This window comes from Streptomyces sp. F63, from assembly GCF_018070345.1.
Classification (GTDB): domain Bacteria; phylum Actinomycetota; class Actinomycetes; order Streptomycetales; family Streptomycetaceae; genus Streptomyces.
In genome coordinates, this window is the sequence record NZ_JAGPXX010000039.1 from 1 (window position 1) to 55280 (window position 55280).

Annotated in this window: 50 protein-coding genes, 1 rRNA gene, 2 pseudogenes and 1 riboswitch; of the genes and pseudogenes, 29 read left to right on the top strand and 24 right to left on the bottom strand. The window is 73.4% G+C overall.

The window, feature by feature from the left end; translation table 11 throughout:
* From rrf to KBZ10_RS26210, 11 genes are all read left to right on the top strand, one after another.
* Positions 1-95, top strand: a 5S ribosomal RNA gene (gene rrf / locus KBZ10_RS26160); the annotation flags it as partial.
* A 154-nt stretch (positions 96-249) separates the two neighbouring features.
* Entirely contained in the window at positions 250-858 is a 609-nt protein-coding gene (locus KBZ10_RS26165; RefSeq protein ID WP_210990205.1) for a CDP-alcohol phosphatidyltransferase family protein, read from the top strand.
* Between the two features lie 129 nt (positions 859-987).
* Positions 988-3483, top strand: coding sequence for a mannose-1-phosphate guanyltransferase (locus tag KBZ10_RS26170; RefSeq protein WP_210990206.1), 2496 nt, complete (start codon positions 988-990; stop codon positions 3481-3483).
* 108 nt (positions 3484-3591) lie between these two features.
* Positions 3592-4527, top strand: a complete 936-nt coding sequence (locus tag KBZ10_RS26175; protein ID WP_210990207.1) for a DUF881 domain-containing protein — start codon at positions 3592-3594, stop codon at positions 4525-4527.
* On the top strand, positions 4524-4856 hold the full coding sequence (locus tag KBZ10_RS26180; RefSeq protein WP_210990208.1) for a small basic family protein: 333 nt from the start codon (positions 4524-4526) through the stop codon (positions 4854-4856). Before KBZ10_RS26175 ends, KBZ10_RS26180 begins: the two co-directional genes overlap by 4 nt.
* A 5-nt stretch (positions 4857-4861) precedes the next feature.
* Positions 4862-5860 (top strand): DUF881 domain-containing protein, encoded by a 999-nt coding sequence (locus KBZ10_RS26185; protein WP_210990248.1) that lies wholly within the window; start codon positions 4862-4864, stop codon positions 5858-5860.
* Between the two features lie 103 nt (positions 5861-5963).
* Positions 5964-6887, top strand: a complete 924-nt coding sequence (locus tag KBZ10_RS26190) for an FHA domain-containing protein (protein ID WP_210990249.1) — start codon at positions 5964-5966, stop codon at positions 6885-6887.
* Between the two features lie 18 nt (positions 6888-6905).
* Positions 6906-7646, top strand: coding sequence for a MerR family transcriptional regulator (locus KBZ10_RS26195; protein WP_210990209.1), 741 nt, complete (start codon positions 6906-6908; stop codon positions 7644-7646).
* A gap of 63 nt (positions 7647-7709) precedes the next feature.
* A complete protein-coding gene (locus tag KBZ10_RS26200; RefSeq protein ID WP_039820899.1) occupies positions 7710-8183 on the top strand; it encodes a bifunctional nuclease family protein in 474 nt (157 codons plus the stop codon).
* A 165-nt stretch (positions 8184-8348) separates the two neighbouring features.
* Positions 8349-8963: a MerR family transcriptional regulator gene (locus KBZ10_RS26205; RefSeq protein WP_210990210.1), complete on the top strand. Its 615-nt coding sequence runs from the start codon at positions 8349-8351 to the stop codon at positions 8961-8963.
* Between the two features lie 78 nt (positions 8964-9041).
* Positions 9042-10604, top strand: a complete 1563-nt coding sequence (locus KBZ10_RS26210; RefSeq protein ID WP_210990211.1) for a DNA polymerase IV — start codon at positions 9042-9044, stop codon at positions 10602-10604.
* Here KBZ10_RS26210 and KBZ10_RS26215 read toward each other — a convergent pair.
* Positions 10517-10897, bottom strand: a complete 381-nt coding sequence (locus tag KBZ10_RS26215; RefSeq protein ID WP_210990212.1) for a PRC-barrel domain-containing protein — start codon at positions 10895-10897, stop codon at positions 10517-10519. The genes KBZ10_RS26210 and KBZ10_RS26215 overlap by 88 nt on opposite strands.
* 115 nt (positions 10898-11012) lie before the next feature.
* A riboswitch (glycine riboswitch) is annotated at positions 11013-11111 on the top strand.
* Positions 11112-11300: 189 nt separating this feature from the next.
* On the opposite strand from KBZ10_RS26215, the gene gcvP reads away from it, so the two are divergent.
* Entirely contained in the window at positions 11301-14195 is a 2895-nt protein-coding gene (gene gcvP, locus KBZ10_RS26220; protein WP_210990213.1) for an aminomethyl-transferring glycine dehydrogenase, read from the top strand.
* Between the two features lie 186 nt (positions 14196-14381).
* Here gcvP and KBZ10_RS26225 read toward each other — a convergent pair whose 3' ends face one another.
* Together KBZ10_RS26225 and KBZ10_RS26230 are read right to left on the bottom strand one after the other, a co-directional pair.
* The gene (locus tag KBZ10_RS26225) at positions 14382-14588 is read right to left on the bottom strand and encodes a DUF5999 family protein (RefSeq protein ID WP_210990214.1); all 207 of its coding nucleotides are present in this window, start codon (positions 14586-14588) and stop codon (positions 14382-14384) included.
* Between the two features lie 321 nt (positions 14589-14909).
* Entirely contained in the window at positions 14910-15497 is a 588-nt protein-coding gene (locus KBZ10_RS26230) for a hypothetical protein (RefSeq protein WP_210990215.1), read from the bottom strand.
* A 472-nt stretch (positions 15498-15969) separates the two neighbouring features.
* Here KBZ10_RS26230 and KBZ10_RS26235 point away from each other — a divergent pair, with 472 nt between their 5' ends.
* Positions 15970-17472 carry a glutamate-cysteine ligase family protein gene (locus KBZ10_RS26235; RefSeq protein WP_210990216.1) on the top strand — a complete coding sequence of 501 codons (1503 nt, stop codon included), beginning with the start codon at positions 15970-15972 and terminating at the stop codon, positions 17470-17472.
* Between the two features lie 74 nt (positions 17473-17546).
* Entirely contained in the window at positions 17547-18359 is an 813-nt protein-coding gene (locus KBZ10_RS26240; protein ID WP_210990217.1) for a CPBP family intramembrane glutamic endopeptidase, read from the top strand.
* A gap of 93 nt (positions 18360-18452) precedes the next feature.
* On the opposite strand, the gene KBZ10_RS26245 is transcribed toward KBZ10_RS26240, so the two are convergent.
* On the bottom strand, positions 18453-19277 hold the full coding sequence (locus tag KBZ10_RS26245; protein WP_210990218.1) for a PhzF family phenazine biosynthesis protein: 825 nt from the start codon (positions 19275-19277) through the stop codon (positions 18453-18455).
* Positions 19278-19617: 340 nt separating this feature from the next.
* On the opposite strand from KBZ10_RS26245, the gene KBZ10_RS26250 reads away from it, so the two are divergent.
* Positions 19618-20157: a Clp protease N-terminal domain-containing protein gene (locus KBZ10_RS26250; RefSeq protein WP_210990219.1), complete on the top strand. Its 540-nt coding sequence runs from the start codon at positions 19618-19620 to the stop codon at positions 20155-20157.
* A gap of 92 nt (positions 20158-20249) precedes the next feature.
* Here KBZ10_RS26250 and KBZ10_RS26255 read toward each other — a convergent pair whose 3' ends face one another.
* Positions 20250-20606: a hypothetical protein gene (locus KBZ10_RS26255; protein ID WP_210990220.1), complete on the bottom strand. Its 357-nt coding sequence runs from the start codon at positions 20604-20606 to the stop codon at positions 20250-20252.
* A gap of 514 nt (positions 20607-21120) precedes the next feature.
* Between KBZ10_RS26255 and KBZ10_RS26260 the strand changes: the two genes are divergently transcribed.
* Positions 21121-22143, top strand: coding sequence for an EamA family transporter (locus KBZ10_RS26260; RefSeq protein WP_307847609.1), 1023 nt, complete (start codon positions 21121-21123; stop codon positions 22141-22143).
* An 82-nt stretch (positions 22144-22225) separates the two neighbouring features.
* On the opposite strand, the gene KBZ10_RS26265 is transcribed toward KBZ10_RS26260, so the two are convergent.
* A complete protein-coding gene (locus KBZ10_RS26265; protein WP_210990221.1) occupies positions 22226-22888 on the bottom strand; it encodes a pyridoxamine 5'-phosphate oxidase family protein in 663 nt (220 codons plus the stop codon).
* A 37-nt stretch (positions 22889-22925) separates the two neighbouring features.
* Between KBZ10_RS26265 and KBZ10_RS26270 the strand changes: the two genes are divergently transcribed.
* Positions 22926-24257, top strand: coding sequence for an aminotransferase class I/II-fold pyridoxal phosphate-dependent enzyme (locus KBZ10_RS26270; RefSeq protein WP_210990222.1), 1332 nt, complete (start codon positions 22926-22928; stop codon positions 24255-24257).
* On the opposite strand, the gene KBZ10_RS26275 is transcribed toward KBZ10_RS26270, so the two are convergent.
* From KBZ10_RS26275 to KBZ10_RS26285, 3 genes are all read right to left on the bottom strand, one after another.
* The gene (locus KBZ10_RS26275) at positions 24248-25207 is read right to left on the bottom strand and encodes a DMT family transporter (RefSeq protein WP_210990223.1); all 960 of its coding nucleotides are present in this window, start codon (positions 25205-25207) and stop codon (positions 24248-24250) included. The genes KBZ10_RS26270 and KBZ10_RS26275 overlap by 10 nt on opposite strands.
* Before the next feature lie 131 nt (positions 25208-25338).
* Positions 25339-25806: a pyridoxamine 5'-phosphate oxidase family protein gene (locus KBZ10_RS26280; protein WP_210990224.1), complete on the bottom strand. Its 468-nt coding sequence runs from the start codon at positions 25804-25806 to the stop codon at positions 25339-25341.
* Between the two features lie 493 nt (positions 25807-26299).
* A complete protein-coding gene (locus KBZ10_RS26285) occupies positions 26300-26815 on the bottom strand; it encodes a Rieske (2Fe-2S) protein (RefSeq protein WP_210990225.1) in 516 nt (171 codons plus the stop codon).
* 164 nt (positions 26816-26979) lie between these two features.
* On the opposite strand from KBZ10_RS26285, the gene KBZ10_RS26290 reads away from it, so the two are divergent.
* The 6 genes from KBZ10_RS26290 to KBZ10_RS26315 all read left to right on the top strand — a co-directional run bounded on the left by KBZ10_RS26290 (position 26980) and on the right by KBZ10_RS26315 (position 31873).
* Positions 26980-27762, top strand: a complete 783-nt coding sequence (locus KBZ10_RS26290) for a HipA family kinase (RefSeq protein ID WP_210990226.1) — start codon at positions 26980-26982, stop codon at positions 27760-27762.
* On the top strand, positions 27759-28148 hold the full coding sequence (locus KBZ10_RS26295; protein WP_210990227.1) for a DUF3037 domain-containing protein: 390 nt from the start codon (positions 27759-27761) through the stop codon (positions 28146-28148). Before KBZ10_RS26290 ends, KBZ10_RS26295 begins: the two co-directional genes overlap by 4 nt.
* A 347-nt stretch (positions 28149-28495) precedes the next feature.
* The gene (fabG, locus tag KBZ10_RS26300) at positions 28496-29257 is read left to right on the top strand and encodes a 3-oxoacyl-ACP reductase FabG (protein ID WP_210990228.1); all 762 of its coding nucleotides are present in this window, start codon (positions 28496-28498) and stop codon (positions 29255-29257) included.
* 21 nt (positions 29258-29278) lie between these two features.
* Positions 29279-30040: an SDR family oxidoreductase gene (locus tag KBZ10_RS26305; protein WP_210990229.1), complete on the top strand. Its 762-nt coding sequence runs from the start codon at positions 29279-29281 to the stop codon at positions 30038-30040.
* A gap of 397 nt (positions 30041-30437) precedes the next feature.
* A complete protein-coding gene (ung, locus tag KBZ10_RS26310; RefSeq protein ID WP_210990251.1) occupies positions 30438-31106 on the top strand; it encodes a uracil-DNA glycosylase in 669 nt (222 codons plus the stop codon).
* Between the two features lie 299 nt (positions 31107-31405).
* Positions 31406-31873: a hypothetical protein gene (locus KBZ10_RS26315; protein ID WP_210990230.1), complete on the top strand. Its 468-nt coding sequence runs from the start codon at positions 31406-31408 to the stop codon at positions 31871-31873.
* 550 nt (positions 31874-32423) lie between these two features.
* Here KBZ10_RS26315 and KBZ10_RS26320 read toward each other — a convergent pair.
* Entirely contained in the window at positions 32424-33044 is a 621-nt protein-coding gene (locus tag KBZ10_RS26320; RefSeq protein ID WP_210990231.1) for a TetR/AcrR family transcriptional regulator, read from the bottom strand.
* A gap of 81 nt (positions 33045-33125) precedes the next feature.
* Between KBZ10_RS26320 and KBZ10_RS26325 the strand changes: the two genes are divergently transcribed.
* Positions 33126-34544 carry an FAD-dependent monooxygenase gene (locus KBZ10_RS26325; RefSeq protein ID WP_210990232.1) on the top strand — a complete coding sequence of 473 codons (1419 nt, stop codon included), beginning with the start codon at positions 33126-33128 and terminating at the stop codon, positions 34542-34544.
* Positions 34545-34548: 4 nt separating this feature from the next.
* On the top strand, positions 34549-35490 hold the full coding sequence (locus KBZ10_RS26330; RefSeq protein ID WP_247703019.1) for a Gfo/Idh/MocA family protein: 942 nt from the start codon (positions 34549-34551) through the stop codon (positions 35488-35490).
* Here the strand turns inward: KBZ10_RS26330 and lnt are convergent.
* The 3 genes from lnt to KBZ10_RS26345 all read right to left on the bottom strand — a co-directional run bounded on the left by lnt (position 35396) and on the right by KBZ10_RS26345 (position 41051).
* Positions 35396-37003 (bottom strand): apolipoprotein N-acyltransferase, encoded by a 1608-nt coding sequence (lnt, locus tag KBZ10_RS26335; RefSeq protein ID WP_210990234.1) that lies wholly within the window; start codon positions 37001-37003, stop codon positions 35396-35398. The genes KBZ10_RS26330 and lnt overlap by 95 nt on opposite strands.
* Positions 37004-37221: 218 nt before the next feature.
* Positions 37222-38223, bottom strand: a complete 1002-nt coding sequence (locus KBZ10_RS26340; protein WP_210990235.1) for a DMT family transporter — start codon at positions 38221-38223, stop codon at positions 37222-37224.
* 233 nt (positions 38224-38456) lie between these two features.
* Positions 38457-41051, bottom strand: coding sequence for an ATP-dependent Clp protease ATP-binding subunit (locus tag KBZ10_RS26345; protein WP_210990236.1), 2595 nt, complete (start codon positions 41049-41051; stop codon positions 38457-38459).
* Between the two features lie 406 nt (positions 41052-41457).
* On the opposite strand from KBZ10_RS26345, the gene KBZ10_RS26350 reads away from it, so the two are divergent.
* Together KBZ10_RS26350 and KBZ10_RS26355 are read left to right on the top strand one after the other, a co-directional pair.
* Positions 41458-42987, top strand: coding sequence for a BNR repeat-containing protein (locus tag KBZ10_RS26350; protein WP_210990237.1), 1530 nt, complete (start codon positions 41458-41460; stop codon positions 42985-42987).
* A 177-nt stretch (positions 42988-43164) separates the two neighbouring features.
* Positions 43165-44622: a benzaldehyde dehydrogenase gene (locus KBZ10_RS26355; RefSeq protein WP_210990238.1), complete on the top strand. Its 1458-nt coding sequence runs from the start codon at positions 43165-43167 to the stop codon at positions 44620-44622.
* A 79-nt stretch (positions 44623-44701) separates the two neighbouring features.
* Here KBZ10_RS26355 and KBZ10_RS26360 read toward each other — a convergent pair whose 3' ends face one another.
* The 6 genes from KBZ10_RS26360 to KBZ10_RS26385 are packed head-to-tail and all read right to left on the bottom strand — an operon-like array spanning position 44702 to position 50002.
* Positions 44702-45835: a cytochrome P450 gene (locus KBZ10_RS26360; protein ID WP_307847611.1), complete on the bottom strand. Its 1134-nt coding sequence runs from the start codon at positions 45833-45835 to the stop codon at positions 44702-44704.
* Positions 45817-47268 (bottom strand): cytochrome P450, encoded by a 1452-nt coding sequence (locus tag KBZ10_RS26365; RefSeq protein ID WP_307847610.1) that lies wholly within the window; start codon positions 47266-47268, stop codon positions 45817-45819. Before KBZ10_RS26365 ends, KBZ10_RS26360 begins: the two co-directional genes overlap by 19 nt.
* Positions 47265-47864 (bottom strand): ATP/GTP-binding protein, encoded by a 600-nt coding sequence (locus KBZ10_RS26370; RefSeq protein ID WP_210990240.1) that lies wholly within the window; start codon positions 47862-47864, stop codon positions 47265-47267. Before KBZ10_RS26370 ends, KBZ10_RS26365 begins: the two co-directional genes overlap by 4 nt.
* Positions 47842-48156, bottom strand: a complete 315-nt coding sequence (locus KBZ10_RS26375; RefSeq protein WP_307847612.1) for a DUF742 domain-containing protein — start codon at positions 48154-48156, stop codon at positions 47842-47844. Before KBZ10_RS26375 ends, KBZ10_RS26370 begins: the two co-directional genes overlap by 23 nt.
* A 41-nt stretch (positions 48157-48197) precedes the next feature.
* On the bottom strand, positions 48198-48623 hold the full coding sequence (locus KBZ10_RS26380; protein WP_030544724.1) for a roadblock/LC7 domain-containing protein: 426 nt from the start codon (positions 48621-48623) through the stop codon (positions 48198-48200).
* A complete protein-coding gene (locus KBZ10_RS26385) occupies positions 48620-50002 on the bottom strand; it encodes an ATP-binding protein (protein WP_210990242.1) in 1383 nt (460 codons plus the stop codon). Before KBZ10_RS26385 ends, KBZ10_RS26380 begins: the two co-directional genes overlap by 4 nt.
* A gap of 479 nt (positions 50003-50481) precedes the next feature.
* Between KBZ10_RS26385 and KBZ10_RS26390 the strand changes: the two genes are divergently transcribed.
* Entirely contained in the window at positions 50482-51111 is a 630-nt protein-coding gene (locus KBZ10_RS26390) for a flavin reductase family protein (RefSeq protein ID WP_210990243.1), read from the top strand.
* 103 nt (positions 51112-51214) lie between these two features.
* Here the strand turns inward: KBZ10_RS26390 and KBZ10_RS26395 are convergent, their stop codons facing one another.
* From KBZ10_RS26395 to KBZ10_RS30390, 5 genes and pseudogenes are all read right to left on the bottom strand, one after another.
* Positions 51215-52348 carry an N-acetylmuramoyl-L-alanine amidase gene (locus tag KBZ10_RS26395; protein ID WP_210990244.1) on the bottom strand — a complete coding sequence of 378 codons (1134 nt, stop codon included), beginning with the start codon at positions 52346-52348 and terminating at the stop codon, positions 51215-51217.
* A gap of 154 nt (positions 52349-52502) precedes the next feature.
* Positions 52503-52901, bottom strand: a complete 399-nt coding sequence (locus KBZ10_RS26400) for a hypothetical protein (protein WP_210990245.1) — start codon at positions 52899-52901, stop codon at positions 52503-52505.
* Between the two features lie 59 nt (positions 52902-52960).
* The gene (locus KBZ10_RS26405; RefSeq protein ID WP_210990246.1) at positions 52961-53098 is read right to left on the bottom strand and encodes a UDP pyrophosphate phosphatase; all 138 of its coding nucleotides are present in this window, start codon (positions 53096-53098) and stop codon (positions 52961-52963) included.
* Positions 53095-53253 (bottom strand): hypothetical protein, encoded by a 159-nt coding sequence (locus KBZ10_RS26410; RefSeq protein ID WP_210990247.1) that lies wholly within the window; start codon positions 53251-53253, stop codon positions 53095-53097. The genes KBZ10_RS26405 and KBZ10_RS26410 overlap by 4 nt, the downstream gene beginning before the upstream one ends.
* A 247-nt stretch (positions 53254-53500) precedes the next feature.
* Positions 53501-53602 (bottom strand): annotated as a pseudogene (locus KBZ10_RS30390) (transposase); the annotation flags it as partial.
* Positions 53603-53605: 3 nt separating this feature from the next.
* Between KBZ10_RS30390 and KBZ10_RS26415 the strand changes: the two are divergent.
* Positions 53606-55174: pseudogene (locus KBZ10_RS26415) on the top strand (RHS repeat-associated core domain-containing protein); the annotation flags it as partial.
* Between the last annotated feature and the right edge of the window lie 106 nt (positions 55175-55280).

Here is a 55280-nt window from a genome sequence, read left to right on the forward strand (position 1 = left end):
AAACGCCCGGTTACATTCCGAACCCGGAAGCTAAGCCTTTCAGCGCCGATGGTACTGCAGGGGGGACCCTGTGGGAGAGTAGGACGCCGCCGAACAATTCTTGTGAAGCCGGGTTTCCCGGGCCGTAAGCGGCCGGGAAACCCGGCTTTCTCATGTCCGGATCGCAGCCTCCGACCCTCTGCGCTCGCCGGCCGCGCGCACCGGTAAGGTCGGGGAGCATCGTCGAAACGTCCTTCCGGGAGGCCACGGGTGGAGCTCCAGGAGACAAGGGTCCAGACAGACCGTGTCCTCACCATCCCGAACGTTCTCAGCATGGCCCGCCTGCTGGGCGTGCCGCTCTTCCTGTGGCTGATTCTGCTTCCGGAGTTCGGCGGACCCAAGTCCGACGGATGGGCGTTGCTCGTCCTGGCGCTGAGCGGGGTCAGCGACTACCTGGACGGCAAGCTCGCCCGCCGCTGGAACCAGATCAGCAGCCTGGGGCGGATCCTTGACCCGGCGGCCGACCGCCTGTACATCCTCACCACCATCGTCGGCCTCACATGGCGGGAGATCATCCCGCTCTGGCTGACCGCGGCACTCCTCGCCCGCGATCTGATCCTTCTGGTCATGGTGGGCATCCTCCGCCGGCACGGCTATCCGCCGCCCCAGGTCAACTTTCTCGGCAAGGCGGCCACCTTCAACCTCATGTACGCCTTCCCGTTGCTGCTGCTGAGTGACGGAAGCGGATGGCTTCCGCAGCTCGCTGCTATTTTCGGATGGGCGTTCGCGGGATGGGGTACAACTCTCTACTGGTGGGCAGGAACTCTCTATGTGGTTCAGGTCCGCCGACTCGTGAAGGCGGATACCTCGACCGGCTGAGCCTGCCCCGATGCTGTGGCCCTGGCTGAACTCAGGGTTTCCGCGTGCCAGTGCGGTGGGTGCCATCCCGGCGGACTGGCCGAGCTCGGTCGGTGTGACCGTCGTCTCTTCAAGGAGGACGCTTCCGACATGAAGGCCGTCGTGATGGCCGGCGGTGAAGGCACTCGCCTTCGCCCCATGACCTCAAGCATGCCCAAGCCACTGCTGCCGGTGGCGAACCGGCCAATCATGGAGCATGTTCTGAGGCTGCTCAAGCGGCACGGGCTGAGCGAGACCGTGGTCACGGTGCAGTTTCTCGCCTCCCTCGTCAAAAACTACTTCGGTGACGGGGAAGAGCTCGGAATGGAGCTCACCTATGCGAACGAGGAAAAGCCCCTCGGTACCGCCGGCAGCGTCAAGAACGCGGAGGAGGCCCTCAAGGACGACTCCTTTCTCGTCATCTCCGGTGACGCGCTGACCGATTTCGATCTCACCGAGCTCATCAATTTCCACAAGGAGAAGGGCGCACTGGTCACCGTCTGTCTGACCAGGGTCCCCAATCCGCTCGAATTCGGCATCACCATCGTCGACGAGGAAGGGAAGGTCGAGAGGTTCCTTGAGAAGCCGACCTGGGGGCAGGTCTTCTCGGATACGGTCAACACCGGTATCTACGTCATGGAGCCCGAGGTCTTCGACTATGTCGAGGCCGACGTCTCGGTCGACTGGTCCGGTGAGGTCTTCCCGCAGTTGATGAAGGAAGGCAAGCCCATCTACGGCTATATCGCCGAGGGCTACTGGGAGGACGTCGGCACCCACGAGAGCTACGTCAAGGCGCAGGCCGACGTACTCGAGGGCAAGGTCGATGTGGAGATCGACGGCTTCGAGATCTCCCCCGGAGTCTGGGTGGCCGAGGGCGCCGAAGTCAGTCCGGACGCGGTGCTCCGCGGGCCGCTCTACATCGGTGACTATGCCAAGGTCGAATCCGGGGTCGAGATCCGGGAACACACCGTCGTCGGGTCGAACGTCGTGGTGAAGAGCGGCGCCTTCCTGCACAAGGCGGTCGTGCACGACAATGTCTACATCGGCCAGCAGAGCAATCTGCGCGGCTGTGTCATCGGCAAGAACACGGACATCATGCGTGCCGCCCGCATCGAGGACGGGGCCGTGATCGGCGATGAGTGCCTCGTCGGTGAAGAATCGATTGTGCAGGGCAACGTCCGGGTCTACCCGTTCAAGACCATCGAAGCGGGCGCCTTCGTCAACACGTCGGTGATCTGGGAGTCCCGCAGCCAGGCGCAGCTCTTCGGGGCCCGCGGGGTGAGCGGCATCCTCAACGTCGAGATCACCCCCGAGCTGGCGGTGCGGCTGGCCGGGGCCTACGCCACCACGCTCAAGAAGGGGTCGACGGTCACCACGGCCCGCGATCACTCCCGGGGTGCGCGTGCGCTGAAGAGGGCAGTGATCTCTGCCCTCCAGGCCAGTGCCATCGATGTGCGGGACCTGGAGAACGTGCCGCTGCCGGTGGCCCGTCAGCAGACGGCGCGCGGCAGTGCCGGCGGCATCATGATCCGTACGACGCCCGGGGTCCCCGACTCCGTCGACATCATGTTCTTCGATGAACGGGGGGCGGATCTATCCCAGGCGGGGCAGCGAAAACTCGACCGGGTCTTCGCCCGCCAGGAATACCGCCGGGCCTTCCCCGGGGAGATCGGCGATCTCCGCTTCCCGTCCAGCGTGTTCGACGCGTACACCGGTTCGCTGCTGCGTGCCGTGGACACCACGGGTGTTGCCGAGGCGGGGCTGAAGATCGTGGTCGACGCGTCCAACGGCAGCGCCGGTCTGGTCCTCCCCAGCCTCCTCGGACGGCTCGGGGTCGACGCCCTCACGATCAACCCCGGCCTCGACGAGTCCCGTCCGACCGAGACGGCGGACGCCCGCCGCTCCGGGCTGGTGCGGCTCGGGGAGATCGTCGCCTCCGCGCGCGCGGCGTTCGGGGTGCGCTTCGACCCCGTCGGGGAACGGCTGTCCCTGGTCGACGAGCGCGGGCGGATCGTCGAGGACGACCGCGCCCTGCTGGTCATGCTGGACCTGGTGGCGGCCGAGCGGCGCAGCGGGCGGGTGGCGCTGCCCGTGACGACCACCAGGATCGCCGAGCAGGTCGCCGCCTACCACGGCACGCAGGTGGAGTGGACGACGACGTCACCGGACGACCTGACCCGGGTGAGCCGTGGGGACTCCACGGTGTTCGGCGGTGACGGACGGGGCGGTTTCATCGTCCCGGAGTTCAGCAGTGTCTTCGACGGCACGGCCGCCTTCGTCCGCCTGATCGCGCTCGTCGCCCGCACACAATTGACGTTGAGTCAGATCGACGCCCGGATCCCACGGGCGCATGTGCGGCGCCGGGACATCGCCACTCCGTGGGCGGTCAAGGGCCTCGTGATGCGCCGGGTCGTGGAAGCGGCGGGTGACCGGCACGTGGACACCACGGACGGCGTCCGCGTCGTGGAGGCCGACGGCCGCTGGGTCATGGTCCTGCCGGACCCGGCCGAGGCGGTCACCCATCTGTGGGCGGAAGGGCCCGACGACGCCTCCGCGCAGGACCTGCTCGACGAGTGGGCCGCGGTGGTGGACAGCGCCGGCCGCTGAGCCGCTCCCCTTCCGGGACGCCGGGGTGGCCCGCCGCGCGACGGCGCGCCACCCCGGATCGTCCTTACCGGTGGGCCCATTCGGCGGTGAAGGCCCTCACGTGCGACGATGTGCGGCATGCCGCAGCAGTCCCCCGATCGGAGCAGCGCTTCCGCGCGCCGGTCGCGTCCCGATGCGTCCATGTCATTGCTGACCAATGTGACGGAGCACAGCCTGGACGACGGCTACGCGGAGGCCGCCGCGCGTCGTGCGGCCGAGGGCTCGTCCGGTCTGCCCAGGACCCTGCGGTCGAAGCTGGGGCTCGCGGCCGGCCTGGTGCTCGCGGCGCTGGTCGTCACCGTCGGTGCCGCGCAGGCCAGAGTGGAGGCCCCGGTCCGTGCCAAGGAGCGCGAGGAACTGATCAGACGCATCCAGGACGGGACGGAGCGCTCCGACGCCCTGGAGGACGGCGTCGAGCGGCTGCGCCGGGAGGTCGGAGCGGCGCAGCGGGCGGCGCTGGAGAAGCACGGAGGGTCCCGGGAGGAGTTGATCGCGCTGCTGGCGGGCGCCACCCCCGTGCACGGCCCGGGCGTGCGGCTGGTGCTGGACGACGCGGAGAGTGCCGAGGCGGGTGGCGACGGAGCGCGGAACAGCAGCAGCTTCGCCGACAGCGGACGGGTCCGTGACCGGGACATGCAGCGTGTCGTCAACGGGCTGTGGAGCGCCGGGGCGGAGGCGGTCTCGATCAATGGCCAGCGGCTCACCGCCGTCTCGGCGATCCGCAGGGCCGGCGAGGCGATACTCGTCGACAACAGACCGCTGGCGCCGCCGTACACGGTGCTCGCGGTGGGGGACGGGCAGCGGTTGCGTGACGCCTTCCGGAACAGCGTGGACGGCCAGTACCTGAAGGTGCTGCAGGACAACTACGGCGTTCGTGCGAGCATCTCGGCGCAGGACCGGCTCGACCTCCCGGCCGCGCCGAGTCTGATCATTCGCACCGCGAAACCGATGGGCGGTGGCGGCGCCGAGAAGAGTGCCGCCGACACAGGGAAGGGCATATCGTGATCGCCGTACTGGGCCTCGTCGTGGGAGTCGTGGTCGGACTGCTGGTCCGGCCGGAGGTGCCGGCGATGGTGGAGCCGTATCTGCCCATCGCCGTGGTGGCCGCGCTGGACGCAGTCTTCGGCGGCCTGCGGGCGATGCTGGACGGGATCTTCGACGACAAGGTCTTCGTGGTGTCGTTCCTGTCGAACGTGGTGGTGGCCGCTTTGATCGTCTTCCTCGGTGACAAGCTGGGAGTCGGCGCGCAGTTGTCCACCGGCGTCGTGGTGGTGCTCGGCATCCGGATCTTCTCCAACGCCGCCGCCATCCGCCGCCACATCTTCCGGGCGTGAGGCCGATGAACGACGACAGGACACCGGAGCAGGAGAACGCCGGCACGGACGGCGGCCGGACCCCGGAGGACCGCCCGGAGTCCCGCACCGAGCAGGACCCCCCGCGGCGCCCGGGGCCGGAACGACGGCCGCTGCCCGAGGAGAAGGGGCCGCGCCCGGACGGCGACCGGCCGGCGGGTGAGCCCGGGGCGGCGGACGCCCCGTCGGGTACTCCCGTGTCCGCGGGCGGCTCCGTCGCCGGAATGCCCGCGGCGGTGACGGAGCCGCCTCGCGCCGGGGAGGCGGTGACAGGGCGGCAGCGGCTGCGGGCCGCCCTGTGGCCGCCGCGGGTCAGCCGGGCGCAGCTCATCGTGGCGCTCCTGCTGTGCGTGCTCGGTCTGGGGCTGGCGATCCAGGTGCGGTCCACGAGCGACGCCAGTGTGCTCCGCGGCGCGCGCCAGGAGGACCTGGTCCGGGTCCTCGACGAGATCGGCGACCAGACCCAGCGGCTGCAGGACGAGAAGCAGCGCCTGGAGCAGCAGCGCACCGAACTGGAGAACAGCTCGGACCAGGCGGAGGAAGCGCGCCGGCAGACGGAGCAGAAGGAACAGCAGCTCGGCGTGCTGGCCGGGACGGTGGCCGCCAAGGGCCCCGGCCTCACCCTCGTCGTCTCCGCCCCGCAGGGGGCCGTCGACGCGGACAAACTGCTGGACGCCATACAGGAACTGCGGGCCGCCGGTGCCGAGGCGATCCAGATCAACGACGTCCGGGTGGTGGCGGGCACGTTCTTCACGCAGGACGGTGACCGGGTCCGCATCGACGGGCAGCGGGTGGAGCAGCCGTTCCGGATCAAGGCGATCGGTGACCCGCAGGATCTGGAGCCGGCCCTCAACATTCCCGGGGGCGTGGTGCAGAGCATGGAAAAGGAGCAGGCCACCGTGTCCGTCAGCCGTGAGGAGAAGATCATCGTGGACGCCTTGCGGGCAGCGGATCGGCCTGACTACGCTCGGTCGTCACCGCAGTGAGGGGCGTTCGGTCGCCGGGGCGCCGGCGGTACGCGCGAAGGTCTCGCCGGACCCGTGCGGCGGCGGGGGGTCGGAGCACCGTGAGGACGGTGCGTGGTGGAAACTGTCTGGTGGGCGCGGACGTTGTCTTCATGTCCGGGTCGGCACACCTGGTGTGCAGCGAGGTTTCGTCCTGCCCCACGGGCGGGTCTGTTTCGGTCAAGGGGAATCGCCCGTGAAGTTGTTTGGGAAGTTGTTCGGTAAGAGCGCCCGGGAAGAGGCGGGCGGTGCCCGTCACCGAGCCGGGGGTCCGGAGGAGAGCGGCGAGCAGCAGGCGGAGCGGCCGCTGTTCCGTGACGAGGTGGCGGGGGCCGGCGGCAGCGGCGCGTCCTCTGTTGACCCTGCCGCGTCCGGACGCATAGGTTCATCAACCTCAAGTGCGGGTGGAGAGTTCGGGTCCGGTCCGTACGCGTCCCAGGCCCCCGGTGGGCCGTCGCAGCAGGAGGCACAGTCCATGTCGGCCTTGCCGGTTTGTACGAGGTGCGGGCACCGGAACGCCGAGGCCAGCCGGTTCTGCTCCAACTGCGGTGCGCCGCTGCGCGGTGCGCCGTCCGAGCGCCCTTCGGAGACCACGTCGACGATCTCGATCTCGGGCCTGGAGGCCTATGAGGCGGAGGCCACGGGGCAGACCGCGCCGCCCCTCTCGCCGGAGGCGCAGGCCGCCGTCGACGCCCTGCCACCCGGCTCGGCGCTGCTGGTCGTGCGGCGCGGCCCGAACTCCGGCAGCCGATTCCTGCTGGACGGCGAGCTGACCACGGCCGGCCGCCATCCGCAGAGCGACATCTTCCTGGACGATGTGACGGTCTCGCGGCGCCATGTGGAGTTCCGCCGCGGTCAGGACGGCGGCTTCACCGTGGCCGACGTCGGCAGCCTCAACGGCACCTATGTCAACCGGGAGCGCATCGATGCGGTGCCGCTGACCAATGGTGACGAGGTGCAGATCGGCAAGTACCGGCTGGTCTTCTACGCGAGCCAGCGGAGCATCTGACCGCCAGGGGAAAGGCCCATGCGCCAGACACCGCCGGGCGGCGCCGGTTCCGGCGCCGCCCCCGAAGGCCGGTTGCTCAGCATCGGCAGGGTGCTGGGCCTTCTCCGGGAGGAGTTCCCGGAGATCACCATCTCCAAGATCCGCTTCCTGGAGGCGGAGGGCCTGGTCGAACCGCGCCGGACGCCGTCGGGCTACCGCAAGTTCAGCGCCGACGACGTCGAACGGCTCGCGCGGGTGCTGCGAATGCAGCGCGACCACTATCTCCCGCTCAAGGTCATCCGCGAACATCTGGACGCGCTGGAGCGGGGGGAGCAGCCGGAGGTCCCCGCGCCCGGCCGGGCCCGGGATCTGCTGGAGGGCGTGCTGGACTCCAAGGACCCGGACCCCGTCCCGGCCCGGACGGACCGCGCCGGGCTCCTGGCCGCGGCCGGGGTCGGGGAGCGGGAGCTGGCCGAGTGGGAGTCCTACGGCCTGATCTCGCCCCTGGAGGACGGGGGCTACGGCCCTGATGCCGTGCGGATCGCCGGACTTCTCGGGGAGATCGGCCGCTTCGGTCTGGAACCCCGCCATCTGAGGGTCATGAAGGCGGCCGCGGACCGTGAGGCCGGCCTGGTGGAACAGGTCGTCTCGCCGCTGAGGCGGCATCGCAACCCCCAGACGCGCGCTCACGCCGAGACCACCGCGCGCGAGCTGGCGACCCTGTCGCTGCGGCTGCACGCGGCCCTCGTGCAGGCGTCGCTCGGGGTGCGTCTGCGCTGACTCCGCGCTTCCGCGGGGGTGCCCGACTACCCAAAACGGCCGGGCAGGTCCTAGGGTTGCTGTGTGAACGAGCTCGACGTTGTGGGTGTCCGGGTGGAAATGCCCTCCAACCAACCGATCGTGCTCCTGCGTGAGGTGGGAGGCGACCGGTACCTTCCCATCTGGATCGGACCGGGCGAGGCGACCGCGATCGCCTTCGCCCAGCAGGGCATGGCTCCGGCCAGACCGCTGACGCACGACCTGTTCAAGGACGTGCTGGAGGCGGTGGGCCAGGAGCTGACCCAGGTCCGCATCACGGATCTGCGGGAGGGTGTCTTCTATGCGGAGCTGGTCTTCGCGAGCGGTGTCGAGGTGAGCGCCCGCCCGTCCGACGCCATAGCGCTGGCCCTGCGCACCGGAACGCCGATCTACGGCAGTGACGGCGTGCTGGACGACGCCGGTATCGCGATTCCGGACGAGCAGGAGGACGAGGTCGAGAAGTTCCGCGAGTTCCTCGACCAGATCTCGCCGGAGGACTTCGGTACCAGCAGTCAGTGAGGCAGGTGGGAGCCCCGTCGCGCATCCGCTGAGCCGTTCCCCGTTCCCGGTCACGGGAAACCACCCTCGGGGTGATTATCACCCGGCGTGCCGAGCGCGGCGATCGTTGACGCACCCCCGGCTACTGCCTACCGTCGACAAGGCAGGTCAAGGACGGAGGTCGGCGTGAGCAGCACCGGCGACGGTACAGCGGCGGGCAGTCCCATTCCGCTCCACGCGGGTGGCTCCGCTCCCATCCAGAAGACCGCCGTGACGGGGCCCGGGACAACACCTCCCGCTCGGCCTTCCGAGAGGATCGGCTACCGGGGGCCCACGGCCTGCGCGGCCGCGGGCATCACCTACCGGCAGCTCGACTACTGGGCGCGCACGGGACTCGTCGAGCCGAGCGTGCGCTCCGCCCAGGGGTCCGGGAGCCAGCGGCTCTACAGCACCGAGGATGTCGTCGTCCTCAAGATCGTCAAGCGTTTCCTGGACACCGGTGTCTCCCTGCAGAACATCCGTGCGGCCGTGCGCCACCTGCGGACCCGTGAGCGGGACGACCTGGCCCGGATGACGCTCATGAGTGACGGGGCGACGGTTCACGAGTGCTCCTCCCCGGACGAGGTGGTCGGCCTGTTGCAGGGCGGCCAGGGGATGTTCGGTATCGCCGTCGGCGTGGTCTGGCGCGATGTGGAGAGCGCGCTGCAGCAGTTGCACGGAGAGCGGGTGGACACGGGGGAGACCCTGATCGGGCACCATCCCGGTGACGAGCTGGCCCGCCGCCGGAACCGGGCCGGCTGAGCCCGTCCCCGGCACGCCGGCCGGATGACGGCCGTACCGCCGGTGACGTTGTCAGTGCCGTAGGGCAGCATCGGTGCCGTGAGACCCGTTCCGACGATCCTGCATCTGGACATGGACGCGTTCTACGCTTCGGCGGAGCAGGCGTCCAAGCCCAGTCTGCGCGGCAAGCCGGTCGTCGTCGGCGGCCTCGGGCCGCGCGGTGTCGTGGCCACCGCCTCCTACGAGGCACGGGTCTTCGGCGTCCACTCGGCCATGTCGACGGCCCAGGCGCGCAGGCTCTGCCCGCACGCCGCCTATCTGACGCCGCGCTTCTCGCTGTACCGGCAGGTGAGCGAGGCGGTCATGGAACTGCTGCGGGAGCTGTCGCCGCTGGTGGAACCGCTCAGCCTGGACGAGGCCTTCGTCGACTTGGAGGCCGGCGCGGAGCCCCCGGCCACCGCCGCCTCCGCCCGGGAGACCGGGGGCCGGCTGCGGGCCGCGATCCGGGCGCGGACCTCGCTCACCGGTTCGGTCGGCCTGGCCGGGTCCAAGATGCTCGCCAAGATGGCCTCCGAGCAGGCGAAACCGGACGGCCTCGTGGTCATCGAGCCGGGGACGGAACGCGGACTGCTCGCGCCGATGCCGGTCCGGGTGCTGCCCGGTGTCGGTCCCGCCACCGCCGAGCAGCTGCGCCGGGCGGGGATCGGCACCGTCGAGGAGATGGCCGGCGCGGGGGAGGCCGAGCTGGTGCGGCTGCTCGGCAAGGCGCACGGCACCTCGCTGTACGCCCTGGCCACCGGCCGGGACGACCGACCGGTGGTGGCGGAGCGGGACAGCAAATCCGTCTCGGTGGAGGACACCTTCGACGTGGACCTGCACGACCGGACCCGGGTGTACGGGGAGGTGGTGCGGCTCGCCGGCCGGTGCGTCTCCCGGCTGCGGGACGCCGGCCGGTCGGGGCGCACGGTCGTCCTCAAGGTCCGGCGCTACGACTTCTCCACGCTGACCCGCTCGGAGACCCTGCGCGGGCCCACCGACGACCCGGCGGTCGTGCGCGAGGCGGCGGTGCGGCTGCTGGACGGGGTGGACACCACCGGAGGTGTGCGGCTGCTCGGCGTGGGCGTCAGCGGCCTGGCGGACTTCACCCAGGAGGATCTCTTCGCGCAGGCCGCGCTGGAGGGCGCGGACGCCCCGGCCGCCCGCGCCCGGCCGGGGTCGGACGGGGAGACGGAGGCGGGCATGCGGCCCGACCGGACGGAGGGGGCCGCGGAGGAGGACGCCCCCGCGGCGGGGGGACCGCCACCGGACGGGGACGCCGGAGGCGGCGCCCGCCGATGGCATCCCGGGCACGACGTGCACCACGCCGAGTACGGGGCGGGCTGGGTCCAGGGCAGCGGTCTGGGCCGGGTGACCGTCCGCTTCGAGCAGCCGTGGTCGGTACCGGGACGGGTGCGGACCTTCCCTGTGGACGACCCGGGGCTGGAGCCGGCCCCGCCACCGCCTCTGGTGCGGCCGGCCGGCGGCCGGGAGCCCGGCCGGAGCACGGGGCCGGGCGCCCGCTCGGTGCTGTCCGCTCAGGGCCCGGATCCGGCGATCCGGCCGAAGCCCTCACGGCCCGGGGCCTCCTCGTCCCCGTCCGGGAGCTCCGCCTCCAGCCCGTAGTGGTGGTAGAGCTGGATCTCCTGCTCCGGCGAGAGATGCCGGCCCACCCCGAAGTCGGGGGCGTTCCGGACCAGGGACCGGCGGTAGGGCACGCGCAGGGTGCCGTCGACGAACTCGCTCGGCTCCAGCGGGACGAAGGCGTCACGGCCGAACAGACCGGTGCGCACGGCGGCCCACTCGGGCAGCCCCGTGGCGTCGTCGAGATACACCTCGTCCACGGTGCCGATCTTCGTGCCGTCGCGGTCGACGGCCTTGCGGCCGATGAGGCTCCGCGGGTCGATCCCCGTCTGCACGGTCCCTCCAACTGGTCGGCGGACTTCCCCGTGGACACCACGTAAGGCCAGATCCGGCCGCACGGCCACTCGGGGGAGCGGTCCGGGGGCCCGCTGGTACGCTGGCCGTGGCCGCAGATCCCGTGCGGGAGAGTCCTCCGCCCCCCGGGGCCGGGGGCGCCGAAGGAGCAAATCCTCCCCGGAATCTCTCAGGCACCCGTACCGCACGGGCGAGGTCACTCTGGAAAGCAGGGCAGGTGCCGGGCCATCCGTGCCGGAGCCTTTCCTCACCGACGGTGAAAGCCGGACTCCCGCAGCGCGGTCCGGCGAAGCTCTCAGGTCGACGACAGAGGGGGAGGCCCCGTTCGGGGTACCCGTCAGGGTGCCCCTTCGCAGGTCCGCGTCGACCAGGAGGCCTCCGCAGATGACAGCACCCCGCATTCCACTCTCCCGGCTGGAGCGTGGCACCCCGTTCGCGCAGCGTCACATCGGCCCCGGCGGCGAAGCCCTGGCCAAGATGCTCGCGCAGGTCGGTTACGGCTCGCTCGACGAGCTCACCGCGGCCGCCGTCCCGGACGTCATCAAGAGCACCGCTGCGCTGGCCCTTCCCGAGGCCCGCGGCGAGGCCGAGGTCCTGGACGAGCTGCGGGAGCTGGCCGGCCGCAACCAGGTCCTCACCTCCATGATCGGCCTCGGCTACCACGGCACCTTCACCCCGCCGGTGATCCTGCGCAACGTCATGGAGAACCCGGCCTGGTACACCGCCTACACCCCGTACCAGCCGGAGATATCGCAGGGCCGGCTGGAGGCGCTGCTCAACTTCCAGACCGTCGTCGCCGACCTCACCGGCCTGCCCACCGCCGGTGCCTCGCTGCTGGACGAGGGCACGGCGGCGGCCGAGGCGATGGCGCTCTCCCGCCGCGTGGGCAAGGTGAAGGACGGGGTCTTCCTGGTCGACGCCGACTGCCTGCCGCAGACCGTCGCCGTCCTCCGGACCCGTGCCGAACCCACGGGGACCGAGATCGTCGTCGCCGATCTGTCCGGCGGCATCCCGGAGGAGATCGCCGGGCGCGGTGTCTTCGGCGTACTGCTGCAGTACCCGGGCGCCTCCGGCCGGATCACCGACCCGCGGGCCGTCATCGGGCGGGCCCACGAGCTGGGCGCCGTCGTCACCGTCGCGGCCGACCTGCTCGCCCTCACCCTGCTGACCTCGCCCGGGGAGCTCGGTGCCGACATCGCCGTCGGCACCACCCAGCGCTTCGGCGTTCCGATGGGCTTCGGCGGGCCGCACGCCGGATACATGTCGGTGCGCGACTCCTACGCCCGCAACCTGCCCGGCCGCCTGGTCGGCGTCTCCGTCGACGCGGACGGCGCTCCCGCCTACCGGCTGGCGCTGCAGACCCGCGAGCAGCACATCCGCCGGGAGAAGGCCACCAGCAACATCTGCACGGCGCAGGTGCTCCTCGCCGTGATGGCCGGGATGTACGCCGTCTACCACGGGCCGGACGGGCTCGCGGACATCGCGCGCCGCACCCACCGCTACGCGGCGCTGCTCGCCGCGGGCCTGCGGGCCGGCGGGGTCGAGACCGTCCACGGCGCGTTCTTCGACACGGTGACGGCGAGGGTGCCCGGCCGGGCGGCCGAGGTCGTCGCCGCCGCCCGCGAGGCCGGGATCAACCTGCGGCTCACGGACGCCGACCACGTCGGCATCGCCTGTGACGAGACCACCGGCCGGGAGGAGCTGGCCGCGGTCTGGGCCGCCTTCGGCGTCCCGGCCGGAGCCGTCTCCGTCGAGGAACTGGACGCCGCGGTGCCCGACGCGCTGCCCGAGGAACTGCTGCGCACCGACGAGTACCTCGGCCACCCGGTCTTCCACGCGTACCGCTCCGAAACGGCGATGCTGCGCTATCTGCGCCGGCTCGCGGACAAGGACTACGCGCTGGACCGGGGCATGATCCCGCTCGGCTCCTGCACCATGAAGCTGAACGCGACCACCGAGATGGAGCCCGTCACCTGGCCCGGTTTCGGCGCCCTGCACCCCTTCGTGCCGGCCGAGCAGGCGGAGGGCTACCTCACCCTCATCCGGGAGCTGGAGGAGCAGCTGGCGGCCGTCACGGGCTACGACAAGGTCTCGCTGCAGCCGAACGCCGGTTCCCAGGGGGAGCTGGCCGGCCTGCTCGCCGTCCGCGCCTATCACCGCGCGCGGGGCGAGGAGCGGCGCACCGTCTGCCTCATCCCGTCCTCGGCGCACGGCACCAACGCGGCCAGCGCGGTGATGGCGGGCATGCGGGTCGTCGTCGTGAAGACCGCGGAGAACGGCGAGGTCGACACGGAGGACCTGCGCGCGAAGATCGAGAAGCACGGTGACGAACTCGCCGTGCTGATGGTGACCTACCCGTCCACACACGGGGTGTTCGAGGAGCACATCGGGGAGATCTGCGCGGCCGTGCACGACGCGGGCGGCCAGGTCTACGTGGACGGCGCCAACCTCAACGCCCTGGTGGGCCTCGCCGAGCCCGGCCGGTTCGGCGGCGACGTCTCGCACCTCAACCTGCACAAGACCTTCTGCATCCCGCACGGCGGCGGTGGGCCCGGTGTCGGCCCGGTCGCCGTGCGCTCGCACCTCGCGCCGTATCTGCCCAACCACCCGCTCCAGCCCGCGGCCGGACCGGAGACGGGGGTCGGCCCGGTGTCGGCGGCCCCCTGGGGATCGGCGGGCATCCTGCCCATCTCCTGGGCATACGTCCGGCTGATGGGAGCCGAGGGGCTGCGGCAGGCCACGCAGGTGGCCGTGCTGAGCGCCAACTACGTCGCCAAGCGGCTGGAGCCGCACTACCCGGTGCTCTACACCGGCCCCGGAGGGCTGGTGGCGCACGAGTGCATCATCGATCTGCGGCCGCTGACGAAGGCCACCGGGGTGAGCGTCGACGACGTCGCGAAGCGCCTCATCGACTACGGCTTCCACGCGCCCACGATGTCGTTCCCGGTGGCCGGCACGCTGATGATCGAACCCACGGAGAGCGAGGACCTGGCCGAACTCGACCGGTTCTGCGACGCGATGATCCGGATTCGCGCGGAAATCGAGCAGGTCTCCTCGGGGGAATGGCCGGCCGAGGACAACCCGCTGCGCAACGCGCCGCACACGGCGGCCGTGCTGGCGGGGGAGTGGGAGCATCCCTACAGCCGCGAGACGGCGGTGTTCCCGCCCGGCGTCGGGGCGGGGGAGAAGTACTGGCCGCCGGTGCGGCGCATCAACAGCGCCTACGGGGACCGCAACCTGGTCTGCTCCTGCCCGCCGCTGGAGGAGTACGACTCCTGACGGCCGGCCGCCGCTGACCGCTGACCGCGGCTCTGCGGCTGCGCGGCGGTCGGGGGAGACATGGACGGGGCCGGTCCGGCGATCCGCCGGGCCGGCCCTGTGATCTCTTCTGCGGTGTGATCTCTTGCGGTGCGGTCTCTGTGCGGTGCGGTCTCTGTGCGGTGCCCGTCGTCACCGGCCGCCGGGTCAGGCAGCGGTCGTCACGTGTTCGATGCCCAGGGGCCGGTGCGGAGCGATGATCTGCCCGTCGGGCAGCAGTTCACCGGTGTCCTCGAAGAGCAGGACGCCGTTGCACAGCAGACTCCAGCCCTGTTCGGGGTGGTGTGCCACCAGCTGGGCGGCTTCCCGGTCGGCGGAGTCGGCTGTCGGGCAGGGTGAGGAGTGCTGGCACATGGCAGGGATCTTTCGCTGTGGTGTGAGTGTCCTGCGGCTTGGCGTAGTGTCCATAACCGCCCCCCGTAGTGGTTTTCCTCGGTCGGTTCCAGTGTTGCCCGCGGAAGGGTGTTTCGCAGGAATTTCGCCGCACCCGGCCTTCCAGGGGGATGACGCACCACTCTTGCGGACGGTTGCCGTCAAGAGGACGGCCCCTTCGGGTGGTTCGCCATGACCGGAGCGGACTAGTCCGGCCGGGCGGGCGCGGTGGCGCGACGGGAGCGCATGGCGGCGCCCCGCGGCCGGGGGAGCCGCGGGGCGCGTGTTCGGCGGGGCGCCGGATCAGGCCGCCGGTGAGGCCGTGGCGTCCAGCAGGGGCGTCACCGGGCCCAGCCGGAGGGTGAGCACCGGCAGCAGGTCCGCGACCCGGTGGGGGCGGTGTGCGGTGATGCCGGGGGGCGCCGGCGCGAGGGGGACCAGCAGGTCCGCGGGGGCGGGCCGGCCCTCGGCGGGGTCCGCGGCGGTGTCGCCGTGCAGCCAGAGCGTGAGCATGTAGAGCTCGGGCACCGACAGCAGGCGGGGCTGGTACAGGCCCGCCAGCGATTCGGCCTGGCGCAGGGCCTGCTCCGTCGAGGAGAGGTACGGGCCGCCGAAGAAGTGGGAGAAGGCCCAGCCGTCCGGCGTCGGCTTGGTCTCGGCGGCGGCCACCGCGCGGCCCCCGCTCCGCACCAGGAAGCGCCACGCGGTGAGGCGGGCCGGCGGTGGGCCGTCGTGCCGGGTGATCCCCTCCAGGATGTGGACCGGCAGGGGCGAGTCCGGGGTCAGCGGGCCCGGATGCAAGCGGAGTACCGGCGCGGCGGTCGGGGATCCGAGGGCCGCGAGGGTGCTGCGCTGGGCGGGCCTGGGTGCCTGGAGGGAAAGCAGCGGCATGATGGGTCGCCTCTCACTTCGGAGACACGGGTGATGCTGGGCAGGCGCGGACGGCAATGTCTGCGACGGCGGGGCGGAAGAGGAGGGCCGGAGCGGGGAATGCCGGCGACACGTACTCTCTGCCCGCGTACCCGGAGTTTATACGGTGCGTGTTCACGGCGCGTTTCGGCTAGCCGACGCGCGTATTACGGGCAAGACTGAAACCGGACCGTACCGATGGGTGAGTTCCGCCATTCTGTCCGTTCGCGGAACCCGTGGCCTTGTGTTATGTGCCGGAGGCCGGTCGGCCGAATCCTGTTGGTGTTTTTCACCACACCTTTGCGCCGTGCGGGCCGGCCCCCTTTATGCCAGGGGAATGTGCCTCCGGAGTGTAGTGGTCGGCCCAGCGGGCAGATGCTGTCCGCCGGGGCGTTGTGGTCCGGCCGGACGGGCATCATCCCGGGCACCGGTGCACTGGAGGAGGGACCCTTCGATGGGCGAGAAGGTCGAGGCGGACGGGTTCGACCTGGCGGATCCGCAGCGCTACCGTGCCAAACTGCACCAGTGCCTGGAGGGTCTGGGGCGGCTGCTGGAGGAGAAGAGGTTCGACCGCCCGAGGAATCTCATGGGGGTGGAGATCGAGCTGAATCTCGCCGGGGAGGACGGGATGCCCCGCATGATGAATGCGGAAGTTCTGGAGCGCATCCGCAGCGGGGATTTCCAGACGGAGCTGGGGCAGTTCAACCTCGAAGTGAATATTGTGCCGCACCGGTTGTCCGGGCGCGTTCTCGACCAGCTGGCCGAGGAGATCCGCACCGCTCTCGCATATGCCGACCGCAAAGCCCGGGAGGTGGACGCCGGGATCGTAATGATCGGAATTCTTCCGACCCTGGCCGGCCCGGACCTCGTCTCCGCCAATCTTTCCGAGGCCGACCGCTACACCCTGTTGAACGAGCAGATCCTGGCCGCCCGCGGGGAGAACCTGGTCCTCGACATCGAGGGGGTCGAACGGCTCCACTACACCAGTGCCTCGATCGCGCCCGAAGCGGCGTGCACCTCGGTGCAGTTGCACCTCCAGGTGACCCCGGGCCGCTTCGCCGCCGTGTGGAACGCCGCCCAGGCGGTGGCCGCCGCGCAGATCGCCGTGGGCGCCAACTCCCCCTTCCTCTTCGGCCGCGAGCTGTGGCGGGAGTCCCGGCCGCCGCTCTTCCAGCAGTCGACGGACACCCGTGCCCCGGAACTCAAGGCCCAGGGCGTGCGGCCGCGTACCTGGTTCGGCGAGCGCTGGATCGAGTCCGCGTACGACCTCTTCGAGGAGAACGTGCGCTATTTCCCCGCCCTGCTGCCCATCTGCGACGACGAGGACCCGCTCAAGGTGCTCGACGAGGACGGCGTCCCCGGACTCCATGAACTGGTGCTGCACAACGGCACCATCTACCGCTGGAACCGGCCCGTCTACGACGTCACCGACGGCCGCCCCCACCTGCGCGTGGAGAACCGGGTGCTGCCCGCCGGGCCCACGGTCGACGACGTCATCGCGAACGCGGCCTTCTACTACGGCCTGGTCCGCGCCCTGGCGGAGGAGGCCCGGCCGCCGTGGACCCGGCTGCCGTTCGGCGACGCGTCCCGGAACTTCGACACCGCCTGCCGGTACGGCATCGACGCCACCCTGCGCTGGCCCCGCCCGGGCCGGGGCGGAGCGGTGGCGGAGGTGCCGGCCGCGCGCCTCGTCCGGGAGGAACTGCTGCCCCTGGCCGCCGCCGGCCTCGACGCCTGGGGTGTGGAACCCGCGGACCGCGACCACTACCTCGGGATCATCGAGGAGCGCTGCCGGCGGCGGGTGAACGGCGCCTCCTGGCAGGCCGAGGCATTCCGGCAGGCGCGGGAGCGCGGTCTGGACCGGCAGACCGCGCTGGCCGCCGCCACCCGGCGCTACGCGGAACTCGCGCGCACCGGGAAGCCGGTGCACACCTGGCCCGCGGACCTGCCGGACTGAGTCCCCTCCCCCGCTGGTGGCGCCGTGTCCCGGGCGTGTGGAAAAGTGGGGACGCGGCGAACCGGAGGCGGGCTGTGCGGGCAGATGCGGGAGGGGCGGACGGGGAGCCGTGCGGCGGAGGGCGGCCGGCGGCAGCCCGGCTGCTGCGGCAGGAGACGCTGCTCGTCCTGGCCCTGTCCGTCGGCGCCAGCGCGCTGTCGGCGGTCATCAGTTTCACCGGCTCCGTCACCGCCCCCGGCGGCCTGCAGGACCGGGCGGCCACCCTCAACGGCTCCCAGGCGCCGGGCCGTCCCTGGCTCGACCTGGCCTGGCAGCTGTTCGGCATCGCCACCGCGCTGGTGCCCGTCGCCCTGGTGGCGCACCTGCTGCTCCGTGAGGGCGCCGGCGGACTGCGGGCGATCGGGCTGGACCGGCGCCGCCCCGGCTCCGACCTCGGCCGCGGGGCACTCGTGGCGGCGGCCATCGGCGGCACCGGGCTGCTGTTCTACGTGGCGGTGTGGGCGACGGGGGCCAACCTCACGGTCGTGCCGGAGTCGCTCCCCGACGTCTGGTGGAAGTTCCCGGTGCTCATCGCGTCGGCGGTGCAGAACTCCCTGCTGGAGGAGGTCGTGGTGGTCGGCTATCTGCTGCGCCGCCTGGGGCAGCTGGGGTGGACGCCGGCGGCGGCGCTCGCCGCGAGTTCCGCGCTCCGCGGGACGTACCACCTCTACCAGGGCGTCGGCGGCTTCGTCGGGAATCTGGTGATGGGTGTTGTCTTCGTGCTCCTCTACCGGCGCTGGGGGCGGATCGGACCGCTGGTGGCCGCGCATGCGCTGATCGACATCGTGGCGTTCGGCGGCTACGCGCTGCTGGCGGGCGAGGTCGGCTGGCTGCCGACCCCGCCGTGATCCGGCCCGACCGCGCCCCGGGGCCCGCCCGTCCGGCGGTACGCCCGGCCGGCCGCGGCCGGGGCCGTGCTTCCGGCCCGGGGCACGGCCGTCTCAGCCGGCGGGGGTCAGCAGCTCTCCGTCGATGACGGTGACCGCGCCGCCGGAGAGGAGGGTCCGCTCCCCGCGCAGTGCCGTGCGGACCAGACCCGTGCGGGCGGATGCCTGAAAACCTGTCAGTTCGTCCCGGCCGAGCCGGGCCGACCAGAAGGGTGCGAGGGCGGTGTGGGCGCTGCCGGTCACCGGGTCCTCGTCGATCCCCACCGCCGGCCCGAAGAAGCGGGAGACGAAGTCGTAGCCCGACGCCGGGTCCTCGGCGCGCGCCGTCACGATGACACCGCGGTGGCCCAGCCGGGCGACGGCGCGCAGGTCGGGGGCGAGATCCCGCACGGAGCGCTCGTCGGGCAGCTCCACCAGCAGGTCGCCGACGACCGGCCCGGTGTCGTGGGCGGACAGCGGCCGCGCGCCGAGGGCGTCCGGCACCCCCGGCGGCACCTCGACGGCGGTCAGCGGGGCGGTCGGGAAGTCCAGGGTGATGAGACCGCCGTCCCCGGCGGCGGCGGTCAGGACACCGCCTCGGGTGGTGAAGCGGACCGTCCCGGCGGCGGCGCCGGTGGTGTGGAGGACGTGGGCGGTGGCCAGGGTCGCGTGGCCGCAGAGACCGACTTCCGTGGCAGGGGTGAACCAGCGCAGTGCCCAGCCGTCGTCCGCACCGGGGCCGAGACGGTGGGCGAAGGCCGTCTCGGCGAGATTGACCTCGGCGGCGACCTGCTGGAGCCATGCGGCGCCGGGGAAGCCGTCGCCGTCGAGAAGGACGACCCCGGCGGGATTGCCGGCGAACGGGCGGTCGGTGAAGGCATCGACGATACGAATCCTCATGGGCGGGACCCTAGGCGGGACGGGGGCCGTGGAACCACGGCCACTCCGCGGCAGGTGGCCCCCGGCTGGCGGGCCTTCCCCGCGGGGCCCTCCGCCGCCCTTCCGCCGTTCTCCGGCGTTCTCCGCCGTTCCCGCGGCGGGCCTTCGCGGTGCCGGCCGCTGCCGGCGGCCGGGATCCGGGGCCGCGCCGGGCGCGTCCGCAGCTCCGCCCGCCCCGGTACCGCGCGGCGCTCTCCTCCGCGAGGAGGAGATGCCGGTCGGTTCCGCCCGTCGCAGGAGGGAGGCGGAGATGAGTCCCCGTGCGGATGCCGGAGCGGCGCGGAAATGATGGGGTGGCAGGGTGCTCAGCCGTACGCCGCAGTCCTCGCCCGCCCGCCCGCTCCGCTCCGCCCGGCCCGCCGGGCCCCGTGTCGAACCGGCTTGCGTGGCCTCCGGTGCCCGCCGGCGGGCCGTGCGCGACGGTGACCGGCAGACGGACACGGCGCATCTGCTGCACAGCCTCCTGGAGCGTGACCCGGACGTGCGCGCCGCGTTCGACGGCGGCCCGGCACAGGTCCTGCGGCTGCGCGGCTATCTGGCCCAGCGCAGCATCGGTTACGGACTGCGCTGGCGGAGTGCGGCCGAGGGCTCCGGGGCCCCCTTCCGGCCCCGGACGGGGGCAGTGGCGCCGCTGTCCCCGGCGGCGGCGTCCGCCGTGGAGGGTGCCGCCGACCGGGCCCGTACGCGCGGCGCCGACCGGGCCTCGGGGCTGGACCTGCTGGCGGCCCTGGCCGCCGACCCCGAGTGCCGGGCCGCGGAGGTGCTGCGCCGGGCCGGAATCGCCCCCGAGCGGCTGGCGGCACGGCTGGAGTGCGGCATCGCCGGACCCGGCGGCGGCTGAGCGGCCGGGAGATGCCGCGCCGCGGCCTCCCCGGCCGCGCGCGCTGCTCCCCGGCGGAACGCGGCCCGCCGGGGAGGCGGGCCGGCGAGTGATCAGCAGGTGACGACCTTGCCGTAGGAACCGAAGCGCCAGTGGCCGGTCCAGGTCTCACCGTGCTGGTAGGTCAGGCACGGCAGGTCCCGGCCGCGATGGATGACCACCTTGACGTGCATGGTCCGGCCGCAGGTGTTGGTGACGGTCACCTTCTTCCGGTGCTTGACCACGTCCCGCCGGACGCATGCCGGGGCGGTGCCCCGCGCGTCCTGCGCCGAGGCCGGGGCCGTCCGCTCCGCGGTACCGGCAGGTGCCGCCGCGGCGGGGGCGGGGAGGGCGAGTCCGCCGGCGAGGGCCGCGGTGGCGGCGGTGAGCGCGAGACGCCTGCGCGCGGTCCCGGTGTGATGGTTCGTCATGGATCCGGAGTCCTTTCCGATGGTCCGCTGGACGGACGGTGTGGGGCCCGGGCCGCGGGGGAGTCCGCCCGGCCGGGCTCTGCTTCCGGTGACGAGACTGCGGCGCGGAGGCCGGATCCGGCCAGAAGAAAACCAGAAAGGACGACATCATGGGACATCTACCGCGCTGAGCTGCAGGGACGGCCGCCGCCGGGGCGCTTCCCCGGGACGCCACCGGCGCCCGGTGCGGACGCGGGGGGTGGCGGCGCCGGGCGCCGGCCCGCCGTCCGCGGTGCCCGCCCCTCCCTCCGGGACGGCCGCGGCCGGTGCGGCCGGTGCGGATGAGAGGGCCGGAGCGTTCGGGAGGGATTGGCTAGAGTGCTGGCCGTGCACCTCACGGTTCTGCCGCCGCCCCCCGCGTAGGGCGGGCGGCCTCACCGGTAAGACCAGCCCGGCGGGCCGCCGGGCCGGTTGTCGCTGCCCGCGTCACGGAGTTCCGCGACCACCGTCCCCCGTCTTCCGTGGAGAACCTCACGTGCGCTCTTCCCTCCGTCCCCGCTCGCCCCTGACCGCTTCCGGCCCCCCGGTGGGCCGGGCTCTCCTTTTCCTCGCCGTGGCCGGTGCCGCCTGGGGCACCGTCGGAGCGGCCGCGGCCCTGCTCCACCGCTTCGCCGGCCTGGGCCCCGTCGCGCTGTCCTTCTGGCGCTGCGCCGGCGGGCTGGCCCTGATGCTCGGCTGGTCGGCGGTGCGCCGCGCCGCACGGCCCGCGCGGCGGATGCCCGGTGCACTCGAGCCCACGGGGCGGCGCCTGCTGCGCGTGCTCGGGACCGGGTGCGGCATGACCCTGTTCCAGACGGCCTACTTCGCGGCGGTGCTGGACACCGGGCTGGCGGTCGGCACCGTCGTGACCCTGGGGGCGGGTCCGGTGCTGATCGCCCTGGGCGCGCGGCTGCTGATGGGGGAGCGCCTCGGGTACGGCGGCCTGGCCGCGGTGTCCGGAGCGCTCACCGGTCTCGTGGTGCTGGTGCTCGGCGGCGGCGGGGGCACGGTCCGTCCGCTCGGGGTCGGTCTGGCGCTCCTCTCCGCCGTGGGGTACGCCGGAGTGGGCCTGCTCGCCCGCCGGCTGGGCCGGGACGGGGGGCCGGCCGACCACGGCTCCACGACGACGTGGGCGCTCGCGGTCGGGGCCGTCTGCCTGCTGCCCTGGGGCCTGGCGGAAGGGCTGCTGCCGCACACGGAGGAGCCCGGGCGGGTGCTCGGGCTGCTGATGTACGTGGCCGCGGTGCCGACCGCGCTGGCCTACGTGCTGTATTTCGCCGGCGCGGCCGTCGTCCGGGCGGCCACCACCTCGGTCGTCATGCTGATCGAGCCGGTGGCCGCGGCGGTCCTCGCGGTGGCTCTTCTCGGCGAACGGCTCACCGGAGCCATGCTGCTGGGCACGGGGCTGCTGCTGACGGCGGTGTCCGGGCTCGCCGTCGCGGAGACGCGGGCGGCGGCTCCGGTCCTGGGGCCCGCGGCCGCCCCGGCCGCCCCGGCGGCCCCGCGTGATCCCGGGTGATCCCGGTGATTCCGTACGGTCCGGGCCCGTGCGGCGGCGGTGAGCTCCGCGTCCCCGCCGCACGGGCGTGGCCGGCGGGACCTCAGCCGGTCGCGAGGTAGGCCGGTACGGCGACGGACGGGGACAGGTCCGCGACCGGCCGGGGGACGCCACGGGTGGTGGCCACCGGGACGACCCCGCTCCAGTGCGGGAGATCCAGGTCCTCCGGCTCGTCGTTCGGCCCGCCGGTGCGGATCTTCGCCGAGACCTCCCGCAGGTCCACGGAGATGACGGACGTGGCCGCGAGTTCCTTGGCGTTCGGCGGGCGGGTGTCCCGGGAGCGGCCGGCCACCGCCTGCTCGACCAGGGCGTCCAGCGCCGCCGCCCGCTCCTCCTCGCCGAGCACGCTGCGGGCGGTGCCGTGGACCACCACGGAACGGTAGTTGACGGAGTGATGGAACGCGGAGCGGGCCAGCACCAGGCCGTCGACGTGGGTGACGGTCACGCACACCGGCAGCCCGGTCCCGCTCTCCGCCGTCTCCCGCAGCGGGCGGGAGCCGGTGGAGCCGTGCAGGTACAGGCGCTCGCCGACGCGGGCGTAGATCGTCGGAAGCACGACCGGTGCACCGTCCCGGATGTAGCCGAGGTGGCAGACCCAGCCCTCGTCGAGGATCGCGTGGACCACCGCGCGGTCGTACGCGGCGCGGTGGCGGGCCCGGGTCGGGGTGGTGCGCTCGCTCGGTTCGTAGCGGGCGGGCCTCGTCATGCGGCACTCCTCTTTGTTCTAGTGCATACTGTTCTTTGTGCTAGGAGATTACCGGATCCAGGGGCGGCGCGCAGCCGAGATCGCGGCGAGTGTGGAGGAGGGCGTGGGCGCGGGCGCCCTCGCACCCGGGGAGCGGCTGCCGCCGCTGCGGGACCTGGCCGGGGAACTGCGGGTCAACCCGAATACGGTCGCCGCCGCCTACCGCCTGCTGCGCGACCGCGGTGTGATCGAGACGGACGGCCGGCGGGGTAGCCGCGTCCGCGCCCGGCCCGCCAGCACCGCCCGGGAGTCCCTCCGCGTCGAGGCGCCACCGGGCGGGCGCGATCTGTCCACCGGCAATCCGGACCCGGCTCTGCTGCCGCCCCTCGGGCCCGCGCTCGCCGAGGCCGCGCGCCGCTGCGCGCGGCGGCCGGTCCTGTACGGGGAGGCGCCCGTCGACCCGGAACTGGCCCGGATCGCCCGCGCCGGCCTGGACGCCGACGGGGTGCCGGACGGGCCCGTCGGCGTCACCTCCGGAGCCCTGGACGCGATCGAACGCGTACTCACCGCACATCTCCGGTCCGGAGACGCGGTGGCGGTCGAGGACCCCGGCTGGGGCAGCGTGCTGGACCTCGTGCCCGCGCTCGGCATGCGGACGGTGCCCGTCGCGGTCGACGACGAGGGACCGCTGCCCGGCGAGACCGGCCGCGCGCTGCGGGAGGGCGCGCGGGCGCTCGTCGTCACCGGCCGCGCGCAGAACCCGACCGGTGCCGGAGTGAGCGCGGCGCGGGCGCGGGAGCTGCGGGCCGTCCTGGCCCGCCATCCGCGCACCGTGCTCATCGAGGACGACCACGGACACGGCATCGTCGACCTGCCCCTCCACCCGCTGGCAGGCAGCGTGCCGCACTGGGCCTTCGTCCGCTCCGCCGCCAAGGCGTACGGACCCGACCTGCGGCTCGCCGTGTTCACCGGCGATCAGCTCACCGCCGACCGGGTACGGGGCCGGCAGCGGCTGGGCCCGGGCTGGGTCAGCCATCTGCTGCAGTACGCCGTGACGGAGCTGTGGCGGTCCGGCGCCGTGGACCCGGCGGCCGTCGCACGGTCCTACGGAAACCGGCGCGAGGCCCTGGTGGCGGAGCTCCGGCGGCGGGGGGTCGCGGCGCACGGGCGGAGCGGGATGAACGTCTGGGTGCCCGTCCCGGACGAGACCGGTGCCGTGGCCCGGCTGCTCCGGGCCGGCTGGGCCGTCGCCCCCGGTGCGCGCTTCCGCACGGCTTCGCCGCCGGGGGTGCGGGTGACCGTGTCGCCGCTGTCCCGGGAGGAGATCGGAACGGTGGCCGAGGCGCTGGCCGCGGCGGCCGGCCCGCCTCCCGCGCAGCGCTACGCCTGAGGGCGGCGGCGCGGCCGGCTCTGGGTGAGCGCCGCCCCGGCCAGCACGATCAGTGCCCCGGCCGGTGTGTTCCAGTGGAGGTGCTCACCGAGCAGCACCACACCGGCGGCCGTCGCGATGACCGGAATGAAGTACGTGACCATCTGCGCCGTCGTCGGCCCCACCTCGGCGACCAGGCCGTACTGGATCAGGAAGGCCACCCCGGTGCCGAGCGCGCCGAGCGCCGTCACGGCCAGCAGGGGCACCAGCGGGAAGGAGGACGGGGCGGAGGTGAACAACGGGGTGACGACGGCCAGTTGCGCGGTGCCCAGCAGCAACTGCGCGCCCGACATGGCGAGGTGGGACTCCTCGCGGCCGGCCAGAGTGCGCCGCACATGGATCCAGCCGGCGGCGTAGCTCGCGGAGGCGGCCAGCGCCATGGCCGTGCCGGCCGGATCCTGCCCGGCGAAGCCCTGCCAGGCGCCCAGGACCGTCAGCACGCCGATGAAGCCCAGCCCGAGGCCCGCCACCCGGCGCCGGGTCGGCCGGTCCTCGGAGAGCGCGACCAGGGAGAGGGCCATGCCCCAGAGCGGGGTGGTGGCGTTGCAGATCCCCGCCAGGGTGGAGGAGATCGTCAGCTCGGCGTAGGCGAAGAGGGAGTACGGCAGCGCGTTCAGGAACAGCGCGGAAACGGCCAGGTGGACCCAGGTGCGGGCGCCGCGCGGGAGGCGCTGCCGCCGGAGGGCGAGCGCGGCGAGCAGCACCGCCGTACCGGACACCATGCGCCCGAGGGTGACCTGGAGCGGGGCGTAGCCCTCCGTTCCCACCTTGATCAGCAGAAAGCTGAAGCCCCAGATCAGTGAGAGCACGGCGAACCGGATCCGCCAGTCGACGGCGGGGCGGCGGGCGGGGCCCACGGCAGGGGTGGCGGGCGCGGAGCGGGTGCCGTCCGTCGCGGCGGTGGTGGTCATGGGCACCACGATGCTCGGCGGGCTCCCGCGGGACAAGCGAGAAAATCCGCACCGCACCGTTCAGCACCGCTGACGGCAGGAGCCGGGACGCGAGGCCGGACCGGGCGGGGCGGCCGGCTCCGCCGGAGGCCTCAGGCTCCGGGGATCTTGCGGAAGTCCCAGGACACGACGGTCTCGGGGGTGAGCCGCAGCCAGCCGTGCCGCCCGTCGTGCGGCAGCTCGTCCAGCCCGAAGTACTTGGCGGCGAAAAGCCGTTCGGGCGCGTCGAGGGCGGGGCAGGGCTCTCCCGTGCGCGGTACCTCCCCGACGGCCTCGGCCGTCCCGGTCAGCTCGGCGCCGCGCAGTTCGCCGTAGTCCTCCCCGTCGTCCACGATCACCGCGAGCCGGGGGTCGCGGCGCAGTTGCGCCCAGCGGCGGCTGCGGGTCAGCGAGTAGAGCCAGAGGGACCTGCCGTCCCAGCAGAACCAGAGCGCGCTGACATGCGGACGGCCGTCCGCGCCGACCGTGGCCACCCGGCAGGTGCGCTGCCCGGCCAGGAAGACGTCCAGCTCCTGCGGGCTCATCATGATCCGGCGGCCCCGCCGCTGGGTGGCGGTCATCTCGTCCGTCCTCCGTGTGCGCTGGTGGTGATCAGGCGTCCGGACAGCATGCGGGCCCGGCGCCGGCCGCGCAACGCCGGCCCGGGTCACCGCGGAAGGCGCGGAGACCGGCGGCGGGCGTCCGGCGGGTCTCCGGCGGGTGCGGCGGGTGCGGCGGGCGCGGAGCGGCGTCGGCGCGGTGATGCGGGGCCGTGCGCCCGGACGCCGTAGGGGGCGCTGCACGGTCCCGCACGCGAGACTGGTGCGCACGGCCGCACGGCCGCACGGCCGCACGGCCGCACGGCCGCACGGCCGGGCCCGCGGCGCTCCTCCCTGCTGGAGCGCCGCGGGCCCGGCACCGTCTTCCCCCTCCTGCCGCTCGTCTTCCCCTCGTGTTCTCCTCGCGCCGCGACGCGCTGTCCGCGGCCGCCGCGGACGCTCCCTTCCGCACCGGCGGTCACCGCGGGCCGTCGCGGCACACCCGCCGCCCCCACCGGAGGAGCGGCCGGATGACTCAGCCCAGCATCACCGAGTCACCCTGGACGGTGATCTTCGCGGGCGGCAGCGGCTTCGGTGCCGGACCGCCCTTGACGCTGCCGTCGAGCGCGCTGTACTGGGCGCCGTGGCACGGGCAGTTGATCAGGCCGTCGGCCACGTCCTTCACCGCGCAGCCCTGATGTGTGCAGGTCGCGGAGAAGGCCTTGAACTCACCGGCCGTCGGCTGGGTCACGACCACCTTCTGGTCCGGGAAGACCTTGCCGCCGCCCTCGGGGATGTCCGCCGTCTTCGCCAGTTCGGTGCCGCCGCCGGGCGCCTCTCCGCCGGTCTCCCCGGTCGCCTCGCCGGAGCCCGCGCCGGCGTCCGCGCCCTCCTCGGGTGCCACGGCGTCCCCCGCGGGCTGCTGTGCCGCGTCTCCGGAGTCACCCGAGTCGCCGCAGGCGGCGAGGGCCGCCGTGAGACCGGCGGCCCCGGCGGCCGTGACCACGGCGCGGCGGCTGGTGCTCCGCGCGGAGCCCTGAGATCCCGTCATGGTGAGTACGTCCCTTTCGCTGAGGCGCTGATGCGCGACCTGCCCTGGTGACAGCCGCTCCCACCGACCTGTACGCAGCGGGGCCCCGGGGTGTTCAGCGCCCGCGCGGGCCGGGCCGCCGGGTCCCTGCCGGGCCGCCCCGGCCCGCGCCGTAACCTGGGGCGATGCTGCGCGACGTCACCGCCATCCGTTATGTCACCCCCCTGCGGGAGGGCGGTTCGCTGCCCGGCCTCGTCGAGGGGGACGACCGCGGCCTCTGGGTCGTGAAGTTCGCCGGGGCCGCGCAGGGCCGCAAGACCCTCGTCGCCGAGGCGATCTGCGCCGAACTCGGCCGCAGGCTGGGACTCCGGATCCCGGAGCCGGCCGTCGTCCGGCTCGATCCGGTGCTCGGCCTGGGGGAGCCCGACCCGGAGGTGCAGCACCTGCTCAGGGCCGGCGGTCCGGACCTCGGTGTCCGCTTCCTCTCCGGCGCCCTCGGCTTCGACCCGCTGGGCTGGGAGATGACACCCGCCGACGCGGGCCGCGTCGTCTGGTTCGACGCGCTCGTGGGCAACGTGGACCGGTCCTGGCGCAACCCGAACCTGCTGGTGTGGCAGGGGGAACCCTGGCTGATCGACCACGGAGCGGCCATGATCTGGCACCACCACTGGCCATCGGCCGGGAAGGCCGCGGCCCGGCCGTACGACGCCTCGGACCACGTCCTCGCCCGGTTCCGCCCGGATGTCCGGCGGGCCGCGGCCGAACTCGCGCCCCGGGTGACCGCAGAACTGCTCGCCGAGGTCACCGCCCGGGTTCCGGACGTGTGGCTGGACGGCGAGCCCGGCTTCGACGGCCCGGAGCCGCTGCGCCGCGCGTACGCCGAGATCCTGCTGCGCCGCTCCCGCACCGTCCACGAGGGCTTCGCGCCGGTCCCCGCCGGGCGGGACGGCGGGAGGGCCGCCCGGTGAGCGCGGGAACCGGCGGGCGGGACGTCTACGAGTACGCGCTGCTGCGGGTGGTGCCGCGGATCGAGCGCGGCGAGTGCTTCAACGCGGGCGTCGCCGTCTACTGCCGGGCGCGCTCCCTGGTCGTGGTCCGCACCCATCTCGACGAGGCGCGGCTGCGTGCCCTGGACCCGGGGGCCGACACCGCGGGTGTCCGCGCCGCTCTGCGTGCGGCCGAGGAGTTCTGCCGGGGCGGTGCCGGGCGGGCCGCGGAGGAGGATCCGGGCCGGCGGTTCCGCTGGCTGGTGGCGCCGCGCAGCACGGTGCTCCAGCCGGGACCGGTGCACACCGGTCTGACGGCCGACCCGGCCGCCGAGGCGGAGCGGCTGCTGGCGCTGCTCGTGCGGTGAGACGGGCGGCCGGCGTGCGGCGGGCGCGGACCCACCGCTCTTGTCGCACCGCGCGTTGTCGCCCGTCCGCCCGTCCGCCCGTTCGCCCGCCCGGTGCGGTCCGCGGCCCGGCAGCGTGCCGCGGGGTGCCCGGCGGACTCGGCCGGCCGGGGTGCGGCTGCCTTCCGGGCTGTGACATGCGCGCCTCGGCGCGGCAGGCCGTTGACACGGGGTGCCAGGGCTTCTAGCGTTCCGCCAGAGACCTACTAAGCGGTTGCTCACCCCTATCGGTCCGCAGTCTCCGTGCCCGCCGGCGCGGGCGGCCTGCCGGTGAGCCGGACCCGTATCCGAGCGCGAGGAGAACCCGCATGTCCACCACCGAGCAGCGCGTCGCCATTGTGACGGGCGGCGCCCGCGGCATCGGCGCGGCCACCGCCGTCCGCCTGGCCGAGGAGGGCCGCGCCGTGGCCGTTCTGGATCTCGACGAGGCGGCCTGCAAGGACACCGTGGAGAAGATCACGGCGGCCGGCGGCAAGGCCCTCGCCGTCGGCTGCGACGTCTCCGACGCCGGCCAGGTCGAGACCGCCGTGGCGCGGGTGGCCGATGAGCTCGGCGCACCGGTCGTCCTCGTGAACAACGCGGGTGTGCTCCGCGACAACCTGCTGTTCAAGATGTCCGAGGGCGACTGGGACACCGTGATGAACGTGCACCTCAAGGGCGCGTTCCTGATGACCCGCGCCTGCCAGAAGTACATGGTCGACGCCACGTTCGGACGCGTCGTCAACCTGTCCAGCAGCTCGGCGCTCGGCAACCGCGGCCAGGCCAACTACGCCACCGCCAAGGCCGGTCTGCAGGGCTTCACCAAGACCCTGGCCAAGGAGCTCGGCAAGTTCGGCGTCACGGCCAACGCCGTCGCCCCCGGCTTCATCGTCACCGAGATGACCGCCGCCACCGCCGCCCGCGTCGGCATGGGCTTCGAGGACTTCCAGGCCGCGGCCGCCTCGCAGATCCCCGTCCAGCGCGTCGGCCACCCCGAGGACATCGCCAACGCGATCGCCTTCTTCACCGGTGACGCCGCCGGATTCGTCTCCGGCCAGGTCCTGTACGTGGCCGGCGGCCCGCTCAACTAACCAGCAGGGGAACGGACAGAGATGACTGCCGACGTGCAGGACAGCGGAAAGACCGCGATCATCACCGGAGCGAGCCGCGGCATCGGCTACGGCATCGCCGAGGCGCTCGTCGCCCGCGGCGACCGGGTGTGCATCACCGGCCGCACCGAGGAGACCCTCAAGGAGGCCGTGGAGAGGCTCGGCGCCGACCGGGTCATCGGTGTCGCCGGCAAGGCCCACGACCCGGTCCACCAGGCCGAGGCCGTCGAGCGCACCATGGAAGCCTTCGGCCGGGTCGACTACCTTGTCAACAACGCGGGCACCAATCCCGTCTTCGGGCCGATCGCCGACCTCGACCTGAACGTGGCGCGCAAGGTGTTCGAGACCAACGTCGTCTCGGCACTGGCGTTCGCCCAGCTCACCTGGAAGGCCTGGCAGCGGGAGAACGGCGGCGCGATCGTCAATATCGCCTCCGTCGCCGGCGTCTCCGCCTCGCCGTTCATCGGCGCCTACGGCATCAGCAAGGCCGCCATGGTGAACCTCACCCTCCAGCTCGCCCACGAGTTCTCGCCCGCCGTGCGGGTCAACGCGATAGCCCCCGCCGTCGTCAAGACGAAGTTCGCGGAGGCGCTCTACGAGGGCCGGGAGGAGGAGGCCGCGGCGGCCTACCCGCTCAAGCGGCTCGGCACCCCGGAGGACATCGGCGGCGCCGCCGAGTTCCTGCTCTCGGACCGGGCCGGCTGGATCACCGGCCAGACGCTCGTCGTCGAGGGCGGCATCTTCCTCAACGCGGGCGTCGGCTGAATCCGCCCGGGTGCCCCGCGCGCACGGCCGCTCGACCTCGTGCGCGCTCCGGGCGGCACAGCCCCCGGTGCGGACCCGTCCGGGTCCGCACCGGGGGGTCTCCGTCCCCGGACCGTCCCGGTTCCGGGCCCGTGCTGCCCGCCCCGGGGGTCGGCACGGTCGCCCAGCCGGATGAGCCGCCGGCCGCGGCCGTGCCCGGACGGACGCGAGGGTACGGCCGCGGCCGGACGCCGCGTGACCGGGACGGAAACGGGGGGCGGTGACGGACGGACGGACCGGGGCGCCGGCCGTTCCCGCGGCCGTCCTTCTCCCGTACCCCGGCGGGGCGTTGTCAGTGGGCGCCGGTACGTTCTGGGAACCGTTCCGATCCATCCCGGAGGTTGTTGACGTGACCGACATGCTGCCCGAGTCCTGGCGAGGCGTCCTCGGCGAGGAACTGGAGAAGCCGTACTTCGCGGAGCTCATGGCCTTCGTCGAGGAGGAGCGGGCGGCCGGGCCGGTGTACCCGCCGCGCGAGGAGGTCTTCGCGGCGCTGCACGCGACGCCCTACGACCGGGTGAAGGTGCTCGTCCTCGGGCAGGACCCCTACCACGGTGAGGGCCAGGGCCACGGGCTGTGCTTCTCGGTCCGCCCCGGGGTACGGGTCCCGCCGTCGCTGCGGAACGTCTACAAGGAGCTCAGGGAGGACCTCGGCCACCCGGTTCCGGACAACGGTTTCCTGATGCCCTGGGCCGAGCAGGGGGTGCTGCTGCTGAACGCGGTGCTGACGGTCCGGGCGGGCGAGGCCAACTCGCACAAGGGCAAGGGGTGGGAGCGCTTCACGGACGCCGTGATAAGCGCCGTCGCCGCCCGCCCCGACCCGGCCGTCTTCGTCCTGTGGGGCAACTACGCCAAGAAGAAGCTGCCGCTGATCGACACCGCGCGGCACACCGTGGTGCAGGGGGCGCACCCGTCGCCGCTGTCGGCGAAGAAGTTCCTCGGCAGCCGGCCCTTCAGCCAGATCGACAAGGCCGTCGCCGATCACGGCCACACCCCGATCGACTGGCGCATCCCGGACCTGGGCTGAGCCTTCCGTGCCGGGGCTGAGCCTTCCGGGCCGGGCCGGGCCGCGTGAGCGGGGAGCGGGCCCGGCCCGGAGGCGGCCGTGCCCCGGCCGGCTTCCCGGCCGGTCCGTCCGCTGTGCCGAGTGCGCCGGTGGCCGGGCGGAGTCCCGGGGGTGTGGTTAGTGTCGAGGGGATCGAGCGGTGGCGGACGGCGCCCCCGGAGGCTCGCGGGGGAGACGGAGTGCGGACAGGCCCGGAGGTGGCGGTGGAGGAAGAGCGACGGGGGAGCGCCGTGCGGGGGAGCGGTGGTGAGGACCCCGTGATGACGCGGATCGGGCAGGTGGTCATGCTCCTGCACGGAGGCGACCGCGAGGAGGCCCGGAACCGCTTCGCCCGCCTGTGGGAGGAGACCGGGGAGGACGGCGACGCCCTGCACCGGTGCACCATCGCCCACTACATGGCCGATACCCAGGACGATCCCGCGCTGGAGCTGGAGTGGGACCTGCGGGCCCTGGCCGCGGCGGACTCGCTCTCGGACGAGCGGGTCCGGAAGCACGACGCGGCCGTGCAGCTCCGCGGCTTCTACCCCTCGCTGCATCTCAACCTCGCCGCCGATTACGCGAGGCTGGGCCGGCCGGAGCGGGCGCGGGCGGAGCTGGCCCGGGCCCGCGCCGCCTCGGCCGCCCTGGACACCGGCGACGCCGCCACCGGTCCGTACGCCGCCGGCGTTCTCTCCGCGATCGAGCGGCTGGAGACGCGGCTGGCGGACGGTGCCGGTCAGTCGCCGTAGAAGCCCCGGCAGATCCGGGCCTGTTCGCTGCCCGGCTCCCATCGGCCGAAACGCTCCCCGAGCTCGCAGACGCCCGTGCCGGGGCGGGACGCCGGCAGCCGCGCGGCGGACCGGCCCGGTGCCGGCCGGGGTCCCTCCGGCCGGGGCCCCTCCGCCCGGAGTTCTTCCGTCCGGGGCGGGCCGGGGGCGGGCCGCCGCCCGCCCGGGCGGAGAGCCTCCGGGGGCGGCGGGCCGGGGCGTTGGCGTCCCCGCGGCGGAGCGCCGGTCCCGCGCGGGATGGCGGCCGGGCCGGCCGTGGCCGGGGACTCGCTGGGGACGGGGGGCCGCGGCCCGCGGGCCCCGGGGGGTCCGGAGCCGGTGGCTGCCGCCGCCGGCTCCGTGCCGCGGCTCACGGCCGCCGGCGGCTCGCCGGAGACGGAGACGCAGCCGGCCAGAAGCGGAGCCGTCAGAAGGATCGCTGCTGTTCGTGGGCGCACGGGATCAGCGTGCTGTGCCGACCGCCGCACCGGTGCGGGCCGGCGGGAAAGGCGCCCGGGGGAGTGACGGCCCGTCACTCGTACGGCGCAGCGCCGTGCCGTGGCCCGGAGGCGAGCATCCCGCTCAGCAACTCCCGGATGCCCTCCCGGAGTTCCCTCCGGCTGGGACGGACGGTGTGGAAGGAGCCGGCCGTGCAGGAGAAGAGCACCCCGTCGCACCAGGCGACCAGGGAGAGGGCGTGGCGTTCCGGGGCGCGGGAGCCGGCAGCGCCCAGCATCGCCTCCACCATGTCCCGGAACACCCGGCCCTGCGCGTCGTAGACGGCCCGCAGCTCGGGCCGCCGGGTGGCCTCCAGGGCCAGTTCGTAGCGGGCGACCAGCAGCCGGCGGTGCCCGGAGAGATAGCCGTCGAGGGCGGTGGCGAGCGTGTCCGCCAGCCCGTCGAGCCCACCGGACGGGGGGAGCGCGCCGTCCCCGGGCCCGAGGACGGCGCGCTCGCGCTCCGCCAGCCGCCGGACGGTGAGCTCCAGCAGCGCGGCCCGGGTGCGGGCGAGATTCGAGGTGGAGCCCTGCGGCAGCCCGGCCGCCTCGTCCACCGCCCGGTGTGTCAGCCCGCGCAGACCGCGCTCCGCGAGCAGGCCGATCGCCGCGTCGGCGACCAGGGCGGGGCGGGAGGCGCGTGTTCCGGTGACCATGCCGGTCAATCTACCGCCGCCACTACATGTGTAGTACGCTCCGGCTGGAACTACAGATGTAGTGGAAACCGTGGAGGGAACATGCCCCAGCCTCGAGCCGTCGTCATCGGCGCCGGAATCGGCGGGCTCACCGCAGCCGCCGCACTGCACCGCCACGGCTGGTCCGTGACCGTCCTCGAACGCGGCGCCGCCCTGGAGCCCGTCGGAGCCGGCATCGCGCTCGCCCCCAACGCCCAGCGCGCGCTGGACGTCATCGGCGCGGGCGACGCGGTCCGCGCGATGTCCGCGTGGCAGGCGGACGGCGGGCTGCGGCTGCCCGGCGGCCGCTGGCTCTCCCGCACGACGAGCGCCGCCGCGGCCGAGCGGTTCGGCGGCCCGGTGGTGATCGCCCACCGCGCCGCCCTCGTCGACCTGCTCCTCTCCCGGCTGCCCGCCGGTTCCGTACGGACGGGGGTCGCCGGGGAGATCGCCGATCCCGGCGGCCCGGACCGTCCCGCCCGCGTCACCCCGACCGCCGCGGGAGCCGGCACCGCCGCCGGACCGGACACCGGGGGCGGCTCCGGCGACCGTGCCGGCGGAAGCGCCGCCACGGTGGCGGTCTCCGGTGCGGCCACGACCACCGGTACGGGGCCGGCGCTCCCGGCCGCCGCCCCCGCCGCGCTGAACGCCGACCTCGTCGTCGCCGCCGACGGCATCCACTCGGCAGCCCGGGGCGCCCTCTTCCCGGACACCCCCGGGCCCCGATACGCGGGGTTCACCGCCTGGCGTTTCGTCGCGCCCGCGCCCGAGCAGCCGTTCGAACCCCATGAGACCTGGGGCCGCGGCTGTCTCTGGGGAACGGTGCCGCTGCACGACGGCCGGGTCTACGTCTACGCCACCGCCGCCGTCCCGGCCGGCGGCAGGGCGGCCGACGACGAGCGGGCCGAACTGCTCCGGCGCTTCGGCGGCTGGCACCACCCCGTCCCCGCCCTCCTCGCCGCCGTCCGGCCGGAGGACATCCTGCGCAACGACGTGTACGCCACCGCCACCGCGCTGCCCGCGTACCACCGCGGCCGGGTGGCCCTCGTCGGCGACGCCGCCCACCCCATGACGCCCAACCTCGGGCAGGGCGGCTGCCAGGCCGTCGAGGACGCCGTCGTCCTCGCGCTCCTCACCGCCCGCGAGCCGTCCGGCGGCCCGTCCGGAACCGAAGGCCCCGGCGGCCCGGCCCCGGACGGCACCGCCCGCGCCCTGGCCGCCTATACGGAGGCCCGGCTGGACCGCACCCTGGACGCCGTCCGGCGCTCCGGCCGCGTCGGGCGGCTCACCACCTGGTCGTCCGCGCCCGCCTGCGCCCTGCGCACCGCCCTCTTCGCGGCCGTCGACAAGCTCGGTCCCCGCCTGGCCCTGCGCAGTCTCGACGGCATCGCCGACTGGAGCCCGCCGGGCCCCCCGTATGCTGACGGCCCGCGGAACCCTCCGGCCGCCCGGGGCCGGCGGAACCCGGGAGGACGGGAGTAGCGCCTTGGTGGACCACACGCCGCTCAGAGTCGGCTGCATCGGGCTCGGCGACATCGCGCGCAAGGCCTATCTCCCGGTGCTCGCCGCCCAGCCGGGCGTCGAACTGCACCTCCACACCCGCTCCCCGGCGACGCTGGCCCTGACCGGCGACAGCCACCGCGTCCCGGAACGGCAGCGCCACACCACCCTCGACTCGCTGCTCGGAGCCGCCCCCGACGCGGCCTTCGTCCACGCGCCGACCGCCGCCCACGCCGGGATCGTCACCCGCCTCGTCGAGGCCGGGATACCGGTCTACGTCGACAAGCCGATCGCCTACCACTACGCCGACTCCGAGCGGATCGTCCGGCTGGCGGCCGAGCGGCGGGTCAGCCTCTTCGTGGGCTTCAACCGCCGCTTCGCGCCCGGCTACGCGCAGTGCCGCGACCACCCGCGCGATCTGATCCTCATGCAGAAGAACCGGGTCGGCCTGCCCGAGGATCCGCGGACGTTCGTCCTGGACGACTTCATCCACGTCGTGGACACCCTGCGCTTCCTGCTGCCCGGCACCGCCGAGCACGTCGGCGTCCGCACCCGGGTCCGGGACGGGCTCCTCCACCACGCCGTGCTCGAGCTGTCCGGCGACGGCTTCACCGCCCTCGGCGTGATGAACCGGATGAGCGGCTCCGCCGAGGAGATTCTGGAGGTCTCGGGGCAGGACACCAAGCGCCAGGTGGCCAATCTCGCCGAGATCACCGACCACAAGGGCCAGCCCAGTGTCCGCCGCCGCGGCGACTGGGTGCCGGTCGCCCGGCAGCGCGGCATCGAGCAGGCGGTGCTGTTCTTCCTGGACGCCGTGCGCGCGGGGAGGCTGCTCACCGCCGAGGACGCCCTGGCGACGCATGAGCTGTGCGAGCGGGTGGTGACGGCGGCGTCCGGGCCGGCCGGCGGCGGGCCGGCCGCCGGATGACCTCGCGCACGGCGAACACGGCGAGCGCCAGCGCGGCTCCGTGGACGGCCCAGTCGCCCAGCCGCGCATACGGGCTGGTGCCCCGGGCGAGCGGCACCTCGTAGACCGCCGCCGTGCTGCTGTCCGTGCCGAGGCGGACACCGATCCGCTCACCGCGCGGCCCGTGCACCGCGCTGACGCCGGTCAGGGTCGCGTGCACGAAGGGCCGCCACGTCTCCGCCGCGCGCAGGGCCGCCAGCGAGGCGTGCTGCTGCGGGGCCCAGCTGTCCTGGAACGAGGAGGTCGCCGACTGGGCGATCACCACCTCGGCGCCCTCCCGGACCAGATGGCGGCTCATGTCGGGGAACGCCGACTCGAAGCACACCAGCGGCCCGATCCGCAGCCGCTCACCGGCGGGGCGCGCGGGGGCGGGGGTCTCCGTGACCACCGGGGCGGTGCCGCGGCGGCGGTCCTCCGTCGCCGCCCTGCCCACGAAGGTGGCCCAGCCGAGCAGCGAGCGGGCCGGAACGTACTCGCCGAAGGGCACCAGCCGCATCTTGTCGTAGCGTTCCCCGGTCACCCCGTCCGGGCCGACGAGCACCGAGCTCTTGTAGATCCCGGGGCGGTCCGAGCGGCGGGCGTCCACATTGACGAGAAGGCCGGCCCCCACCTCGCGGGAGAGCGCCGCCAGCCGCCGCTCCAGATCCGGGCGGTCCCGCAGGTCCCGCCCGACGCTGCTCTCGCCCCAGACCACCAGGTCCACCCGGCGCCCCGCCAGCCGGCGGGTCAGTTCGGCCTCCCGGTCGAAGCGCCGGTCCACGCTGCCCACACCGTCCACGATCCCCGGCTGCACCAGGCCGATGCGCGCCTGCCCGGCACGCTCCGGCACCGGAGCGGCCAGCCAGGCCGAACCGGCCACCGCCGCGCACACCAGAACGCCCGCCAGTCCCGCCCGGCGGGCACCCGGCACCGCGACCAGCACGGCGAGCGCGGTGTTCACCGCCACCAGCAGCAGGCTCACCAGCCACACCCCGCCGAGCGAGGCGAGACGCAGGGCGGGCGGCACCTGCCACTGCCCGGCGCCCAGCAGCCCCCACGGGCCGCCCAAGTACTCCCATGAGCGCACCAGTTCGACCATCAGCCACCCGGACGGCACCAGGACCAGGGCCGCCGCCACCGCGCCGGCGCCGGGCCGGCCGGACAGCAGCCGCCGCACCAGCAGCCCCCAGGGGGCCCACAGCAGTCCCAGCAGCCCGGCCAGCAGCAGGATGAAGACGTGCAGGCTCGGCATCAGCCAGTGGTGGACCGCCAGCAGGAAGCCCGTACCGCCCAACCAGCCGTCGAGCGCCGCGCGGCGGCCCGTGGGGGCGGAGCGGATCAGCAGCAGCCACGGCACGAGCGCCGCGTACGCCAGCCACCACAGCCCCGGAGCCGGGAAGACCAGGGCCGGGAACGCCCCCGCCGCGAGCGCGGCGGCCCCCCGCCACCAGGGGGAGCGGAGCGGACTCCCCTCGCCGCCGCCCGACACCCGCATGGAACCTCCCTCGTACCGGCCCGCTGCCGGTGTGCGGACAGTGTCCGGCACAGCGGCGGCGGGCGACAGCCCACCGTCCCCGTCCGGGTACCCCCGCCGCGAACGGATGGACGCCCCCGGACGCACGGCCGCGGAAACCGGCCCGTCCTCCCCGGCCGCCCCGCGGTGCGATGTCCCGGCCGGTGTCCGTTCACGGCCCGTTGCGCAGGGGCCGGCGCTCACGTCCCGGCGGGACTCAGGCCCGGTGACGGGGTATCGCGCTCCGGCAGCGCCCCGGACCGCGCGACGTCCGGCACCGGCAGGACCCGCCCGGCCACGGCCGGGACCCCGGCACCGGCGGGCGGGAGAGCGGCGGCCCGGCCCCGCTCCGCCGGGGACCGCCCGCCCGCCGCCTTCTCCTGGCGCACCGTGAGCACGACCAGGCCGTACACCGTGACCACGGACGCCGCGAGCACGAACGGCACCCCCGCCGTCCCGTAGCGGAAGCCCTCGCCGAGCAGGGCGATGCCGGCCGCCGAGGCCACCACCGGATTGACGACCGTCACCGTGGCCAGCGGTGCGGCGAGCCCGCCGTCCCGGTACGACGCCTGGGAGGCCAGCAGCCCGGCGACCGCCAGCACGGCCGTCACGGCGATGGCCGGCGCCCGCTCCAGCAGGGCCGCCGGGGTCCAGTCCGCGGCCACCGTCTTGGTGAACACGGAGGCGATGCCGAAGGCCACTCCGGCCGCCGCCGCCCGCAGCGCACTCCGCACGGCGGGCCGTCCGGTGCCCCGCGCGGCCACCACCAGCGACAGGAAGAGCACCGGGGCCACCACAGCCAGGGTCAGCTGGTCCCGACCGCTCAGCGCCCCGGCCGGCCGTGCGGCGGTCAGTGCCAGCAGTCCGGCCAGTCCGGCGGACACCAGCAGCGCACCGCGCCACCCGGTCCGGCCGGCCCGCCGTCCCACCCAGAGCGCGGCCAGCGGCAGCACGAAGACGAGCGTCAGCACGCCCAGCGGCTGGACGACGGAGAGCGGCCCGAACCCCAGGGCCAGCACGTGCAGCACCGAGCCCGAGCCGTTGAGCGCCACCGAACCCCACCAGCGGGCGCTCCGCCACAGCGGCTCCGGCACCGGCTGCCGGGCGGCCGCCGCCGCGACCCGCTCCTGGAGAATGGCCGCGGCCGCGTAGCAGACGGCCGACACGGCGGCCAGGACGACCGACGGCACCAGGCCGCTCATGCCGGCCGCTCCCGGAGCGGTCCGCCGTGCGCCTGTCCCCGTCTGCCGTTGCCGTCCACGCGCCAAGACTTCCGGGTTCCGGCCGTGTTGTCGTCGTCCTGCCGTGGTGACCGCGTGTACCGCCGGGGGAGTACGGCCGGGGCGCCGGTCAGCCCGGAGGGGGAGACACGACCCGGGAGGGGACGCCGGGGACGGCCCGCGGGGGACGCCGGAGGAACGCCCGGGAGGCGCCCCTACGTCTCCGTTCCGGGGCCGCCGGCCTCCGGGCCCGCCTCCTCCGTCCCGGTGCCGGAGCGCTCGAAGACCAGCGCGCCGTCGCCGACCGCGACCCGCACCCCGCCGTGCGGGCGCAGCTCGCCGCGGAGCAGCATCCGGGAGAGGGCGTTGTCCACCTCCCGCTGGATCGTCCGGCGCAGCGGGCGTGCCCCGTACTCGGGCTGGTAGCCGCGGTGCGCCAGCCAGTCGACGGCGTCCGGGGTGAACTCGACGCCGATGTCCTGGGCGTGCAGCCGCCGCCGGGTCTCGTCGAGCAGCATGTCGGTGATCTGCCGCAGCTGGTCGTCGGCGAGCCGGCGGAAGATGACCACCTCGTCGATGCGGTTGAGGAACTCCGGCCGGAAGTGCTCGCGCAGCGGACGCAGAACACGTTCCCGGCGCGCCTCCTCGTCGGTGTCCGCGCCCGGGGCGCCGAAGCCCAGGGAGGTGCCCTTGGTGATCGCCTCCGAGCCGAGGTTGCTGGTCATCACGATCACGGTGTTGGTGAAGTCGACCGTACGGCCCTGGGCGTCGGTGAGCCGCCCGTCGTCCAGCACCTGCAGCAGCACGTTGAAGACGTCGGGGTGCGCCTTCTCCACCTCGTCCAGCAGCAGCAGCGAGTACGGGTGCCGCCGCACCGCCTCGGTGAACTGCCCGGCCTCCTCGTGCCCCACGTAGCCGGGGGGCGCGCCGACCAGCCGGCTGACGGTGTGCTTCTCCTGGTACTCGCTCATGTCGAGCCGGACCATCCGCTCCTCGCTGCCGAACAGCGCCTCGGCCAGCGCGCGGGCCAGTTCCGTCTTGCCGACGCCGGTGGGGCCGAGGAAGAGGAAGCTGCCGATGGGGCGGTCCGGGCTGGCCAGTCCGGTGCGGGAGCGCAGCACCGCGTCGGCGACGGCGGTGACGGCCTCCTCCTGGCCGACGACCCGGTGGTGCAGATGCTCCTCCAGGCCCAGCAGCCGGTCCTTCTCCTCCTGGGTGAGGCTGCTGACGGGGATGCCGGTCTGCCGGGAGACGACATCGGCGATGTCCTCGACGGTGACCTCCGCGATCCGGCTGCCGGAGGGCTGCTTCTTCTTCTCCCGGCTCCGGCCGTCGGCGATCCGCCGTTCCACCTCCGCCATCCGGTCCCGCAGCTGCGTGGCGCGCTCGTAGTCCTCGGCCGCCACCGCCTGCGCCTTGTCCAGGGCGAGCTGCTCGGCCTCCCGCTCCAGGGCGCGGACGTCGGTGCCGCGGGTGGAGGAGCGCAGCCGGACCCGGGCGCCGGCCTGGTCCATCAGGTCGATGGCCTTGTCGGGCAGGAAACGGTCGGTGAGATAGCGGTCGGAGAGTTCGACGGCGGCCACCAGGGCCTCGTCGGAGTAGCGCACCTGGTGGTGCGCCTCGTAGCGGTCGCGCAGGCCGCGGAGGATCTCCACCGCGTCCGCGGTGTCCGGCTCGGGGACCATGAGCGGCTGGAAGCGGCGGGCGAGCGCCGCGTCCTTCTCGATGTGCCGCCGGTACTCCTCCAGCGTGGTGGCCCCGATGACGTGGAGTTCGCCGCGGGCCAGGGGCGGCTTCAGCATGTTGCTGGCGTCCATCGGGCCGCTCTCGGAGCCGCCGCCCGCGCCGACGACCGTGTGCAGCTCGTCGATGAAGACGATCAGCTCGTCGGAGTGGGCCCGGATCTCCTCGATGATCCCGGTCAGCCGCTCCTCGAAGTCGCCCCGGTAGCGGGTGCCCGCCACCACCCCGGCCAGGTCGAGCTGGATCACGCACCGGCCGAGCAGGACGTCCGGGACGTCGCTGTCGGCGATGCGCTGCGCCAGCCCCTCGACCACGGCCGTCTTCCCGACGCCCGCCTCGCCGATCAGCACCGGGTTGTTCTTGCCCCGGCGGGCGAGCACCTCGATGGTCTGCTCGATCTGCTCCTCCCGGCCGATCACCGGGTCGATCCGTCCCTCCCGGGCCAGCTCGGTGAGGTCCCGGCCGTACTTGTCGAGGTTCGGGGTGTTCCGCTCCTGGGGGCCGGGAGGGCTGGGGGCGTGCTCGGGGGCGCCCGGCGCCGCCGTCGCGCCGTGCTGCGCGCCGTGGTTGGGGTCGAAGTGCGCGGCGTCGAGGATCTGCCCCGCCGCGGAGTCCCGGTTGATGGCGAGGGCCATCAGCACATGCTCCGGACCGATGTACGAGGCCCCGGTGGACCGGGCGACGTCGTGGGCGTCCAGCAGGGCGCGCTTGACGGCCGGGCTCACCGACACGGTGTTCCGCGGCGGGCCCTCGTCGCTGATCCGGTCGATCTCCTCGACGATCTCGTCCGGGTCGGCGCCGGCCCGCGACACCATGGCGCGGGTCGGTTCGGTGGTGAGGGCGGCCCGCAGCAGATGCTCCGTGTCCAGGTCCGGGCTGCCGTGCTGGGCCGCGTACGTGGCCGCGCTGGACACGAGCCGCCTGGCCGGCTCGCTCATGAGGCGGCCGAAGTCCAGATACCGGGGACCGGGCGGCCGCCCGGCCGCGGCGGCGCCGAGGAAGCGCGCGAGGAAGTCTCCGATCGGGTCCCGGCCGTAGTCCTCCGGACCCGTGTATCCGCTGGTCATAGGCCATCCGTCCCGCCGGCCCGCCAGGTCGGGGCCGGTCTGTCGTCGATCAGTGCGGCTCCTGCGCGGGTTTCCCGCTCTGCCCCGCCGACACCTCCGCCGGGCCGCCGATCCCCGGTCCCCGCCCCGGCACGGAGCGCCGGTGCACGCCGCGGGGGCGGGGGCGGGCGGGGGCGGCCCTCTGCCGTGCCGGGGCCGGGCGTGGAAGAGTCCGTCCGGGCACCGCCGGCCGCCGGAACGGTTCCCGGACGCGGGCCCCCGGCCGGCGTGCCCGGCCCGGATTGCGCGGGCCCGGAGGACGTGCCCGTCCCGTGACGGCCCCGTTCCCTCCGCCCCCCGTACACCGGCGTCCGCCCCCGCCACCCCACCGCCCCCTCCCACACCCCCCACTCCCCAGGAGACCGTGATGAAGACCCCCAGGCCCCTCAGGAGCACCGGGACTCCGCGAGCCGCCCGGACACCCGCCGACCGCCGCACCCGGCGGACCGGGAGCGGGGCACCGCCGCCTCTCGCCCTCGCCACCGCCCTGCTCGCCGGGGTACTGCTGCCGGCGGCCACCGCCTTACCCGGTGCCGGCGGCTCCGCGCGGGCCGCCGCACCCGGCCCGTCCGTCCGGCTGATCTCGGACACCCGGCTCGACGACCGGGCCCTCTACTTCGTCTCGTACCACGGTCTCGTCAACAACAACTCCTTCCAGAAGAACGGCCTCCTCACCCACCGGGGCCACCAGTACGCCGCCTGGTACACCGCCGACCGCAGCGCCGTGATCGCCCGCCGCGCCCTCGGCACCACCGGCTGGCACACCCTGAGGCTCGACCACAGGCTGACCGCCGACGACTCCCACAACGTCATCTCCATGGGTGTCTCCGCGGCCGACGGCCGGCTGCACGTCCTGATGGACTCGCACAGCGGCGGGCTGTACTACGTCATGTCCGAAGCCGGCCTCATGAGCGAACCCGCCGCGCGGGCCTGGCGGCGGGACGCCCTGGGCCCGGTGCGGACCAGCCTCGGCGGGCTGCGCCTCACCGAGCAGTTCACCTACCCGCAGTTCATCGCCGCCCCCGGCGGAGCGCTCCAGCTCAGCTACCGTGCCGGGGTCTCCGGCAACGGCCGCAACGGCCTGGCCGAGTACGACGGCGGACAGTGGCGCGCACTCGGCGAGTGGAGCGGCTCCACCGGCACGTACACCAGCGAGCACGGCTCCAGCAGCACGCGCAGCATGTACCTGCACGGCATCGACTACAGCGCCGACGGCACCCTGCACGCCTTCTACACCTGGCGCGAGGGGAACGGCGCCGTCCTGCGCGCCGGCGGCGGCCTCGCCAACCACGACACCGGCTACGTCCGCTCCACCGACCGCGGCCGCACCTGGCGCACCGCCGACGGCACGGTCGTGGGCACCACGGGTGGCGGCGACCGGGTCGCGGTCGGCACCCCCGGCACCATCGCCGACGCGCTCGGTCCCGACCACGCGCTGATGAACCAGGAGAGCCAGGCGACCGACTCGCGGAACCTCCCGCACGCGGTCATCAGCCACGTCCCCGGCCGGTTCGGCCGGTGCGGCACCGACTACGTCCGTGACCGGGTGAACCACGGCCGCGCCTTCCACGTCCACCGCGACGCCGCCGGCACCTGGCACAAGACGGAGATTCCGGAGCCCCTGCGGTCCAGCCAGCGCACCAAGCTCGCCTTCGACCGCCATGACAACGCCTACGCGATCCTGCCCTTCGGCCGGATCGCCGCCGCCTCCGCCGCCTCCGGCTGGACCGACTGGACGGTCCTCCACGATGCGAGCGGGCTGAACGCCTTCGGTGAGGTGGTGCTCGACGAGACCCGGCTCCCCCAGGACGGCGTGCTGTCCTTCCTCTACCAGGAGAGGTCCAGCGGAACGGCCCCCTCGCCCCTGCACGTCATCGACTTCGCCCTGCCCGGCTGAGCGCTCCCGGCCGGCCCGGCCGGCCCCGGCCGGACGGCGGAACCACGGCCCGCCCGGGGCGCGCCCGCCCCGTGGTCGTGAGAGCGTTGACGGGCGGGGCGGGGGTACCCGCACCGTACGGCGCGCCCCCCCCCGTGCGGGCACGACACAGCCGGTCAGGCGAAGGAGCGTCGCGTCATGACCCTGCTCGATCCCCAGGCCTGGAGCGGTCTCGGCTGGACCGGAGGCTGGGAACGGCTGTCCGGCGGCGAGATCCCGATCAAGGAACCGGCCACCGGCGAGGTCCTCGGCAGCTCCGGGTTCGCCGACGCCTCCGACATCGGCCGGTCGGCCGAGGACGCGGCCGCGGCGCAGCCCGCGTGGGCCGCCGCCCCGTTCCACGAGCGGGCGGCGGTGCTGCGGCGGGCCGGTGACCTCTTCTACTCCCGGGCCGGGGAGATCGGCGACTGGCTCGTCCGGGAGGGCGGCAACGTCCCCGGCAAGGCGGAGTTCGAGATCCATGTGGCGGCCCAGGAGTGCTACGAGGCCGGCGCCCTGGCCTCCCGGCCGCCCGGGCAGCTGCTGCCGACCGAGGTGCCGCGCCTGTCGTTCACCCAGCGCGTGCCGGTCGGGGTCGTCGGCGTGATCGCCCCGTTCAACGCGGCGCTGATCCTGGCGATCCGCTCCGTCGCGCCCGCGCTGGCCCTCGGCAACGCCGTGGTGCTGAAACCCGACCCCCGCACCCCGGTCAGCGGCGGGTTCGCCATCGCCCGGGTCTTCCAGGAGGCGGGGCTGCCCGCCGGGGTGCTGCACGTGCTGCCCGGGGCGGCCGAGGCCGGCCAGGCGATGGTGGAACACCCCCGGGTGCCCGTCATCTCGTTCACCGGCTCCACGGCGGCCGGGCGGGCCGTCGGGGAGAGCGCGGGCCGCCACCTGAAACGCGCCCATCTGGAACTCGGCGGCAACTCCGCCCTGGTGGTGCTGGAGGACGCCGACCTCGACGCGGTGATCTCCTCCGCCGCCTGGGGTTCCTTCTTCCACCAGGGCCAGATCTGCATGACGACCGGCCGCCACCTGGTCCACGAGTCCGTGTACGAGGAGTACGTCCGGCGGCTCGCCGCCAAGGCCGAGTCCATGACGGTCGGGGACCCGGCCCGGGAACCGGCGGTCCACCTCGGCCCGCTCATCGACGCACGCCAGCGGGACCGCATCCACGGGCTGGTGAACGACAGCGTGCGGGCGGGTGCGCGGCTCGCGGCCGGCGGCACCCACGAGAACCTCTTCTACCGGCCCACCGTCCTCGCCGACGCCGGCGACACCCCCGCGTACGACCAGGAGGTCTTCGGGCCCGTCGCCCCGGTGCGGTCCTTCCGGGACGAGGACGAGGCCGCGGCCCTCGCCGCCGCCTCCGAGTACGGCCTGTCGCTCGGGATCGTCACCCGCGACACGGCCCGCGGCCTGGAACTGGCCCGCCGCATCCCGACCGGGATCGTGCACGTCAACGACCAGACGGTCAACGACGAGGCCGTGGCGCCCTTCGGCGGGGTGGCCGCCTCCGGCACCGGCTCCCGCTTCGGCGGCGACGCCAACCTCGACGCCTTCACCAGCCTCCGCTGGCTCACGGTCCGCTCCACGACCGCCACGTATCCGTACTGAGCCGCAGCGGGACGGACGACGGCCCCGCCCGTCCGGCCGGGGCCGGACGCACGGGGCCGTCGGATGCCGCCCCCGGGCCTCAGCCCGCGCCGTTCCCGGCCCCGCGGAGCCGGACCGGCAGGCTGCGGTGGCCGTTGGAGATGAAGGACGCCACGGGCCGCAGCTCGTCCGCCGCGCAGCCCAGCTCCAGGTCCGGGAAGCGCTCGAAGAGAGCCGGCAGCGCGATCTGCGCCTCCAGCCGGGCCAGCGGAGCGCCCAGGCAGAAGTGCACGCCGTGCCCGAAGGCGAGGTGCTCCTTGTCCACCCGGCCGAGGTCGAACCGGTCCGCGTCGGCGCCGTGTGCCGCGGGGTTGCGCCCGGCCGCCGCGTACGCGGCGAGGATCGCGTCCCCCTTCTTGATGGTGACGTCACCGGCCCGGATGTCCTCGACCGCGTAGCGCAGCGGCAGGCTCGCCACCGGGGACTCCACGCGCAGTGCCTCCTCGATCACGTCGTCCCAGGAGGCCCGGCCCTCGCGGACCAGGGCCCGCTGCTCCGGGTGGGTCAGCAGCAGGTGGATCGCGTTGTCCAGGAGGTTGACCGTGGTCTCGTGCCCGGCACTGATCACCAGCAGCAGGGTGTCGATCAGCTCCGGCTCGGTCAGCCGGGAGCCGTCCTCCTCCCGTGCGGCGATGAGCAGACTGGTCATGTCGTCGCCCGGCTCGCGCCGCTTCAGGGCCACCAGTTCGCTGAGCAGCACATGGATGCCCTCGAAGGTGGCGGCCACCTCCGCCGCGTCCGCGGTGGTGTTGAAGATGCTGTCCACGAGGGTGCGGAACCGGTCCCGCATACCCTCGTCCTCGACGCCGAACAGCTCGCAGATCACCTGGATGGGGATCGGGTAGCAGTACTCCTCCCGGAGGTCCGCCACTTCGCCCGCCGGCCGGTCCGCGAGCTGGTCGAGCAGGCCCGAGGCCAGTTCCTCGATCCGGGGCCGGAGCGCGGACGTCCGGCGGGCGGTGAAGGCCGGGGCGACGAGCTTGCGCAGCCGCCGGTGGTCGGCACCGTAGGCGGTGAACATGTTGGTCACCGCGACCCAGGTGAACAGCGGCCACTCCGGGGTTATCTCCCCGTTGATCCAGGCCGGCCAGTGCTGCCGCGGGTCCTTGGAGACCCGCGGATCGGTCAGCAGTTCCTTGAGCAGGACGGGGTCACTTACTGCCCACGCCACCACCTCGCCAGGGAGTTCCACCAGCGTGACCGGCCCCCGCTCCCTGATGCGGGCTGCCTCACCGTGGATGTCGCTGCCGGAAGGATCGATGACGACGGGGCGGGTTGTGGTGTCCATCCACTGTCTCCATTTTTCTTGTCCGCGACCGCGGGTGAGGCGACCGGGGGGAAACGAACCGGAAGAGCGGCCAGCGCCCGGTGGAAAGGCCCCGGACGCCAACTCAACTGCTCTACCCCGACTGCGAGTTCGACATCCGGAAGACGATCGAGAAGTTTTTCCACCGCGACGGCCGCGATCAGCCGGGCGGGGTCCTTGGCGGGGCAGCCGTGCGGCCCGGCGCTCCACGCGAGATGCGCGCGGTTGCCGCCGCGGCGCTCGGAGACCAGCGTGGGATCGGTGTTCGCCGCGGCCAGGCTGACGAGCACGGGTTCTCCCGGGCGCAGCGTGTGGCCGCCGAAGTCCTGTTCGTGCAGCGGGTAGTGGACGCAGTAGTTCGCCATGGGCGGGTCGTGCCACAGCACCTCGTCGAGCGCGTCCTCGACCGGCATGCTGCCGCCCGCGAGATCGCCGGCGAAGCGGTCGTCGGAGAGGAGCAGCAGCAGGCCGTTGCAGATGAGGTTCTGCTGCGGTTCGGTACCCGCGCCCATCAGCAGGACGAGCTGCTGCATCATCTCCTCGTCGGTGAGCGCCGAGGGATGGGCCATCATCCAGGACGTCACATCCGGTCCCGGCTCCGCCCGCTTGAGGGCCACCAGCCCGGCGACGCCCTCCAGGAGGGTCTGGTTGGCCTTCTCCGCGTCGGCCTCCGAGTCGAAGATCCCGGACATGCCCTCGACGAGCTTGGCACCGATGTCGGACGGGCAGCCGAACAGCCGCTCGAAGACCAGCAGCGGGAGGCGGGCGCCGTACTCGGCCAGCAGATCGGCCTCGCCCCGGGGGCCGAAGCGGTCGATGAGGGTGTCGGCGCTGTGCTCGACGTAACCGCGCAGGGCGTTGGGGTCCACCCGGTCGAGGCTGTCGGTGATCGCTCCGCGCAGCCGCGCGTGCTCGGCTCCGTCGGTCCACAGGGCGTTCGGCCGGTACATCATCATCGGGACGACCGGGCTGTCCGGCGGGACGGTCCCGTCGGCGAGGGCCCGCCAGCGCCGCGGGTCCTTGGAGAACCGCTCCGGGCTGCGCAGCACGTCCAGGGCCCCCTCGTAGGAGGTGACCAGCCATGCCTCGACGCCTTCGGCGAGTTCCACCGGGGCGACGGGGCCGTAGGTCCGCAGCCGCGCGTAGGCGGCCGCCGGGTCGGCGGCGAACTCGGGGCCGTAGAGACGCTCGATCCCGCTGCCGGCCCCGCCGGCGGCCGGCTTCGCGCCGGTCCCCCCGGCGTGCGCCGGGCAGCCCGGGGGCGGGGCCTGGGTGTCGGACCCGGATGGATGAGTGGTCACATGTGCTCCTGCGCGAGACGGGTCTGGAGGTACTGGACGAGTGCGATCAGGGCGTGCGTGGAGGAGATCCGGTCCCGGGCGTCACAGGTGACCAGGGGCGTCTCGGGGAGCAGGTCGAGGGCCTCCCGGATCTCCGCGTCGGGGTAGGAGGGGGCGTCGTCGAAGCGGTTGACCGCCACGGCGTAGGGCACGCCGTGCTCCTCCAGGAGCCCCATGACGTCGAAGGACTGGTCGAGCCTGCGGGTGTCGGCGAGCACCAGCGCGCCCAGCGCGCCGTGGGTCATGTCCCGCCACAGCCGGGTGAAGCGCTTCTGCCCGGGCGCCCCGAAGAGGTACAGCACCAGCTCCTCGCTGAGCGTCAGCCGGCCGAAGTCCATGGCCACGGTGGTCGTGGACTTCTCCGGGACCCCGGCGAGGTCGTCGACGTGGGCACCGGCCTCCGACAGCGTCTCCTCGGTGCGCAGCGGCCGGATCTCCGAGAGGGTGCCCACGAAGGTGGTCTTGCCGACGGCGAAGTGCCCGACGACCAGGATCTTGGCCGCGGTGCTGACCGTATCCGGGAGATAGACGTGGTCAGAGGCGAGCGCGGAGCCCATCGAGCACCTCCTGCAAGAGCTGGGCCTGGGGGAGTTGAGCCTTGGGGACGGGAGCCCGGGTGGTGATGTGGCCGCTGTCGATCAGATCGCTGAGCAGCACCTTGACGACGCTGACCGACAGTTCCAGATGGCCCGCCACCTCGGCGACCGACAGCGCGCCGCCGCGGCAGAGCTCCATCAGCCGCTTCTTCTCCGGGCTCAGCCCGCCCAGCGGCCGGTCGTTCATCGCCATGACGAGGGTGACGAAATCCAGCGTGTTGCGCGTCGGGTGCGCGCGGCCGTCCGTCACCACGTACGGGCGTACGAGTCCCCGCTCCCTCCTGCGGGGCGGGCTCACGCCGGGCCGCCGGCGTGGGACACCGCGTCGTGCCGGGGCGGACTGGTCAGCTCCTTGCCGAGGCGGTCGACGAGCTTGTGCATGCGGTAGGTGACGGCCTCCATGTCCACGTCCGGGGAGGCGGAGACCGCGAGATAGGCGCCCGTGCCGGCGGCGATCAGGAAGACGTAGCCGCTGGAGAACTCGACGAGGGTCTGCTGCCACGGGGATTCGTCCCGGGCGCAGAACTCGGCCGTGCTGCGGCTGATCGACTGGAGTCCGGAGAGGGCCGCCGCCTGCCGGTCGGCCTCGTCGCGGGTGATGCCCTCGGAGTGGGCCCGGAGCATGCCGTCCGCGGAGAGCAGGATGGCGTGCCGGGCCTCCGGCACCTTGAGGACCTCGTCGAGCATCCAGCCCAGTTCATTGGCCGTACGGGGATTCATCGCTGGGGGGTCCCTTCATCATCCGGGGAGGAGAGACGGCCGGAACGGGTGCCGCGAGCGAAGGCACCCATGCGGGAAGCGGTTTCCTGGGCCGGGCGGGCCGGGGGCGGCTCGGCGCCCGGCTGCGCCACGGGGGCACGGGTGGCGGCCACGTGCTCCGGTACGGGCTCCCGGCGCCGGCGCTTGGGCAGGCCGAGGGCCGTGGAGGCGGGTGCCGGCTCGGGGTCCTCCGGTTCCGCGGGCGCGGCCGGGGCGGGGGCCGGTGCCGGAGCGGGTGCCGGGGCAGCGGGTGCGGGCTCGGCGGTCACGGCGGCCGGCGCGGGCCCCGGGCCGGCCGCCGCGGGACCGGTCTGCTCGCCCGCCGCGTCGGGGGTCTCGGTGATCACGCTGGTGAGCAGCTCCTTCGGGAGGAACAGCACGGCCCGGACACCCCCGTAGGGTGACTGCGTGTCGACGGACACGCTGAACCCGTACCGGGCCGCGAGAACGCCGATCACGGCGAAGCCGAACTGGGGCGGGTCGCCGAGCCGGTTGATGTCGATGTCCTGCCGGCCGGAGAGCAGCAGGGTCGCCTTCTGGATCTCCCGGTCGTCCATGCCGACGCCGGCGTCGTCGATCACGATGGCGGTGCCGTTGTGCGCGGCCCGGAGCGTCACCTCGACCTGGGTGTTGGGCTGCGAGTGGCGTGCCGCGTTGTCGAGGAGCTCGGCGACGGCCAGCACCACCGGTTCCACGGCCCGGCTCACCACGGCCAGGTCGACCTGCGCGTGGACCTCCACCCGGCGGTAGTCCCGGATCCGGCCCTTGGCGCCCCGGACGACGTCGACCAGCGAGGAGGCGGCCCGCTGCCGTCCCGGCCAGGACCCGCACAGCACCGCGATGCCCTGGGCACGCCGGCCGAACTGGGCGTTGGCGTGGTCGATCTCCAGCAGGTCCTGGAGAACGTGCGGGTTGTCGTGGTGGTCCTGCATGTCGGTGATGGCGAGCTGCTGTTCGTTGGCCAGCCCCTGCAGCGCGCGCATCGAGGACTTGAGCGCGGCCTTGGCCGACTGGTCGGCGCGGGTCCGGGCCCGGTCGGCGGCGCCGGTGAACAGGTCGATCACCGTCTGCAGGCTCTCGGCGAAGGAGGTGCCCTCCAGCCGGTCGTGGAGCAGCCCCGGCATGGGGCCCGGCTGGGCCCCCGAGGATTCCATGGCGGGGAGGCGGACCTCCACCAGGTGCCGGGCCTCTTGGTCACGGGCGCGGAGACCGTCCTCCAGTGCTGCCGCGTGCCTGCGCAGAGCCTTGGTGATCCCCCGCTGGCGGACCAGCAGGACCAGGGCGGCGAGCAGACCGGCGACAAGGCACCAGAAGACCACCTCCGGTGCGTATTGAGTCATCGGATCCTCGTTGCTTTGGGGGCGAGGGAAGACCGGGGGAGATGCGACGACGGGAGCGCCGCCGGTACGGGACCCGTCCGGATCCGGACAGGGGGCACCGGCGGTCGGCACACGGGACACATGAGCCCCGCTGTCGGCGTCCGCCACGGAAGCGTGATGTGTTCATCATCTTAATCATGGATCGACATGCCAAGTGGCCAGGGGTTTTGTGAAGTTGGCGTGCAGACGGACCGTGACGGGCCGTGCTCCGGCGAGGGCCTGAACAGCCGCCCGCGGCCCGGTTCCGGGGGCGTCACAGAGGGATGATCCGGACGGTTCCGGGAGGAATACCGGCCACATCCGGAAGGTCACCTTCCGGTGATGGTCACGGACGGCGAACCCGCGGCGCGGCCGTGCCGGCCGGTGTGACGGGGGACACGGGGACGCACCGCCGGAGACCCTCTGCGGGCCTGCCCTCCCGGACCGGGGATACTGCGCCCATGCGCATCGACTTCGATCCCGCCGCCCTCGGCAGGAATCCGTTCTACAAGTTCATGAACGCGGTGGTCGTGCCCCGGCCGATCGCCTGGGTCTCCACGACGTCGGCCGACGGCGTCGACAATCTCGCCCCGCACTCCTACTTCACCGTCTCCTGCATCGACCCGCCGATCGTGCAGTTCACCTCCGTCGGCCGCAAGGACTCCCTCAACAACGTCGAGGCGACCGGTTCCTTCGTGGTCAATCTCGCCCCCGAGCACCTCTTCGAGCAGATCAACGCCACATCCACCGACTTCCCGCCCGGCATCAGCGAGTTCGACGCCGTGGGCATCGCCCGCGAGCCCAGCACGCGGGTCAAGCCACCGCGGGTGGCCGCCTCCCCGGTCGCGCTGGAGTGCGAACTGCACAGCACCGTCCGGCTCGGGGACAGCACGGTCGTCTTCGGCCGCGTGGTGCACGCCGCGGTCTCCGACAGCGTGCTGGTCGACGGGCACCCCGAGGTCACGAAGCTGCGGCCGCTCACCCGGCTCGGCAAGGACGAGTGGGGAACCATGGGTGAGCTGCTGGAGATCACCCGCATCCCGTACGCCGAGTGGCGCGCCGACCCCGGCCGCTCCGGCGGGGCCGGCTGACCGGCCCGGGCGCCCCGGTACGGGCCCGGACGCGGAGGGGCCGTCCCGGGGCGCTGTGCCCGGGACGGCCCCGCCCCGCGGGAGCCGGCGCGGCCGGCGGCACTCAGCCGCCGTGCACCAGCTCCATGTAGCGGTCCCAGTCCCAGTGCGGACCGGGATCGGTGTGACTGTTGCCGGGCACCTCGGTGTGCCCGACGATGTGCTCGCGGTCCCTCGGAATGCCGTGGGTGTCGCAGAGATGAGAGGTCAGGGCGGCCGAGGCGCGGTACATGGCGTCGGTGAACCAGGTGGCGTCGGCCACGTAGCCCTCGTGCTCGATGCCGAGGGAGCGCGGGTTGGCGCCGCGGGCGTGCCAGGCGGTGTCGCCGTCCCGCACCGTCTGCGTCACCTCACCGTCCGAGGAGCGGACGACGTAGTGGGTGCTGACCCGCGAGGCCGGATTGCGGAACCAGTCGACGGTACCGGCGTACGTGCCCTGGGCGACATGGATGATCACCCTGTCGATCGCGGCCGAGCGGCCCTCGCGGTAGTTGCCGCGGTGGGCGGGGACCCAGCGGGCCGGCGGGTAGTCCGGGCCGCGGGTGTCCGGCTCCCCGGACGGCCCGGTCTCCGGTGCGGGCGGCGGCACGTCCGTGTAGCGGCCGCGTTCGGGACGCACCCGCTGCCCCGGGGTGACGACCGGTTCCCCCTCGCTGGTGCGGGCCCGCACCCCCTCCTCCAGGATCCGGTAGACGGTGTCGGCGTAGAAGCGGCCCAGCCGGAGGTCGTCCGGGCTGCCGTACCGGGCGACGGCCGGGTACCAGGCGGCGGTCCGGTCGCGGTCCCGCTCGTCCACGCCGGTCCGGTCCGCGTACGACTCCAGCACGGCGGCACCGCCGCGGATGTTGGCCGCGGCGTCGTGCCGCAGTTCCCGCCCGGAGGCGCCGGTGAGCCGGGCCGCTTCCTCAAGGGTGTGCCGCCGGGGGCTGCTCACCAGGTGCATCACCCCGTATCCGCCGGCGTGGCTGGGCTCGCCGTCGTGCCCGTCCAGCCGGGTCTCCCCGAAGGCGAGGGCCACGAGCAGGTCCCGTGGCACGCCGAACTCCTGTGCGGCCCGCGAGAAGGCCGTGTTCACGGGACCGGGGCCGGTCCCCGGAGCCGCGGCGGCGGAGGGGGCGGCGAGGGCGAGAGCCGTGGCGGTGGCGATGCCGAGCAGGGCCTTGCGTCCGCGTTTCCGCGGGAGGGTGCCGGGATGCATGGGGGGTTCCTCTCTGTTCACCGTCCCGGCGGGGGGAGAGGCGGGGCCCGCCGGTCCGGTCGGCGCGTGCGGCCGCGCCAGGGACCTGACGGGAGCATTAGACGAGGGCGTACCGGCGATCCGGAGAAGGCCACGCGGTGGGGCGGAGCCCATGTCACGCGGGTGTACGCGCCCCGGGCTCCCGAGGGCGGGAGCGAACGTGCCGCGGGGACGGGGCGGGACGTCCCGGGCCGGGGGCGCCGGGGCGGCGGAACGGGCCCGCCGGGCCATGCCGCCGGGCCCGTTCCGCCGCTGCCGGCCGGCTCTTGTGGGCCCACCAGCCGCTTTCGCCGTCCGGCGTCATCTGGCGGCAGGTGAAGCCCTTCTCCAACTGCTTCACCACCTTCTGGCAGGTCGCCTTGTCGTACGGCCCGTAGGCCTCGGACTCGTTCGCGTGGGCCGCGGGGGCGCGCAGCACCGCGGCCGCGGCGGTCAGGGCGAGGGCGGCGAGGGGGTGGCTCGTTGCACTGGATGCGACCCCATGTGCCCCGGGAGTTGTGTCGAGCATGGTCACATCCAACTCCTCCTGGCGGCAGGCGAGTTGGGCCGGACGGCGCCGCGCGCCTCCTCGCCTCAGCCGGCGGACTCGCCCGCGAGCGGGTCGAGCGCGCCGGTGGCGATCAGGGCGAAGAGGACGGCGCCGAGGGCTATCCGGTAGATCACGAACGGCATGAAGCTCCGGGTGGTGATGAACTTCATGAACCAGTTCAAGCGTCGAGGTCCTGAGCCGCTTTGACCTGCTGTTTCCACCACTTTTCAAGATCGAAACAGAGAGCAGTGGGAGATGGCACTTTCCAGAGCTCTCCCTCGCCGGCCACGAAGCGCAGCCACCTGGTTTGCAGCGAATCGGCAATCTCCTGCTCCATGGTCAGCCTCGATGCGTCAGCGGTGATCGCTGTTTCTTGAGGTGATCAGTTCAACCCCAAGAGTGTCGGGCGAGGTCGTCGCGTGTCGCTGCGGCTGCGCCGGGGTTCCACGGGCCCGGAGACTGCGGGTTCCCTCCGTTCTGGTCTTCGGACCGTTCTTGAGATCGCTCCAGAACGGTTCACGAGATCCCGTCCGATCATTTCGACCGGACGGGATCTCGTCGTTTCTGGGCTTGCTAGTGCCGCATCAGGCAACGTTCGCCCTGTCGACGACGGCGCGTAGCCGCCGGTCGTCGGCATGGCGGTTTCGCCAGATGATGTAGCGGCGGATCATGCTGCCCTGCTCCTTCTCAAGCAGGGCAACGACGCCAAGCTGAAGCTGGAGCAGAACAGCGGCGGGACCGTCGTGGCGGACGGCGTGAAGCTGGTCCGTGACACGTCCGGCGAGACGGACTCCGAGAAGAAGTCCTTCACCTACGCCTACGACGTCAACGGAAACCTGACCTCGATCGACGACACCTCGTCCGGCGCGGAGATCGACGCCTACATGATCGACTACACCGGCCTCAACCAGGTCCAGAAGGTGACCGAGGCGCTCGCGGGCCAGGAGAAGAAGGCCACGTCGTACACGTACGACGCCAACGGTCAGCCGGAGACGGTCACGCACCCCGACCAGTTCTCCCAGTACACCTACGACCTGCGCGAGCTGGTCAAGACGGTGTCGGTCGGCAAGACCGCGGCGGACGCCGCGCCGAAGGTGACGTCGTTCGCGTACACCGACCGCGGCCAGAAGCTGAAGGAGACCAAGAACAACAAGAACACGGTCGACTACACCTACTACCTCAACGGTACGGTCAAGACGACCTCGGAGAAGAAGCCGAACGGCACCCTCGTCTCCTCGCACACCTACGCCTACGACCCGAACGGGAACAAGGCGCAGGACGTCGCGAAGAAGATGAACGCCGACGATCACTCGGCGTATCTGTCGTCGACCACGGACTACACCTACGACCCGGCCGACCGGCTCGCCAAGTCGGTCAAGACCGGCACCGGTGCGGGTACCGAGACGTACGTCCACGACGACAACGCCAACGTCATCAGCCAGTCGGTCAAGGGCACGTCCACGACGTTCGATTACGACCGCAACCGGCTGCTCTCGGCGACCGGTGGTGGCGCGACGGCGAACTACAACTACGACCCGTTCGGTCGTCAGGAGTCGGTCACTGCGGGCGGCCAGGTCATCGAGCGGAGCGTGTACGACGGCTTCGACCACGTAGTCGAGTCCCAGAAGATGGACGAGACAGGCGCGCTGAAGTCGACGAAGTACACCTTCGACCCGCTCGACCGCACGGCGTCCAAGACGGCCGACGGCAAGACGACCGACTTCACCTACCTCGGCATGTCCGAGGAGGTACTGGGTGAAGAAGTCGCCGGCGAGCTGACGAAGTCGTACCAGTACAGCCCGTGGGGCGAGCGCCTCTCGCAGGTCAAGCACAACACCGACGGCACCAGCGAGGACGGCTACTACGGCTACAACTCGCACACCGACGTCGAGACCCTGACGGACAAGGACGGCAACACCAAGTCCACCTACGGCTACACCGCCTACGGATCGGACGACGAGTCCGAGTTCACCGGCATCGACAAGCCTGATGCGGCCGACCCGACGAAGGAGCCGTACAACTCCTACCGCTACAACGCCAAGCGGTGGGACGCCGGTTCGGGCACGTACGACATGGGGTTCCGCGACTACGACCCGGGGCTCAACCGCTTCACCACCCGGGACATGTACAGCGGCGCCCTCGCCGACATGCGCCTCGGGGCTGATCCCTACACGGGCAACCGTTACGCGTTCACCGGTGGCAACCCCGTCACCTTCGTGGAGATCGACGGTCACCTTCGGGCCTGTCAAACGAGCGGTGTAACCGGGGTGGTTGGGGTTACTGGCGGGCTGCGGAGAGTCGGCCGTCGAAGGTGATGTCGAATGCGTTCAGGGCGGTTTTCCAGCGCATGGTCCAGCGGGCTTG

Excerpts from the sequence above, each read along its gene's own strand:
- KBZ10_RS26170 (WP_210990206.1), top strand. The coding sequence starts at position 988 with ATGAAGGCCGTCGTGATGGCCGGCGGTGAAGGCACTCGCCTTCGCCCC.
- KBZ10_RS26175 (WP_210990207.1), top strand. The coding sequence starts at position 3,592 with ATGTGCGGCATGCCGCAGCAGTCCCCCGATCGGAGCAGCGCTTCCGCG.
- KBZ10_RS26185 (WP_210990248.1), top strand. The coding sequence starts at position 4,862 with ATGAACGACGACAGGACACCGGAGCAGGAGAACGCCGGCACGGACGGC.
- KBZ10_RS26195 (WP_210990209.1), top strand. The coding sequence starts at position 6,906 with ATGCGCCAGACACCGCCGGGCGGCGCCGGTTCCGGCGCCGCCCCCGAA.
- gcvP (WP_210990213.1), top strand. The coding sequence starts at position 11,301 with ATGACAGCACCCCGCATTCCACTCTCCCGGCTGGAGCGTGGCACCCCG.
- KBZ10_RS26225 (WP_210990214.1), bottom strand. The coding sequence starts at position 14,588 with ATGTGCCAGCACTCCTCACCCTGCCCGACAGCCGACTCCGCCGACCGG.
- KBZ10_RS26230 (WP_210990215.1), bottom strand. The coding sequence starts at position 15,497 with ATGCCGCTGCTTTCCCTCCAGGCACCCAGGCCCGCCCAGCGCAGCACC.
- KBZ10_RS26235 (WP_210990216.1), top strand. The coding sequence starts at position 15,970 with ATGGGCGAGAAGGTCGAGGCGGACGGGTTCGACCTGGCGGATCCGCAG.
- KBZ10_RS26245 (WP_210990218.1), bottom strand. The coding sequence starts at position 19,277 with ATGAGGATTCGTATCGTCGATGCCTTCACCGACCGCCCGTTCGCCGGC.
- KBZ10_RS26255 (WP_210990220.1), bottom strand. The coding sequence starts at position 20,606 with ATGACGAACCATCACACCGGGACCGCGCGCAGGCGTCTCGCGCTCACC.
- KBZ10_RS26265 (WP_210990221.1), bottom strand. The coding sequence starts at position 22,888 with ATGACGAGGCCCGCCCGCTACGAACCGAGCGAGCGCACCACCCCGACC.
- KBZ10_RS26275 (WP_210990223.1), bottom strand. The coding sequence starts at position 25,207 with ATGACCACCACCGCCGCGACGGACGGCACCCGCTCCGCGCCCGCCACC.
- KBZ10_RS26280 (WP_210990224.1), bottom strand. The coding sequence starts at position 25,806 with ATGACCGCCACCCAGCGGCGGGGCCGCCGGATCATGATGAGCCCGCAG.
- KBZ10_RS26285 (WP_210990225.1), bottom strand. The coding sequence starts at position 26,815 with ATGACGGGATCTCAGGGCTCCGCGCGGAGCACCAGCCGCCGCGCCGTG.
- KBZ10_RS26290 (WP_210990226.1), top strand. The coding sequence starts at position 26,980 with ATGCTGCGCGACGTCACCGCCATCCGTTATGTCACCCCCCTGCGGGAG.
- fabG (WP_210990228.1), top strand. The coding sequence starts at position 28,496 with ATGTCCACCACCGAGCAGCGCGTCGCCATTGTGACGGGCGGCGCCCGC.
- KBZ10_RS26305 (WP_210990229.1), top strand. The coding sequence starts at position 29,279 with ATGACTGCCGACGTGCAGGACAGCGGAAAGACCGCGATCATCACCGGA.
- ung (WP_210990251.1), top strand. The coding sequence starts at position 30,438 with ATGCTGCCCGAGTCCTGGCGAGGCGTCCTCGGCGAGGAACTGGAGAAG.
- KBZ10_RS26315 (WP_210990230.1), top strand. The coding sequence starts at position 31,406 with ATGACGCGGATCGGGCAGGTGGTCATGCTCCTGCACGGAGGCGACCGC.
- KBZ10_RS26320 (WP_210990231.1), bottom strand. The coding sequence starts at position 33,044 with ATGGTCACCGGAACACGCGCCTCCCGCCCCGCCCTGGTCGCCGACGCG.
- KBZ10_RS26325 (WP_210990232.1), top strand. The coding sequence starts at position 33,126 with ATGCCCCAGCCTCGAGCCGTCGTCATCGGCGCCGGAATCGGCGGGCTC.
- lnt (WP_210990234.1), bottom strand. The coding sequence starts at position 37,003 with ATGCGGGTGTCGGGCGGCGGCGAGGGGAGTCCGCTCCGCTCCCCCTGG.
- KBZ10_RS26340 (WP_210990235.1), bottom strand. The coding sequence starts at position 38,223 with ATGAGCGGCCTGGTGCCGTCGGTCGTCCTGGCCGCCGTGTCGGCCGTC.
- KBZ10_RS26345 (WP_210990236.1), bottom strand. The coding sequence starts at position 41,051 with ATGACCAGCGGATACACGGGTCCGGAGGACTACGGCCGGGACCCGATC.
- KBZ10_RS26350 (WP_210990237.1), top strand. The coding sequence starts at position 41,458 with ATGAAGACCCCCAGGCCCCTCAGGAGCACCGGGACTCCGCGAGCCGCC.
- KBZ10_RS26355 (WP_210990238.1), top strand. The coding sequence starts at position 43,165 with ATGACCCTGCTCGATCCCCAGGCCTGGAGCGGTCTCGGCTGGACCGGA.
- KBZ10_RS26370 (WP_210990240.1), bottom strand. The coding sequence starts at position 47,864 with ATGGGCTCCGCGCTCGCCTCTGACCACGTCTATCTCCCGGATACGGTC.
- KBZ10_RS26380 (WP_030544724.1), bottom strand. The coding sequence starts at position 48,623 with ATGAATCCCCGTACGGCCAATGAACTGGGCTGGATGCTCGACGAGGTC.
- KBZ10_RS26385 (WP_210990242.1), bottom strand. The coding sequence starts at position 50,002 with ATGACTCAATACGCACCGGAGGTGGTCTTCTGGTGCCTTGTCGCCGGT.
- KBZ10_RS26390 (WP_210990243.1), top strand. The coding sequence starts at position 50,482 with ATGCGCATCGACTTCGATCCCGCCGCCCTCGGCAGGAATCCGTTCTAC.
- KBZ10_RS26395 (WP_210990244.1), bottom strand. The coding sequence starts at position 52,348 with ATGCATCCCGGCACCCTCCCGCGGAAACGCGGACGCAAGGCCCTGCTC.
- KBZ10_RS26410 (WP_210990247.1), bottom strand. The coding sequence starts at position 53,253 with ATGGAGCAGGAGATTGCCGATTCGCTGCAAACCAGGTGGCTGCGCTTC.